Annotated in this window: 34 protein-coding genes and 1 pseudogene; 27 read left to right on the top strand and 8 right to left on the bottom strand. The window is 70.4% G+C overall.

Translation table 11 applies throughout. The features are described from left to right. Window positions 1-305: 305 nt before the first annotated feature. Window positions 306-1,459, bottom strand: a protein-coding gene (locus tag AB0K15_RS45855; protein ID WP_364067049.1) for an IS3 family transposase whose coding sequence is annotated in 2 segments (ribosomal slippage) — window positions 306-1,165 and window positions 1,165-1,459 — 1,155 coding nt in all. Because the reading frame shifts where the segments join, the coding sequence is not laid out codon by codon here. A 238-nt stretch (window positions 1,460-1,697) separates the two neighbouring features. Then, on the bottom strand, window positions 1,698-2,507 hold the full coding sequence (locus AB0K15_RS45850) for an IclR family transcriptional regulator (RefSeq protein ID WP_364067044.1): 810 nt from the start codon (window positions 2,505-2,507) through the stop codon (window positions 1,698-1,700). 229 nt (window positions 2,508-2,736) lie between these two features. Here AB0K15_RS45850 and AB0K15_RS45845 point away from each other — a divergent pair, with 229 nt between their 5' ends. From AB0K15_RS45845 to AB0K15_RS45835, 3 genes are all read left to right on the top strand, one after another. Next, the gene (locus tag AB0K15_RS45845) at window positions 2,737-3,600 is read left to right on the top strand and encodes an ABC transporter permease (RefSeq protein WP_364067038.1); all 864 of its coding nucleotides are present in this window, start codon (window positions 2,737-2,739) and stop codon (window positions 3,598-3,600) included. 97 nt (window positions 3,601-3,697) lie between these two features. Then, on the top strand, window positions 3,698-4,690 hold the full coding sequence (locus AB0K15_RS45840; protein WP_364067033.1) for an ABC transporter substrate-binding protein: 993 nt from the start codon (window positions 3,698-3,700) through the stop codon (window positions 4,688-4,690). Between the two features lie 52 nt (window positions 4,691-4,742). Then, the gene (locus AB0K15_RS45835) at window positions 4,743-5,588 is read left to right on the top strand and encodes an ABC transporter ATP-binding protein (RefSeq protein WP_364067029.1); all 846 of its coding nucleotides are present in this window, start codon (window positions 4,743-4,745) and stop codon (window positions 5,586-5,588) included. Between the two features lie 61 nt (window positions 5,589-5,649). Here AB0K15_RS45835 and AB0K15_RS45830 read toward each other — a convergent pair whose 3' ends face one another. After that, window positions 5,650-6,456, bottom strand: a complete 807-nt coding sequence (locus AB0K15_RS45830; RefSeq protein ID WP_364067025.1) for an IclR family transcriptional regulator — start codon at window positions 6,454-6,456, stop codon at window positions 5,650-5,652. Window positions 6,457-6,628: 172 nt separating this feature from the next. Here AB0K15_RS45830 and AB0K15_RS45825 point away from each other — a divergent pair, with 172 nt between their 5' ends. From AB0K15_RS45825 to AB0K15_RS45780, 10 genes are all read left to right on the top strand, one after another. After that, a complete protein-coding gene (locus tag AB0K15_RS45825) occupies window positions 6,629-7,444 on the top strand; it encodes a sugar phosphate isomerase/epimerase family protein (protein WP_364067023.1) in 816 nt (271 codons plus the stop codon). Further along, complete coding sequence (locus tag AB0K15_RS45820) at window positions 7,441-7,947, top strand: MaoC/PaaZ C-terminal domain-containing protein (protein ID WP_364067020.1); 507 nt, start codon at window positions 7,441-7,443, stop codon at window positions 7,945-7,947. Before AB0K15_RS45825 ends, AB0K15_RS45820 begins: the two co-directional genes overlap by 4 nt. After that, window positions 7,947-8,702 (top strand): SDR family NAD(P)-dependent oxidoreductase, encoded by a 756-nt coding sequence (locus tag AB0K15_RS45815; RefSeq protein WP_364067018.1) that lies wholly within the window; start codon window positions 7,947-7,949, stop codon window positions 8,700-8,702. Before AB0K15_RS45820 ends, AB0K15_RS45815 begins: the two co-directional genes overlap by 1 nt. Beyond that, the gene (locus AB0K15_RS45810) at window positions 8,699-10,315 is read left to right on the top strand and encodes a CoA-transferase (protein WP_364067017.1); all 1,617 of its coding nucleotides are present in this window, start codon (window positions 8,699-8,701) and stop codon (window positions 10,313-10,315) included. The genes AB0K15_RS45815 and AB0K15_RS45810 overlap by 4 nt, the downstream gene beginning before the upstream one ends. A gap of 5 nt (window positions 10,316-10,320) precedes the next feature. Then, window positions 10,321-11,577, top strand: a complete 1,257-nt coding sequence (locus AB0K15_RS45805; RefSeq protein WP_364067015.1) for a CoA transferase — start codon at window positions 10,321-10,323, stop codon at window positions 11,575-11,577. Between the two features lie 24 nt (window positions 11,578-11,601). Next, a complete protein-coding gene (locus AB0K15_RS45800; RefSeq protein ID WP_364067012.1) occupies window positions 11,602-12,777 on the top strand; it encodes a DUF993 family protein in 1,176 nt (391 codons plus the stop codon). Then, a complete protein-coding gene (locus AB0K15_RS45795; RefSeq protein WP_364067010.1) occupies window positions 12,774-14,174 on the top strand; it encodes a four-carbon acid sugar kinase family protein in 1,401 nt (466 codons plus the stop codon). Before AB0K15_RS45800 ends, AB0K15_RS45795 begins: the two co-directional genes overlap by 4 nt. Next, the gene (gene denD / locus AB0K15_RS45790; RefSeq protein WP_364067008.1) at window positions 14,171-15,148 is read left to right on the top strand and encodes a D-erythronate dehydrogenase; all 978 of its coding nucleotides are present in this window, start codon (window positions 14,171-14,173) and stop codon (window positions 15,146-15,148) included. The genes AB0K15_RS45795 and denD overlap by 4 nt, the downstream gene beginning before the upstream one ends. 60 nt (window positions 15,149-15,208) lie before the next feature. Next, window positions 15,209-16,513, top strand: a complete 1,305-nt coding sequence (locus AB0K15_RS45785) for an MFS transporter (RefSeq protein ID WP_364067006.1) — start codon at window positions 15,209-15,211, stop codon at window positions 16,511-16,513. A 135-nt stretch (window positions 16,514-16,648) separates the two neighbouring features. Further along, window positions 16,649-17,449 (top strand): class II fructose-bisphosphate aldolase, encoded by an 801-nt coding sequence (locus tag AB0K15_RS45780; protein ID WP_364067004.1) that lies wholly within the window; start codon window positions 16,649-16,651, stop codon window positions 17,447-17,449. A gap of 509 nt (window positions 17,450-17,958) precedes the next feature. Here the strand turns inward: AB0K15_RS45780 and AB0K15_RS45775 are convergent. Further along, on the bottom strand, window positions 17,959-18,171 hold the full coding sequence (locus AB0K15_RS45775; protein WP_364067002.1) for an ANTAR domain-containing protein: 213 nt from the start codon (window positions 18,169-18,171) through the stop codon (window positions 17,959-17,961). A gap of 381 nt (window positions 18,172-18,552) precedes the next feature. Next, window positions 18,553-18,744: pseudogene (locus tag AB0K15_RS45770) on the bottom strand (PhoU domain-containing protein); the annotation flags it as partial. 122 nt (window positions 18,745-18,866) lie between these two features. On the opposite strand from AB0K15_RS45770, the gene AB0K15_RS45765 reads away from it, so the two are divergent. The 5 genes from AB0K15_RS45765 (at window position 18,867) to AB0K15_RS45745 (ending at window position 26,485) form a co-directional block, all read left to right on the top strand. Next, a complete protein-coding gene (locus tag AB0K15_RS45765; RefSeq protein ID WP_364067000.1) occupies window positions 18,867-19,454 on the top strand; it encodes a TetR/AcrR family transcriptional regulator in 588 nt (195 codons plus the stop codon). Between the two features lie 70 nt (window positions 19,455-19,524). Continuing rightward, the gene (locus AB0K15_RS45760) at window positions 19,525-19,833 is read left to right on the top strand and encodes a 4-oxalocrotonate tautomerase family protein (protein WP_364066998.1); all 309 of its coding nucleotides are present in this window, start codon (window positions 19,525-19,527) and stop codon (window positions 19,831-19,833) included. 178 nt (window positions 19,834-20,011) lie between these two features. Then, window positions 20,012-20,956 carry a zinc-dependent alcohol dehydrogenase family protein gene (locus AB0K15_RS45755; protein ID WP_364066996.1) on the top strand — a complete coding sequence of 315 codons (945 nt, stop codon included), beginning with the start codon at window positions 20,012-20,014 and terminating at the stop codon, window positions 20,954-20,956. 187 nt (window positions 20,957-21,143) lie between these two features. After that, complete coding sequence (locus tag AB0K15_RS45750) at window positions 21,144-23,861, top strand: LuxR family transcriptional regulator (RefSeq protein WP_364066994.1); 2,718 nt, start codon at window positions 21,144-21,146, stop codon at window positions 23,859-23,861. After that, entirely contained in the window at window positions 23,858-26,485 is a 2,628-nt protein-coding gene (locus AB0K15_RS45745; RefSeq protein WP_364066992.1) for a LuxR C-terminal-related transcriptional regulator, read from the top strand. Before AB0K15_RS45750 ends, AB0K15_RS45745 begins: the two co-directional genes overlap by 4 nt. Window positions 26,486-26,503: 18 nt before the next feature. Here AB0K15_RS45745 and AB0K15_RS45740 read toward each other — a convergent pair whose 3' ends face one another. Both AB0K15_RS45740 and AB0K15_RS45735 read right to left on the bottom strand, forming a co-directional pair. Then, window positions 26,504-28,138 carry an FUSC family protein gene (locus AB0K15_RS45740; RefSeq protein ID WP_364066990.1) on the bottom strand — a complete coding sequence of 545 codons (1,635 nt, stop codon included), beginning with the start codon at window positions 28,136-28,138 and terminating at the stop codon, window positions 26,504-26,506. A gap of 110 nt (window positions 28,139-28,248) precedes the next feature. Continuing rightward, the gene (locus AB0K15_RS45735; protein ID WP_364066986.1) at window positions 28,249-31,035 is read right to left on the bottom strand and encodes an AAA family ATPase; all 2,787 of its coding nucleotides are present in this window, start codon (window positions 31,033-31,035) and stop codon (window positions 28,249-28,251) included. Between the two features lie 329 nt (window positions 31,036-31,364). Here AB0K15_RS45735 and AB0K15_RS45730 point away from each other — a divergent pair, with 329 nt between their 5' ends. From AB0K15_RS45730 to AB0K15_RS45690, 9 genes are all read left to right on the top strand, one after another. Continuing rightward, window positions 31,365-31,760, top strand: coding sequence for a heme-binding protein (locus AB0K15_RS45730; protein WP_364066984.1), 396 nt, complete (start codon window positions 31,365-31,367; stop codon window positions 31,758-31,760). A gap of 7 nt (window positions 31,761-31,767) precedes the next feature. Further along, the gene (locus AB0K15_RS45725; RefSeq protein ID WP_364066982.1) at window positions 31,768-33,003 is read left to right on the top strand and encodes a hypothetical protein; all 1,236 of its coding nucleotides are present in this window, start codon (window positions 31,768-31,770) and stop codon (window positions 33,001-33,003) included. A gap of 51 nt (window positions 33,004-33,054) precedes the next feature. Next, window positions 33,055-33,960, top strand: coding sequence for an NADP-dependent oxidoreductase (locus AB0K15_RS45720; protein WP_364066980.1), 906 nt, complete (start codon window positions 33,055-33,057; stop codon window positions 33,958-33,960). Next, window positions 33,957-34,886: an NADP-dependent oxidoreductase gene (locus AB0K15_RS45715; RefSeq protein ID WP_364066978.1), complete on the top strand. Its 930-nt coding sequence runs from the start codon at window positions 33,957-33,959 to the stop codon at window positions 34,884-34,886. Before AB0K15_RS45720 ends, AB0K15_RS45715 begins: the two co-directional genes overlap by 4 nt. 130 nt (window positions 34,887-35,016) lie before the next feature. After that, window positions 35,017-36,750 carry a ubiquinone-dependent pyruvate dehydrogenase gene (poxB, locus tag AB0K15_RS45710; protein WP_364066976.1) on the top strand — a complete coding sequence of 578 codons (1,734 nt, stop codon included), beginning with the start codon at window positions 35,017-35,019 and terminating at the stop codon, window positions 36,748-36,750. A 16-nt stretch (window positions 36,751-36,766) separates the two neighbouring features. Continuing rightward, a complete protein-coding gene (locus tag AB0K15_RS45705; RefSeq protein ID WP_364066974.1) occupies window positions 36,767-37,855 on the top strand; it encodes an L-dopachrome tautomerase-related protein in 1,089 nt (362 codons plus the stop codon). Next, window positions 37,852-38,961: an enolase C-terminal domain-like protein gene (locus AB0K15_RS45700; protein ID WP_364066972.1), complete on the top strand. Its 1,110-nt coding sequence runs from the start codon at window positions 37,852-37,854 to the stop codon at window positions 38,959-38,961. Before AB0K15_RS45705 ends, AB0K15_RS45700 begins: the two co-directional genes overlap by 4 nt. 30 nt (window positions 38,962-38,991) lie before the next feature. Beyond that, window positions 38,992-39,519 carry a YbhB/YbcL family Raf kinase inhibitor-like protein gene (locus AB0K15_RS45695; RefSeq protein WP_364066970.1) on the top strand — a complete coding sequence of 176 codons (528 nt, stop codon included), beginning with the start codon at window positions 38,992-38,994 and terminating at the stop codon, window positions 39,517-39,519. Between the two features lie 208 nt (window positions 39,520-39,727). Then, window positions 39,728-40,528 (top strand): alpha/beta hydrolase, encoded by an 801-nt coding sequence (locus AB0K15_RS45690; RefSeq protein WP_364066967.1) that lies wholly within the window; start codon window positions 39,728-39,730, stop codon window positions 40,526-40,528. 86 nt (window positions 40,529-40,614) lie between these two features. On the opposite strand, the gene AB0K15_RS45685 is transcribed toward AB0K15_RS45690, so the two are convergent. Further along, a complete protein-coding gene (locus tag AB0K15_RS45685) occupies window positions 40,615-42,228 on the bottom strand; it encodes a helix-turn-helix domain-containing protein (protein WP_364066964.1) in 1,614 nt (537 codons plus the stop codon). Between the last annotated feature and the right edge of the window lie 498 nt (window positions 42,229-42,726).

The raw sequence follows: 42,726 nt of genomic DNA, 5'->3' as shown, positions 1-42,726 counted from the left end.
CATGGACACCACCTCCACCAGGCAGCCTGCCAGGCCTGATCAGCCAGCCGATCCGGAGGCCATTACCTCGCCAACCTTCTGAGGTGCGGCACTAGAAGTCTGTCAGCGCGACGAGCAAGAGCATAGAGTCGGCGACGGAGGGCTAACCCGTGCGCATGATCTTGCCCCTCCGATGGGTCGAGCTGGCGGCGCCTGCGGTCTCAACCTGACTCTCTATTGGCATCGCCCGGCACGCGCCGTCGGGCCTGGCTCCGCTTGGGCTGAAGTGTGATGCGCCCCGGGCCTGGTGCAGGTCTCGTTGTCTGTCACCCAGCCCGGGCGGGCTCGAAGGGTTGATCGTAGCGTGACCTGTGATAGGTGGCTTCGACCGTAGCGGGGGCGTGCTGGCCGAGCTCGCCGTGTACGCGGCGATGGTTGTACCAGTCGACGTATTCGGCCACGGCGATCTCGACATCCCGGACCGGCTGCCAGCCACGGCCGCGAACGATCGGGTTATGAATCAACTCGCCCTTGAACAGGGAATTGAATGCCTCGGCCATCGCATTGTCGTAGGAATCTCCACGCGAACCAACCGAGGAAACCATGTCTGCTACGGCCAAGCGCTCGGTATAACGAATGGCTCGATACTGAACTCCACGGTCGGAATGATGTACAAGTCCGGACACGTCTTGTCCGGCTCGTTTCCTGGCCCAGATCCCCATCTCCAGGGCGTCGAGGGCGAGATTCGTGTGCAACGAGGTCGACACCTGCCAGCCCACCACCATTCTTGAGAACACATCGATGACGAACGCGGCATACACCCATCCCGAAAACGTCCGGATATAGGTGATATCCGCTACCCAGAGGTGGTTCGGCTGATCGGCCGTGAAGCGGCGGTCGACCAGGTCTGCCGGCGAAGGTGAGGCCGCAGCGATAGTGGTCCTGGGCCGCCTGCCACGCCGTAGCCCCTGCAGGCCCTTCTGGCGCATCAGCCTCTCGACCGTGCAGCGAGCCACGCGGATCCCCTCACGGTTGAGTTGGGCATAGACTTTCCGTGCCCCGTAGACGCCGTAGTTCTCGCGGAACACGCGTTCAATCTCGGTGAGCAGCTCCGCGTCGCGCAGGAGTCGTGTCGACGGGGCGCGTTTCTTCGCTGCCCAATTTTGGTCTTGCGGTCGAGCTCCGCGGCGGCGAAAAACGCCGAGGCCGTTTTCAAGATCTCGTTCGCCCGCCGCAATTCACGCACCTCGCGTTCCAGTTCCGCGATCCGCGCAGCGTCGTCGCTGGTGCGGCCGGGCGACGTGCCGGCGTCGATCTCGGCCCGCTTGACCCACGTCCGCAACGCCTCCGGGTGCACGTCCAACTGACCCGCGACCCGGCGGATCGCCGCCATCCGCTGCCCCTCGGCCGCGATCGCATCCAACGCCATCCGCGTCGCCCGCTCACGCAGCTCATCGCTGTACTTCTTCGGTGCCGGCATGCTCTGCATCCTCCCTGGAATCAGAGCCCGCACAGAACCCGGGGCGCATCACTGCCCTCCTCGCTTCTTTCCGTTTCAGCGAGAGGAAACCCGGTGGACCATGACGTCATCGGTATCGACCACACCGCCGCCGGAGACCAGCCACCAGCATCCCGACTCCACACCGGCACCACCAACGTCATGGCCTCATACAGTCGACGCGGGTGAGAACGTTGTCGGCAGCAAATGCGAGTGCGGGTCAGCCCGCCACGCCGAACCCGTTGCGGGAGCGCAGTTCTTGCGTCAAGCTGCCCGCCAGTCCTGACAGTTCGGCGGCCGTTTCGGCGAGCCGTGGCGCGAGCGATTCCATGCGTTCGTCGGTCAGCTGCAGGCTCGGGCCGGCGATGCTCACGACCCCGAGCGGTGCCCGTGTGTCCGGGTCGATCAGGGGGGTGGCCATAGCGGAGATGCCTTCTTCGACGCTGTCGTGGACGCGCGCCCAGCCGCGCTCGCGGGCTTCCCGGATGCGGGACTGCACCTCGGCCAAGGTCGTGGGCGCGTTGTGGCCCGCCGGGTAGCGTTCGTCGAAGTCCTGGCGGGCGACGAGGCGCAGGGCGTCATTGTCGCTGAGGCCCGAGAGCCATGCGACGCCGCTGGCGGTGGACGCGAACGGCACCTCCGAGCCGTGGTCGGGGTCGTAGCGCAGGCCGGCGCGGGAGCCTTGGGATTTCGCGACCCACAGCAACTGCTCGCCGTCGACGAGACCGAGCCGGACCAGCTGTCCCGATTCGGTGGCCAGCCTCGCCAGCACGGGCACGGCTAGCTCGAAGATCGTGCTGCTGGCCAGGTGCTGGAGGCCCAGGCTGACGACTCGCAACGTGAGCGCGTAATTGCCCGACGGCTCGTGCTGCCGGGCGAACCCCTCGTCGACGAGGGTTACCAAGATCCGATGCGCGGCGCTCTTGGGCAGGTCCACCGCCTCGGCGATGCGGGTGAGCGGCAGGCCTTCCGGCGACCCGACCAGGCACTGCAGTACGGCCAGGCCACGTGACAACGCCCCTGCTGGCATGGCTCCCCGCTCTCTGCCGCACCGAGGTCCGGCCGCCGCCCCCGGGCGCCGTCGGCGCGCCCCCGGTCTCATCGTCAGTCGATTGACATCATAACAGAACGGTGTTCCACTCTTGAAGGCCGTTCCATCTTATGGTGCACTTTCGGCGCTCGGCCGCGGTCTCCTCAGGACGGCCGTGTCGGCAGCGGGTCGAGCTGGGCCGGTTTCGCAGTCAAACAAAGGAGTTTGAATGTCTTCGTCGTTGTCGGCAGCAAGGGACGCGTCGCCGCCGGGTGACACTCGGCCGGTGGCCGGGGGCAACGGCGAGCGCACCAAGGCCGCACGCCGCAAGCGAGTCCGCCGCCGGATCTGGAGCGTCGTCCCGATCGCCACGTTCGGAGGCATCATCGCGCTGTGGGCGCTGGTCGTCGCCGTGCTGGACATCCCCAACTACCTGCTGCCAAGCCCGTGGGCGGTGTTCGAGCAGATCGTGACCGGCTGGTCCGTGTTGTGGGACAACGCGCAGACCACGATCGCCGAGATCCTCCTCGGTTTCGGCATCTCCATCGTCATCGCGATCCCGCTGGGACTGCTGGTCGCCCGCTCGCTCGCGGCCCGGCAGATCATCTACCCGCCGGTGATGCTCGTGCAGCTCGTGCCGAAGGTCGCCGTCGCGCCGCTGTTCGTGGTGTGGCTCGGGCTCGGCTTCAGCTCCAAGCTCCTGCTCACGGTGCTGATGACCTTCTTTCCCCTGTTGGTATCCAGCATCAGCGGATTCTCCATTCTGGACACCCGCCTGTTGTACCTGACGAAGTCGATGGGCGCGAGCGGCTGGCAGACCTTCCGCTACCTGCGGTTCCCAGCCGCGCTCCCGGTGATCTTCTCCGGCCTCAAGACCTCGGCGACACTGGCCGCGACCGCCGCCATCGTCGCCGAGTTCGTGGGGGCCAACAGCGGACTCGGGTACGTGCTGCTGCAGGCCACCAACACGCTCGACTCCACCACGGTCTTCGCGGTCCTGGTGCTGCTGACACTGCTGGGCGTGATCCTGAACTACCTCGTCGAACTCATCGAGTTCCTGCTGACCCCCTGGCAACGCGCGAAGCTCACCTGAGCCGTCGTTCGCGAAAACTCCCCTCCCCGCAACGAAAGGTCTTCCCATGCACACCGTGTTCAGAAGGGCCGTGGCCGTCGTCGCCACAGTCGGTTCCATGAGCCTCGCCGTCGCCTGTTCGTCTGACGGGTCCGGGTCCTCTTCGGACGGTTCGGGCGGGACGAAGATCAGCTTCCAGCTCAACTTCCCACCGGGCGGGTCGAACGCCGGGTTCGCCGCCGCGGTCGAGGAGGGCTACTACAAGGCCGCCGGCCTCGACGTGACGATCGTGCCCGGTACCGGTTCGTCGCTCACCGCGCAGATGGTCGCCTCCGGCCAGGCCTCGATCGGGTACGCCGACTCCACTGCGACCGCGCAGCTGATCGCCAAGCAGGCACCGCTGTCGGTGCTGGCCACGGTCTACCAGTCCAATCCGAACGCCGTCCTCGCCCTCCCGGGCAGCGGCATCACGTCGGTGCGGGACCTGAGGGGCAAGAGGGTGGGGACGCCGGTGCCGTCGTCGCAGGCGACGATGCTGCCGCTGTTCCTGGCCGCCAACGGCCTGTCGGCCAAGGACGTCAACCTGGTCAACCTCGCGCCGACGTCGCTGGTCCAGTCGCTTCTGCAGCACCGCGTCGACGCCATCCTCGGGTCGACCGACGCTTACCAGGTACAGCTCGAACAGCAGAACGCCGGAAAGCTGTTCGTCGCGCCGTTCGCGACCAACGGTGTGCCGACGGTCAGCACGTCGATCTTCGCCGACAAGGACTGGGCCGCGTCGCACGCGACCGAGGTGAAGGCGTTCGTCAAGGCGTCGTTGCAGGGCTGGCACTTCGCCGCCACGAACCCGGACAAGGCGACCGCGGACGTGACGAAGCTGTGGGGTGCCAAGGCGGACAAGGCCTCCGGCGCCGAGCTGAAGGCCATCATCGGCAGCAACCTGCTGTGCGCGGGCGGTGCGAAGTTCCTCGGCAAGGCCGAACCCGCCCAGTGGGTCAAGACGCAGGACCTGCTCTCCCAGGTCGGCCTGCTGCCCAAGGGCGTCGACCCGACGAAGTACTACAGCTACGACTACCTGCCGGCGGATTTGCAGCCGTGCCCCGTGAAATGAGGAATGGTCTGATGAAACCGCACGCAGAACCCGCATCCGGGAGGCCCCGACCATGACCGCCGCGCAGTCCGCCGGCCCCGCTACCCGGGCGGCGAGCACCCCGATCGTCGTCGACGGGGTCAGCAAAGTCTTCGGCGAAGACACCGACAAACCGTTCGAGGCGGTGCGGAGCGTGTCGATGGACATCGCACCCGGCGAGTTCGTTTCGGTCGTCGGCCCTTCCGGCTGCGGCAAGAGCACGCTGATGCTCATGGTCGCCGGCCTGCTGGAGCGCTCGACCGGCACCATCACCGTGGGTGGTGCGACCGTCGAGGGTCCGATCACCGACGTCGGCATCGCGTTCCAGGACCACCTGCTGCTCGATTTCCGCACGGCGGAGAAGAACGTGCTGCTGCAGGGGGAGATCCGCGGGCTGGACAAGGCCCGGCTCAAGGCCCGTTCGGACGAACTTTTCGAGCAGCTGCGCCTGGGTCAGTCGAAGTCGCGATACCCGCGCCAGCTGTCGGGTGGCATGCGCCAACGCGTGTCGCTCATCCGGACGCTGGTGCACGACCCATCGGTGATCCTGATGGACGAGCCGTTCGGCGCGCTCGACGCCCTCACCCGGCTGCAGGTGCGCACCGACCTGGAAGCACTCTGGCTGGAGCGCCGTCCGACGGTCGTGTTCATCACGCACTCGGTGGAGGAGGCGGTGGGACTGTCCGATCGGATCTTCGTGATGAGCCCGAGCCCGGGAGAGATCGTCGACGAGATCGTGGTGGAGCTGCCCCGGCCCCGGCCGATCGTGCTGGGCGAGTCGCCCGACTTCTTCGCCTACGTCGACCGCATCTACACGCAGTTCCAGCGGATGGGTGTCCTGCACGGGATCGACGTGCCCGCCACCGGCGGGGGCGCCTGACGGGCTGCCGACGGTGTCCCGGTGCTCGTCGCCCGTGGGGGCGCCGGGGCACCCGCTCGGGTCAGCTCGACACGCCGAGTTCGCGGGTCCGGATCTCCTGCGCCAGGCTGCCCGCCAACCCCGACAGTTCCGCCGCCGTCTCCAGCAGGCGCGGCACGAGTTCCGCCATCCGCTTGTCCGGCAGCTGGAGACTCGGGCCGGCGATGCTCACGACGCCCAGCGGCGCACCGCTGTCGGGGTCGACCAGAGGGGCCGCCATGGCGGAGATGCCTTCTTCGACGCTGTCGTGGACGTGGGCCCAGCCACGTTCGCGGGCTTCGCGGATGCGGGACTGCACCTCGGCCAGGCTGGTGGGTGCGTTGTGTCCCGCGGGATAGCGCTCGTCGTAGTCCTGGCGGGCGACCAGGCGGAGGGCTTCGTCGTCGGTGAGCCGCGACAACCAGGCGACGCCGCTGGCCGACGACGCGAACGGGATCTCGGAGCCGTGGTCGGGGTCGTAGCGCAGACCGGCACGGGCGCCCTGCGACTTGGCCACCCACAGCAGCTGTTCACCGTCCACCAGGCCGAGGCGGACGAGCTGGCCGGACTCCGCGGCCAGCCGGGCGAGCACAGGTACGGCGAGTTCGAAGATGGTGCTGCTCGCGAGGTGGCGCAGGCCGAGGCTCACGATCTTCAATGTGAGCGCGTAGTCGCCCGACGGCATCTGCTGCCGTACGAACCCTTCCTCGATGAGGGACGTCAGGATGCGGTGCGCGGCGCTTTTCGGCAGGTCCAGGTCCTCGGCGATGCGCGCCAGCGGGACGCCCTCCGCGTGACCGACGAGGCTCTGCAGAACACCCAGGCCACGCGACAATACCCCTGCTGCCATTGCTCCCTGCTCTCCGCCGAACCGACGTCCGGCAAGCGTAGCCGAGCGCTGCCAGGACGGCGCTCAGTGTGGTCACCAGCGGATTGACAATTTTTCAGAACGATGTTCCACTATTGAAGTCCGTTCCACTTTTGGCGGGATGCCCGCCGCCGTGAGAGACAAAGGAGTCGGAGTGCCCGCCGTCGAGACCGTGCTGAGCCAGGGCAGCTTCCCGCACCTGGACACCGGTGTGTTCATGACGGCGGCGGCCGGAGCCGGGTTCGACGCGGTGGCGGTGTGGCGCCAGGCGCCGGGGTATCGCGGCGCCAGCGCGACGACCAAGGCGGCTGAACACGCGGGGATCCGGGTGGACACGGTGTGCCGCGGCGGTTTCCTCGGCCACGCCGAGCACGACGAGACCGTGCGCGCGCTCGATGAAGCGGCCGAGCTGGGCGCCGGTGTGCTCGTGGTCATCGCCGGGCCGCCGCGCCCCGGGGATCCGCGGGCGGCCGAAGAAGACCTCGAGGCCGCGCTCGAACTCGCGCTGCCGGCCGCGGAACAGGCCGGCGTCGTCGTGGCGCTGGAGCCCTTCCACCCGGTGCTCGCCGCCGACCGGTCGTGGCTTGTCACATTGGCGCAGGCGAACGAGATCGTCGAACGGTTCGACTCGCCGTTCCTCGGGATCGCCGTCGACAGCTACCACCTGTGGTGGGATCACCGTCTCGCCGCCGGGCTCGACCGGGCCGGGCGCCGGATCGCCGCCGTGCAGATCGCCGACTCGGTCGTGCCGGGGCCCGGACGGCTGCCGCCCCGGGGTCTTCCGGGTGAAGGCGTCGTCCCGCTCCGCGAGTTCGTCCGGCTTACCCGGGAAGCCGGCTATGCGGGCGCGCTCGAGATCGAGGTGCTCGGAGACCGGTTCCGGTCGCTGTCGCCGCTCGAAGCCGCCCGTTCGCTCAAGACCGCTCTCGACGACACCGGAGTCGGGGCAGAGGAAGGAAGCAACGCATGAGCAGGGAGATCCCCCGGCAAGGACTGCTGTATGAGGACCTGTCCGTCGGTCTTTCGTTCCGCAGCCCCGGCCGCACGATCACGGATGCCGACGTCGTCGGCTTCGCCGGGCTCACCGGGGACTACTCCGAGGTGCACACGAGTGACGTCTACGCCAAGGCCAGCCAGTTCGGCCGGCGGATCGCCCACGGGATGCTCGGGCTGGCCTACGCCCACGGGCTGATGTGGCCGCGTACAGAGCTGTTGCGGAACACCGCGATCGCGTTTCTGGGCATCAAGGAGTGGCGGTTCGTCGGGCCGATCTTCATCGGCGACACGATCTTCGTGAACTACTCGGTCGCCGCCATGCGCGATTCGAAGTCCAAGCCGGACCAGGCGATCGTGACCTTCGACGTCGAGGTGGTCGACCAGGACGGGCGAGTCTGCCAGCAGGGGCAGAAGGTCGAACTGCTGTCCAAGGTGCCGCTGGATGGCGTCGCTGCGAGTGAAGGCGCCGGCAACTGATGGCGGGGCGGTTCACCGGCAAGCGCGCTCTGGTCACCGGCGGGGGCCGGGGCATCGGCCACGCGATCGTCGAGCGACTCGCAGCGGAAGACGCCGAGGTCGTGGTGGCCGACGTCGACCCCGCCCACGCGCAGTCGGCGGCGGAAGCTCTGCGGGACAAGGGGTTCACCGCCGAGGCGCGGATTCTCGACGTCGGCGACCCCGCCTCGTTCACTTCGCTCGACGAGCGGCTCGACGTGGTGGTCGCGAACGCGGGGATCCAGACCTTCGCCCCCGCGAGCGAACTGACCATCGCCGACTGGGACCGGGTGCTCGACGTCAACGCGCGCGGCACGCTGCTGACCCTGCAACTGGCCGCGCGATGCCTGCGCGAGGGCGGCTCGGCGGTCACCGTCGCCTCGATCCAGGCGCTGCTGCCCAACGCGCTGTCGGCGAACTACGCCGCGTCCAAGGCCGCCGTGCTCAGCCTGACGAAGTCGTTCGCGGCCGAGCTCGCACCGCGGGGGATCCGGGTCAACGCCGTGGCGCCGGGCCGGATCGACACCGCCCTGTCCGACTTCGGCAGCGAACAAGTCGGGCGCATCACCGGACAGGACGCGGCGGACGCGCTGCAACGCCGGCTCTCGACCAACCCGCTGGGCCGCATCGGCCGGCCCGGCGAAGTGGCGGCCGCGGTGGCGTTCCTCGCGTCCGACGATGCGTCGTACATCACCGGCGAGTGCGTGAACGTGTGTGGCGGGGACGTGATGGCGTGATCCCCCTCGATGCGGCGCCGTCCGGCCGGGACCGCACCGACCTGCACCTTTCGCCCGAGGAGGCCGTCGCGCTCGTGCCCAGCGGCGCGACCGTGGCGGTCGGGGGCACCGGATCCCTCCTGCAGGTCCCCGAAACGCTCCTCGCGGCGCTCGAACAGCGCTGGGAGGACGGTGGTTCACCATCCGGTCTCACCGTCGTGCACGTGATGGGACTGGGCGACCACGAAGGACGGGGTGTCGACCACGTCGCGATCCCCGGCCTGGTCCGCCGGTTCGTCGGCTCGCACTTCGTGCTCTCACCACGGGAACAGGGGGTGATCGCGCGCAACGAGGTCGAGGCCGTCGGCCTGCCCGCGGGCACGATCTCCTTGCTGTACCGAGAGATCGCCGCTGGTCGGCCCGGCCTGCTCACCGACATCGGCCTGGGCACCTTCGTCGACCCGCGTCGGCAGTGGGGGCGGATGAACGAACGCACCACCACCGGGCTCAGCGAGCTGGTGACCCTCGCCGGGCAGGAGTGGCTGTTCTACCCGCGATTCGGCCTCGACATCGCGCTGCTGCGCGCCACCGAAGCCGACGTCGACGGCAACATCGGCATGGACGACGAAGCCGCGTTCGGCGACAACCTCGCCATCGCGCAGGCCACCCACGCCAGTGGAGGACTGGTGCTCGTCGAGGTCAAGCGGCTCGTCGACCGGGGCGAGATCCCCGCGAACCGGGTCCGGATCCCCGGACCGCTGGTCGACCACGTCGTGCTCACCGGCTACCCGAACCAAACGCCGATCACGGTCGCAGACCCGCGCCGCACGGGCACACTGCCCAACCGGCCGACCGAAGTCGAGCCGCTGCCGTTCGACGAGCGCAAGGTCGTCGCACGCCGGGCGGCGGTCGAGCTGCACGAGGGCGACCTCGCCAACCTGGGCGTCGGCATGGCCAACGGCATCAGCTACGTCGCGTTGGAAGAAGGGTTCCTCGACCGCTTCACCCTCACTGTGGAGCAGGGCGTCTTCGGCGGCCTGCCCGGAGTCGGGCTCGACTCCGGCACCGCGATCAACCCGTCGGCGATCGTGGACATGCCGAGCCAGTTCGACCTCTACGACGGCGGTGCGCTCGACTTCGCCGGGCTCGCCTACGCCGAGATCGACCGGCACGGCAACGTCAACGTCGCCGCGGCCGGTGGCAAACCGATCGGCCCGGGCGGATTCATCGACATCAGCCAGAAGGCCCGCACGGTCGTCTTCTGCGGCACCCTGCGCGGGGGAGGGCTCGACGTCGGCGTTGCCGACGGGCGCCTCGTCATCGCGAAGGACGGCCGCTACCCGAAGTTCGTCGACGAGGTTTCCCACATCTGCTTCAGCGCCGAACGCGCGCATGCGCAAGGACAGCACGTGCTGTACGTGACCGAACGCGCGGTGTTCCGGCTGGCAGCCGAGGGGGTGGAGCTCGTCGAACTCGCCCCCGGCGTCGACCTGCACCGGGACGTGCTCGACCAGATGGGCTTCGTGCCGTTGATGCGGTCGGAACCGCGCTTGATGGATTCCCGCCTTTTCCGGCCCGAGCCGGCGGGACTGAAACCGCACCCGCGCCGTGACAAGACCACAGAAAGGCCGTAGTTCTCATGACCGATGCGTTCGAAGGTGTCCGCATCCTCGATTTCACCCAGCTCGAACAGGGTCCGTCGGCCACCCAGGTGCTGGCCGACTTCGGGGCCGAGGTGATCAAGGTCGAGCGGATCGACGCCGGCGAGATCGGCCGGTTCCAGCCGCCGTTCCTGGCGAACGGGTTCAGCCCGCACTGGTCGGCGACCAACCGCAACAAGAAGAGCATCAGCGTCGACGTGAAGTCTCCGGAGGGCAAAGCTCTCGTCCACCGCCTCGCGAAGGACGCCGATATCGTCGCGAGCAACTTCCGGCCAGGCGTGATGGACCGGCTCGGCTTCGGCTGGGACGAGCTCTCGAAGATCAACCCGCGGATCATCGTCGCCTATGCCTCGGGGTACGGGCTGTCCGGGCCGTACGTGCACCGCCGCGGCCAGGACCTGGCCGCCCAGGCGATCAGCGGCCTGATGGCGCTGACCGGCAGCCAAGCGACCGGTCCGGTGCCGGTGGGCACGTTCATGATCGACTACCTGGCGTCCATGCAGTTCGCGCAGGGCATGATGATCGCGCTCGCGGCGCGGGAGAAGACCGGCCACGGCCAGGTCGTGGACTCGAACCTCCTCAACGCGGCGATCACCAGCCATCTGCAGGAAGGCACGACCTACCTCAACACCGGGCAGCGGTTCGACCGGCCGTCGGCCGGCATCGCCCACGCCCACAACACCGCGCTGTACGGCTACTACGAAGCCGCCGACGGCCTGTGGTTCACGCTCATCGGCGAGTTCTACGTCGACGAGCAGTGGCGGCGCTCGGCTCGCGCGTGCGGGCTCGCGCAGGAACACGTGGACGACCCGCGGTTCCAGACCATCGAGGGCCTGCGCGAGCACACCGAGGAGACGCACCGGCTGCTCGCCGAGGCGATCCGGAAATTCCCGCGAGCGGAGATCATGGCCCGCTTCGAAGCCGAGGACGTGCTCGTCGCACCGGTGCACGAGTACGATGCCGTGTTCGAGGATCCGCAGGTGCGCCACAACGGTCTCGTCATCGAATCCGATGTGGACGGAGTGGGTCCGGTCAAGTGGGTCGGCATGCCCGTCTCGCTCTCGGAGACCCCGGCGCGGCTGCGCCACGTCCCGCCGAAGATCGGCCAGCACAACGACGACGTTCTCACCGCGGCCGGCCTCACCCTCGAACAGATCGCGCACCTGAAGGCCACGGGCGTGATCGGCTCCGAAGCCGACCGCGAACGCGCCGGCGGCGCAGCCGCCTGGTCCTGACCCCCAGCAAGGAGATCCCCCGCAGTGACCACCCTGAATTCGACGTCGCTCGTCCTGCCCACCCTGGACGGCGGCACCACCCGGCACGTGATGCACGAAGCAGTCGACTATCCACGCCACCCGGCGCCGTTCGCTTCGCGCACCGTGCTCGCGGCCGCCCACGTGGTCGCCGATGCGCGAGCCGACTACCAGCCGGGGCACCGGCCGCCGGTCGACTGGGAAGCGACCATCGCGTTCCGGCAGCACCTGTTCTCCTACGGTGTCGGCATCGCCGAGGCCATGGACACCTCCGAGCGCGGGCCTGGCGGCCTGGATTGGCCTCAGGCCCAGGAGCTCATCCGTCTCGGAGTCGCGGCCGCCCGGGAAGCCGGGGCCGCCGTGGTCGCCGGGGCCGGTACCGACCAGCTCACCTCGGCCCGGCCCGAACTCGCCGAGATCGTCGACGCCTACACCGAACAGCTCGAGTTCGTGCAGGCCCAGGGGAGCGCCGCGGTTCTGCGCGCGAGCCACGCCCTGGTATCCGTCGCGAAGACCTCGGACGACTACCTGTCGGTGTACCGCGACGTGCTGTCGAAGACCGACAAGCCCGCCATCGTGCACTGGCTCGGCACCGGGTTCGACCCGAGCCTGGCCGGGTACTGGGGCCACACCGACGTGCTCGCCGCCATGGACGTGGTCGTGCAGCTGGCCCGGGACAACGTGGAGAAGCTCGAAGGCATCAAGTTCAGCCTGCTCGACCACGAGCTGGAGCAGGAGTTCCGCCGCCGCCTGCCCGCCGGCGTGAAGGTGTTCACCGGCGACGACTACGGATACACCGACCTGCTGCTCGGCGACGGGAAACACCACAGCCACGGTTTGCTCGGCGTCCTCGACCCGATCGCGCCCATCGCGTCGGCCGGATTCGCCGCACTCGACGCCGGCGACGAAGCCGGTTTCACCGACACGATGAACCGCTCGATCCCGCTCGCCGTCAAGATGTTCGAGGCCCCGGCCGACCGGTACAAGGTCGGTACCGTCTTCGTCGCCTGGCTCTCGGGCCACCAGGACCATTTCCGCATGGTCAGCGGGCGTGAAGGCATGCGGTCGTTGCAGCACCTGACCGACCTGTTCGTGCTCACCGACGAACTCGGTCTCTTCCCCGACCCCGAGCTGGCCGCCCACCGCATGCGCCTGCTGCTGGCCACCGAGGGGATCGAGTGACCTCGCCGACGCCGCCGCCGGTCCGCGCCGTCCCGGTCGAGCAGGTCCGCCGCGCGCTCGCCGGTGCGCGCCAGGTCGCGGTGCTCGACGACGACCCCACCGGCACGCAGACCGTGCGCGAACTGCCCGTGCTGACCCGCTGGACGGTCGAGGACATCCGCTGGGCCCTGCGGCAGGGCACAGCGGGGTTCTACGTGCTCACCAACACGCGGAGTCTCTCGCCCGAGGATGCCGCCGCCCGTGATCGCGAAGTCGCCGAAGCCTGCCTCGCCGCGGCCGAACGGGAGGGCGTCCAGCTCGTGTTCGCCAGCCGCAGCGATTCGACCCTGCGCGGTCATTTCCCGCTGGAGACCGACGTCCTGGGCGACGTGGTGTCGCGCCACGGCGCGGCGGTCGACGGGGTGCTGCTGGCACCGGCCTATGTGGACGCCGGGCGCGTCACGATCGAGGGCACGCACTGGCTGCGCGGCGCCGACGGTCTCGTGCCGGTGGCCGAGAGCGAGTTCGCCCGCGATGCGACTTTCGGCTACCGCTCGTCGAAGCTCGCCGAGTGGGTCGAGGAGAAGAGCGCGGGCCGCATCCCGCGCGGCGAGGTCGCCGAGCTGACGCTGAACATGATTCGCACCGGCACGGACGAAACGGTGCGTACCTGCCTGAACGACGCCCGAGACGGCCGGGTGGTGGTGCTCGACGCCGACGAGGACGACGACCTCCGCGCGAGTGTGCTCGCGATCCTCGCGGCGGAACAGGACGGGAAAACGTTCCTCTACCGCGTCGGCCCGTCGTTCGTGCGAGCGAGGGTGGGCCAGGACGCGCAACCGCCGATCGACGACGAGACCCTTGCGCGACTGGTCGAGGGCGACGCGCACGGCCTCGTCGTCGTGGGGTCCCACGTGGGACTCACGAGCAGGCAGCTCGAGTACCTCGCCGCACGGCGCCGGTTCACCACCGTCGAGCTCGACGTGCCGACGATCCTCGACGACCGGCTCGCGCGGCAGCACCTGCGCGACGCGGTCACCGCGGCCACGACAGCGCTGGCGGACTCACTGGTCGTCCTGCGAACCTCGCGAACTCTCGTCACGGGCCGGGACGAAGCGCACAGCCTGGAGATCGCGCGGCGGGTCAGTGCCGCGCTGACGCGGGTCGCGGGGGAGACCGTCGCGGCGCGGCGTCCGTCCTATGTGGTCGCGAAGGGGGGTATCACCTCGTCCGACGTGGCCACCGAATCTCTCGGGATCGACCGGGCGTGGATCCGGGGTTCCCTGCTGCCCGGGATCGTCTCGCTGTGGGAGCCGGCGGCGGGTCCCGCGCAGGGGCTGCCCTACATCGTTTTCGCGGGGAACGTCGGCGGCGAAACGTCCCTGGCCGACGTCATCGACCGACTGGAGAGAGCATGAGCACGCGCATCGTCATCACCGGCGGCGCCGGATTCCTCGGGGCCCTGCTCGCCCGTCGCCTGCTCGAAGCCCCGATCGGCTTCGGCGGCGCGGCGCCCGAGGAGATCGGTGAGCTCGTCCTCGTCGACTTGGTCGCCCCGCCTGCCGACCTCATCGCCGACACGCGGGTACGCCCGGTCGTCGGCGACCTCGCGGCAGCGCTCGACGAGCTCGGTCCGGTGGACGCGATCTTCCACCTGGCCGGTGTGGTCAGCGGCGCGGCCGAGGCCGACTTCGATCTCGGCATGCGGACCAATCTCGACGGCGCCCGCATGCTGCTGGAGTACGCACGGGCGCTGGCCGTGCCGCCGGTGGTGGTGTTCTCCAGCTCGCTGGCGGTGTTCGGCAGCGACCCGGCGATCGGCCCGATCGGTGACGTCGACGACGACACCCTGCCGCGGCCACAGTCCAGCTACGGCATCCAGAAGTTCATCGGCGAGCAGCTCGTGGCCGACTACACCCGCAAGGGATTCGTGCGCGGCCGGTCGGTGCGGCTGATGACCGTGTCGGTGCGACCGGGAAAGCCCAACGCGGCGGCGTCGAGCTTCCTGTCCGGCATCATCCGCGAGCCGCTGGACGGAGAGCGCGCCGCTTGTCCGGTGCCGCCCGATACTCCGATCGCCTTGTCCTCCCCGCGCAAGACGCTGGAGGGCCTGCTGCGGGCGGCCGAAGTCGACGACGCGACTTGGGGAAGCGCCACCGCGATGAACCTGCCCGCGCTCACCACCACTCCGAAGGACATGGCCGCGGCACTCGACCGCGTCGCGGGTGCCGGACAGAGCGGGCTCATCGACTGGACCGAAGACCCGGCTGTCGGCGCCATCGTGCGCAGCTGGCCCGCCCGGTTCCACACGCCCCGGGCCGAAAAGCTCGGCCTGGAACCGGAACTGTCCTTTGACGACATCGTCCGCGCCTACGTCGACGGCCTGAAGTAAGGAAGCACAGCAGATGACAACGGCAACGAAGCCACCGTCCCGTTCCGGCGGAGGCCGGGTATGACCATCCGTGACCTGGAGCCAGAAGTGTCGGTCCACACCGCGAAAGACGTTCGTCGCGTCGGCTTGGCCGGCGGAATCGGCACGCTCATCGAGTACTACGACTACGCCCTCTACGGCTACGTCTCGGCGATCATCGCGCCCCTGTTCTTCCCCGGCAAAGACCCCGTGGCGTCCCTGCTGGCGGTCCTGGCCGTGTTCGCCCTGTCCTACGTGATCCGCCCGATCGGCGGGATCGTGTTCGGCTGGGTCGGGGACCGCTTCGGGCGCAAGCGGGCGCTGCTCGTGACCGTCGTCGGCATCGGGCTCGCCAATACCGCCATCGGCGTGCTGCCGACGTACGCCACGGTCGGTGTGCTCGCGCCGGTTCTCCTGCTGGTCGTCCGGCTGGCCCAGGGCTTCTTCGCCGGCGGTGAGGTCGGCGGGGCCGCGACCGTGATCGCGGAGGCCGCGCCACCCGGGAAGAAGGCCCGCTACGGCGCGTTCACCCCGATGGGCACCAACGCCGGCTTCGCGATCGCCTCGGCCGCCGTCGGCATCGTGTCCGGAGTGCTCGCGACCGAACAGCTCAGCTCTTGGGGCTGGCGGATCCCGTTCCTCATCGGCCTGCCGCTGACCGTCGTGTGCTACCTCGCGCGGCGCATGCTGCCCGACATCGACCGCAACGTCGCGACGGCCAAGCACGGCTTCCCCCTGGCGTCGGCGCTGCGGAACTACCCCGGTGCCCTGATCAAAGCGACCGCACTCGGCGTCGGGGTGCAGGGCGCGGCCTACATCGGCTCCACCTTCATCTCCATCTACCTGGTCACGAACCTCCACTACGCGAAATCGCCGGTCTACTGGATCACCGCGGCGGTGACGCTCGTGGCGGTCGGGCTCATGCCGTTCACGGGGCGGCTCGCCGACCGCATCGGCCCGCTCAAGGTCGCCGCGATCGGGCTCGTGGGCTACGCCGTGATCACCTATCCCGGCTTCTTGCTGATGGACGTCGGCAACCTGTGGCTCGCCGCGCTCGGCTACGTGCTCATCATGGTCAACATGGCGTTCCTCCAGGTCGCCTCCTACACCGTGACACCGCAGCTGTTCCCCGACGAGGTCCGCTACACCGGTACCGCCCTGGCCACGAACATCTCCGTGGTCATCGCCGGCGGCACGGCGCCCTACATCGGCACCTGGCTGGTCAGCGCGACCGATGACCTGCGCTCGCCGTACTACTTCGTGCTCACCACGTCGGTCATCGGACTGCTCGCGGTGGCGGCGATGCGGAAACGGCGCCACCTGGCGCAACCCACCGTCGCCGCCTGACGGCGCCGCCGAACCACGGGTGGCCGCGACGCTGCGGAAGCGGTCGCGGCCACCCGTCACCACGCAAGGAGTTTTCTGCCGATGCGAGCGGCACTCGACGACCTCGTCGTCCGACGGCTCGGCGACCACGCCGCCGTGCCCGCGTTCACCTGTTACGGCGCCGACACCGCGCTGGCGGTCGTGAGTGCCGCAGAGAGTCTGGGCTTGCCGGTAGTCCTGCTCGTCGCGCCCTCGTCTGCCGGCGCGGACACAGGACCACGGCTCATCCGAACGTTGCGAGCCATCGCCGACGACTCGGTCGTCCCGGTGTGCGTGCAGCTCGACCACGCGAAAGACAGCGCGCTGATCCGCACCGCGATCGATGCCGGCGCCGACGCCGTGCTCGCGGACGGCTCCCATCTGCCGCCGGACGAGAACGCCGCCTTCGTTCGGAGCATCCGCACGTTCGCTGCGGAGCGGGATGTCGTGGTGGAAGCCGAACTCGGCGGCATTCCCGGCGCCGAAGACCACGCCACGGTCCACGCCGCCGACGTCGCCGGCAAGACCGACCCCGGCCTCGTGCCGTCGTTCCTTGATGCGTCGGGAGCTCAACTGCTCGCGTGCGGGGTTGGCAACGTGCATGGCCACTACCACGGCGTGCCGGCGATCGACTGGCCCCTGCTGGCACGGATCCGGGAAAGTTCCAGGGCTGTCCCGCTCGTGCTGCACGGTGCTTCGGGCCTGCCGGCCGAGGACCTGCGGGCGTGCGGCGCTGCCGGCGTTGGCAAGGTCAACGTCAACACCGAACTGCGCACGGCGATGCTGGCCGCGGTCGAGGACCACATCGGCTCGGTGCGGGCCGACGGCGAAGACATGCTCTCCTTGACGCGCACGGTCATGGCCAAGGCCGTCGCCGTCTCCCGCGACGTTCTCCTGACCTTGAGCGGCCGTAGCTGACGCAGCAGACCAGTTGGCCCGCGCTGGCTTGGCATCATGGCAGAGCCGTGGTCGATCGTGCGGAAAGGCGCTCGACGAGGGCCTCGCGGATCGCGAGCCGCAGCTGGGGCGTGGTGAGCACGTCGAACTCGCCGCGCGCGCTCAGTACCAGCGCCGGTCCCTCGGGGCGCTGGCTGACGCTCGCTGTACTCCGGGTGCGGCTGCGTCGCCTCCGGGGTTCGGGTGGAAGTCCGGCATGGTCCCGATTCTGGCGCAGCCGTCACCGTGCTGCACAGCAACAACGCGCAGCCAGGACGTGCACTATGCCACCTGCAGCAGCGACTTTTGTCCGAGAGCGGACTGAGCGGGCGTGGCCGGCGCCGTACGGTGGTGGTCAACTCGCCCGGTTCAGCCATGTGCTCGGTGGGCCAGCGGCGATCACCCCGGACTGCAGCCACTGCGGCCCCCGGACCCAGGGCCGCTCATCCATCTCCTGCGCACCGGGACCGAGCACCGATTACGGGCTGAGGTCATGGCATGGGTGGTGGCGCCCCGGTGGCGTAGGTGATGAACCGGACGGCAAGGTCGCGTGCTTTGGCGTTCTCCCGTTGGGACTGCTCGACAAGCACGGTGAACGCCTCGTCCGCGGAGATCCGGCGCAGGGCCATGAGGATGCCTTCTGCCTGGTCGATCATCGCGCGGCGGGCCAGCGCGTCGCACAGGTGCTCGGCGGTGTGGTGCATGCTGGCAGCGGGTGTGGGCGCGCAGCGCGGCGGTGGCGGCGGTGGTGTAGAGGTCGAGCAGGTTCTCGTCGAGCTCGGTGAATCCGGGGTCGCGGGCGGTGTAGCAGTTGACCGCGCCGGCGTGGTCCTCGCCGACCCATCAGTGGTGCGGACAGGAAGCTGCCGGATCCCGCCCTGGCGGAGTTTTCGCGAACATCGGCCAACGCCCGGCGGCGTCGGCGATCGACACCCGCACCTTGGCCCCGGTCCGCGCAGCCTGCAGGCAGGGACCGTCACCGACGGCGTACTGGTCGCGGTCAAATGCGGTGCTTACCCGGGCTAAGACACTACGTCCTTGATCAAGGAGTGAGGCTCAGAACCGCGGTCCTGCGTGGTGCCGAGTTAGGTGTGGGTGGGGAAGGGAAGTTCGCCGGTGGCGGCGAAGCCCAGTCGGTTGGCGATGGCGACGGCCTGGTCGCCGAAGCGTTCGTAGAATCGGGCGAGCTGGGCGAGGTTGATCGCGGTCTGGATGCCGTGAGGCCACTGGTCGCTGGTGATCAGTGTGAGGACGTGGGCGTGCATGGTGTCGATGGTCTGGTCGACTTCCCAGCGTCGCTGTCGGTCCGGGCTCCGGCGCCGTCAGTCCTGCTATCATACGAACAGTTCTGTTCGATTAAGCGAAGGTTCCGGTGAGGGGCTGTGCCGTGGTGACACGGGTGCGCAAGACGAAGTCGGTGGACCGGATCCTGGCCGCTGCCGCCGAGTTGTTCTACCTGCACGGGTTGCGGGGGGTCGGCGTCGAACAAGTCATCGAGCGGTCCGGGGTCGCGAAGTCCACTTTGTATGTGCACTTCCGCACGAAGGAAGACCTCGTTGCGGAATATCTGCGCCGGACGGACGAGTCGTGGCGCGCACGGTTGCGTGCCGCGGCGGAGGCCGCAGGGCCGGCAGCGGCCGACCAGCTGGTCGGGGTTTTCGATGCGCTGGTCGACGCGTTCGACCGGCATGGGTTCTTCGGCTGCCCGTTCATCAGCGCTGCCGTCGAGACCACTTTGGATTCCGAGGCGCGGGCGATCACCATCCAGCACACCGAGCGACGGCAGGAGTGGCTCGCCGAGTTGTCCGAGCAAGCGGGGGCGTCGGACGCGCGCGGGCTGGCACAGCAGATCGGCCTGCTCATCGACGGCGCTCTCGCTTCCGGGCGGCTGCTGCAGGACCGGACCGTCGTCGACGGGGCGAAGGCCGCGGCCGGGCACCTCATCGGCAGTCATCTCGCCGTCGCGCAGCCGACCTCAGTCATCTGACAGATCCGTGCGCCTCGGCGCGTCGGCACGCTGTGAGCAGCATCAGCTGACCGTGAAAGAGGTTGCCGTCATGCCGTTCGTCAACGTCAAGCTCGTCGAGGGTGTATTCACCGAAGCGGAGAAGCACGCGCTGGCCGCGGCTCTCACGGACGTGATGGTGAAGTTCGAGGGATCGGAAGCCTTCCGTGAAGTCGTGTGGGTTCTGATCGAGGAACTGCACACCGATGGCTGGCACATCGGGGGACGCCCCTTCCGTGGCCCCGCCTCGCTTTTGGAGACCCTGACTAACTCCAAGTCGGTTGTCGAGACCGTCGACGGGCGTCCGACGACTCGGTCGGAATGGGCCGAGGTCTCACCGGTGAATCCGCAAACCGCTTGAAGCGAACGTTTCCGCGACCGGGTGCCGCACCGTGGAGACTTCGGTCACAGTCGGACTTAATCAAACGGACTTGTATGTTCGATTAAGCGAGGGTCCGGAGCCGGCGGAAGTGCTCCGGACGTCGAGCAGGAGCGAGGCTTCAATGCGAGCGGTCATACTTGAGGAATTCGGGGAGCCCTTGCAGTTGCGGGAGATCCGCAACCCCGAACCTGGGCCGGGCCAGGTTGTGGTGCACGTCAAGGCCAGCGGCGTCAACCCGTTGGACTTGAAGATCGCGGCGGGCCAGGCCGCGCACGCCCAACGGGAGCTGCCCGCGGTGCCGGGGATGGACCTGGCCGGCGTGGTCGACCGGGTGGGGGAAGGCGTCACCGGGTTCGTGTCCGGAGACGAGGTTTACGGTCTCACCGGCGGGGTGGGGACACTCCAGGGCTCTCTCGCCGAGGCCGTGGCCGTGGACGCGATGCTGCTGGCGCACAAGCCGCGATCACTGAGCTTCCGCGAAGCGGCAGCGCTACCGCTGGTCGTCATTACGGCCTGGGAAGGGCTGGTCGACCGGGCGCGGGTCGGCGCGGGGCACAAGGTGCTCGTGCACGGTGGTGCGGGCGGCGTCGGGCACGTCGCCGTCCAGATCGCGCGGAGGCACGGCGCGGAGGTCTTCGCCACCGACGCCCCGCACAAGCTCGCCTCGATCGAGGCGTTGGGCGCCACGGGCATCGACTATCGGACGCCGGTTGACGAGTACGTCGAAAAGTACACCGACGGCGAAGGCTTCGACATCGTCTACGACACCGTCGGTGGCCCCGTGCTCGACGCGTCCTTCGCCGCGGCGCGCTACTACACCGGTCACGTGGTCAGCTCGCTCGGCTGGGGCACGCACCCGCTGGCACCTTTGTCGTTCCGTGGCGCCACCTACTCAGGCGTGTTCACGCTCCTGCCGATGCTCACCGGCCGCGGTCGCGGCCATCACGGCGAGATCGCGGAGGCCGCTGCCGCGCTCGTCGACAGCGGCGAGCTCACGCCGCTGGTGGATCCGCGGAGGTTCACGCTCGACACCGTCGCCGACGCCTATGCGCTGGTCCAGAGCGCCACGGCCGCGGGCAAAGTCGTCATCGACGTCGCCTGATCCGCCGCCGGTGGCCGCTTCGCTTCGAGGCGGCCACCGGCGGCGCACGACCTTCCGAGCTCCCACATCGGGGCGACACGCCCTTCGCTCGCTGACCGGCAAGGTCTGTTCTGCCTGCAATCCGCATGGTGTCTTCGCACCCGCGTCAGGTTTTCTGGCGATGCGCACAGACGGGAAGCGGAGGCCGATGGCGACGGATCTGGTGGGTCGGGTGGTGGACAGCGAGCACATCGCGGCGTCCGTGTCACAGGCCTTGCACGGCGTCGCGAAGTTGCTCCTGCTCGGCGATCCGGGAATCGGCAAGACGAGCCTGCTCGCTCTGGCCGGTGAAGTGGCCGCGCAGCGCGGCTTCCGGGTGGTCACCGGATCCGCTTCGGCCGGATCCGCGGTTCCGGGCAGCACGATCGTCGGCCGCCTGGTGGCGCCGCTGCTCCACGCGCCCGGCGCGTGGCCGGGGTCGCTGAGGGACCGGGCCGAGGCGCTGGTGTCCGGTTCCGCCGAGCCGATCGCCGGTGGGCTGGCGTTGCTGGCCATCGTGCGGCGCATCGCCCGGGACCAGCCGCTGGCAATCCTCGTCGACGACCTGCACTCCGCCAGCCGAGTCACCCGTGAGACGCTGACGGTGCTCAGCCGGGCGCTCTCGGCCGAGCGGGTGGCGCTGGTGTTCGCCGCCCGGGGCCCGTTGCCGCCGAGCCGCTTCGATGCCGACGTCCCGGTCTGGCAGGTCTGCCCCTTGCGGTCGTCCGACGCGTCGGTCCTGCTCGACCGCCAGCCGTCGGCGCCCAAGGGCTGGTGGCGTGGTGAGCTCTTGCGGCACGCGGGTGGCAACCCGCTGGTGTTGATCGAACTGGCCGCAGCCGCCAGCCTCGACGATGGCGGCTACCGGCTGATCCTGCCGGATCGGATGCGCCGGGAGCACTCCCGGCGCATCGCGACCTTGCCCGAGGCGACCCGGCGGGTTCTGCTGAGCGCGGCGGCGGCCGAAGGCGCCGATCACCTCGCGACCGTGCTGGCGGCCGCCGGTGCCGAACTGGCCGCCTGCGCACCCGCCGAGCTGGCCGGGCTTCTCACGGTGACCGGCGACCGGGCCGGGTTCGCTGATCCTGCGGTCCGCCTCGCCTGCTACCTCGGAGCGGATTTCGCGGAGCGGCAACGGGCCCACAGGGCGCTGGCGGCGGCCCTACCGCCGGACGCGGAACGCCGGCACTGGCACCTCGCGCTCGCCGCGGACCAACCGGACGAGGCGGCGGCGAGCGCACTGGAAACCGCGGCGGCCGCGGCGGCCGGGCACGGCGATCACTCCGCCGGCGCCGCCGCTCTCGAACGCGCGGCCGACGCGAGCACGGACGACGAACGGGCAGCGCGCCGGTATGCCACCGCCGCTCGCCAGGCCGCGCTCGCCGGCGACCACGCGTGGTGCCGTGAGCTCGTCGATCTGGGTCGAACCCGCTCCGCAGACCCGGACGTCCTCGGCCGGGCGCTGGCAGTCGAAGCCCAGCACCGCCGCCTGCGCGATCCCTCCACCGGGGTGCTGGGTGAGATCCGGGCTCTGCTGGCCAGGGGACTGGCCGATCGCGAGGCCGCGTTCGGCCTCGCCTTCGCCGCCGAAGTCGACGTTCTCGTCAGCGGCGACCCGCGCCACCGGGCCGGGCCGATGGAGATTCTCGCCGCGGCAGGTGAGCTCCCCGCCCGGTTCGGGGAACCCGATGTGCTGTTCTGCCGGAGCGCCGAGCAACCGGTCGTGCTGATCTCGGGAGCGATCAGTCCACGCGGCGGGCCGGCGGTGGGCTCCGGTGTCCCCGCCCTGGAAGACAAGCGCGACGACGTCTTTGTGAGCCAACCGCTCGCGCTCGGCGTCGGCGAGTGGCTCGAGGACCGCCCGTCCGCGGCGATGACGCAGCTCAAGAGAGCCCGGCACCTGCTGAGTCGCGCGGGCGCCGCGACCACCTGCCCGTTTTCCTACGTGGTGCTCCTCGACGCCTTGATCGAGTGCGGGCTGTGGCGCGAAGCCGACGAACTCGCCACCGAGGCGGAGACCGTAGCGGTGGCCGGGGCTTTCCCCGTACTGCGCCGCACGGTGCGGGCGCAGGTGCTGTCGCTGCTCACCCGTCGCGGTCAGGCTGATGCGGCCCTGGAGCAGCTCACCTCCTGGGAGCGGCGAGGACCCGGTGGGCGCATGGCCGAATGCCTGGTGCAGCACGCGTTCGCCCGGGCCTGGGCGGCGGCGGGCGACCACGCCCGCGCTTGTGAGCACTTCGAGCTCACGTTCGAGCCCGGCGGTGACGCGGCTCATTTCGCGTGGTCGTACCGGGCAATCGCCGAGTTCGCCCGGTCGGCGGCCAAGGCGGACCGGCCCGACGCCGTGTTGCGCGTCCTGGAGAGGATGGAGCGCACGACCCGGACCACGCCTCGGCGGGCCGCGCTGTTCCGGCATGCCGTGGCGCTGGTGTCCGATCCGGCAGACCCGGACGTCGAGTCCGCGCTGCGAGCTGTGGCTACCGCGAAGGAAGGCCGGGAGCGGCCGTACGAACACGCCTTCGGTTTGGTCGACTACGCGGACTGGCTGCGGACCCGGCGGCGCGACCGCGATGCTCGGCCGTTGCTGGCGGCCGCTCGTGACACCTTCGTCCGGCTCGGCGCAACGCGTGACGCGCGGGAGGTCCGGATACGGCTGCGTGCCACCGGGGTGCCGCAGGACGGCCCCGATCGGGAGGCGTTCGAGTCGCTCACGGCCCAGCAGCAGGTCATCGTGAAGCTGGCGGCCGAGGGGCTCACCAACCGGGAGATCGCCGCTCGCATGGGGCTCTCGCCGCGCACGGTCGGCTCGCACCTGTACCAGATCTATCCCAAGCTGGGGATCGTCAGCAGACGGCAGCTGCACACCGTCGTGCCGGGGCCGGCATGATCCCGGCCAGGCTGGACCGTCTCGCCGCGGGTCTGATCACGCCCGGCCGGCCCGGCGGCTTGGCACTGCTGGTCACAGCGGGCCCGGGCACGGGGAAGACCCGGCTGGTCCAGGAAACCGTCCGACGGGCTCGCGCGGCCGGGTACGCGACCGTGCACGCATCGGCCTCCGACGGCAGCGCGGCCCAGCTCGCGGCTCCGTTCGTCGGTCAGGTGGGCACCACCAGCCTCGGCGCGATCGCCGAATGGCTCGACCGGACTGCTCGGGCACGGCCGGTGCTCTACGCCGTCGACGACGTGGACCGGATCGACGCGCCGTGGGTGACGGCACTGCTCTCGATGACCGAGGCGTTCCGCTCCCGGCCCGTCGTCTTCCTGCTGACCGCGTCCGGCGCGGTGGGCGGCCCGCGCCACCGCGGACTGGGCCACGCCACGCTGCCGCCACTGCCGCCGCCGGCGGCGGCCGAACTGCTGCGGGGGCTCCCCGTGCCGGTCACGGGTCGCCGGGCTATCGAAATCATGTGGCGCGCCAAGGGGAACCCGCGGGCCCTGGTCGAGCTGGGGCGTGCCGGCACCGAGGGCTCAGGGCTCGCGTCACCACGGATCCGCTCGATCTACGGGGAGCGGCTCGCCTCAATGCCCGAGGAAACCGCCCGAGCTCTGTTGTACGCGGCGGGCCGGGTGGGCGCGGAGCCGCTGTCCACTGTGGAGTGTGCGCTGGGCGACCCGACGGCGCGGCAGGACCTCTGGACGCCGGCCGTGTCGGTGTCACTCGTGGAGCTGGGCGACGACGTGACTTTTCCCGACCCCCTCGTCGCGGAAGCGGTCTACCACTCGGCGCCGGCCGCGGTTCGCCGGCAACTCCACGCCGACTTCGTGGCCGCGATCGCCGAACCGTCGTTCGAACGCGCCATGCACCAGGGCCGGGTGCCGCTGGGACCCGACGCCGACGCGGCGAACGCGCTGGAAGAAGCGAGCCGTCGCGCGCTGGCGGTCGGGGCGTTGCAGCAGGCCGGCCTCGCCGCCCACCGCGCCGCCGAGCTGCGGTCCGACCAGAGCGATGCTGCTCGCGCCTACCTGCTGGCCGGGCTCGCCGCCGCGGCGGCCGGTGACGGGGAGTGGGCCCGGGATGTCGCGCCGCTCGTGCTGCGCCGCACCGAGCGCCCCGATCTCCGGGCCGGCGTCGCGATGACCACCGCACTGGCTTTGTCGCGCAAGGGGTTGCAGCGCGAAGCGATGGAGACGCTGGAAGGTGCCGCGCGCAGCCACCCACCGGCTGACCGGCTGACCGCGCTCGGGTCGGCGGTCTGCGCCAGCGTGGTGGCCGCGGCCTCTGGCCTTGCCGAGCACCTCGCGGCGGCCCGTCGGCTCTTGCGCTTCGCCGACACTCTGGCGCTCCGGTCACCGCCGGTGCCCGTCCTCGGCTCCGCTGATCCCGTCCTGCAGCGTGCCGCGGCCGAGGTCCGGCTCGACGCCGGCCGCGCGCTGTCTCGCCAGGAGATCGTGCGCCGTCCGGAATCAGGCGCCCGCGCGGCCGACCGGCTCGCGCTGGCCGAGCTCGCGGACCGGAGCGGCGCCGCGGAGCTCGCGGTCGAGCTGCGGTGGGGAGTGCTGATGGACCCGGTCGCCGAGCCGAGCGCACCCCACCACCCCGAGGCGTGGCCGCTGCTGGCGGCCGGCCTGATTGTCTCGGGCCGGTGGCCGGAGGCCGATCAGGTCCTCGGCGGCGCCGGGGACCTGGCCGCCACCCACGAGCTGACTTTGTTGCAGGTCGAGGTCTTCGCGCTCAGGGCGATGCTTCTGGCGTTGCGCGGCGACGCGCCGGGTGCTCGCTCACTGGCGGAAGGTGCGTGGCCGCTGCTCGACCTCGGCGTCAACCGGGAGGCTCATCGGGATCTGCTGCGTGCCCTGGGGTTCGCCGCGCTCACCGCGGGCGACTACGACACGGCCACTCGCGACTTCCTGGACATGGACGCGATGTGTGAGCTGGCCGGGTCGTTCTCCCCGCGCCTGCTGGACCCACTGGGCCTCGCCATCGCCGCCTCGCGTTCGGGGAGAACGCGGGACGCTCTCCCCGCCGTGGACCGGATCCGCGAACGGGCCGGCGCTCACCCGCCGGCCCACGTGAGCCTCGCCCTCGACCACGCCTACGCCTTGCTCTGCGACGACGGCTCGGCCGAGGAGCGGTTCCTGTCCGCGATCCACGGCCCCGGCGCACCGGCGCGGCCCGTCGAGCGGTCGCTCGCGCGCTTGCACTTCGGGGCGTGGCTGCGGCGCAAGCGACGTCCCTCCGAAGCCCGGCTGTACTTGACCGACGCGATCACAGGTTTCGATCGGCTCGGTGCGGCATCGTTCACCCAGGCCGCTCGCGTTGAGCTGCAGGCCAGCGGGGGACAGGCCGACAGCGCCCCCTGCGCCGCCCCGCTCTCGGCCCAGCAAGTACTGATCGCCGGCCTCGCGGCGCAGGGTTTGGGGAACCCTGAGATCGCGGAGCGACTGCAGGTGTCGCCGCGGACGGTGAGCAGCCATCTGCGCAACGCCTACCTGCGGCTCGGCATCAGCGGCCGCAATCAGCTCCGCCAGGCGTTGCCCGCCGAAATCTGGAAATCCGACGCGGTCCGGTGACCCGGCTGCCGCGGGAGTTCACCACCGCGCATCGACCCGCTTCGTGCGCTCGGCCAACGCGTTTTCGAGCCGGTCGGCCACCGCGGACCAGCCGGCTGCGCGCTCCCGCAGCGCCCGGGGTTCGGAGCCGGCCTGACGCGCCCGGCCGCGCAGCGCGGCGAGTTCGGTCGCGACCTTGACACGCTGGAGCGAAACGTCCACAAGAGACCCGCCGGGCATTCGCTCGATCATCGTGGCCAGCCGCCGCGACTCCCGCTCGAACCGCGGGAACCAGGTTCCCGGCCTCAGCGCGTACCCGAACACCAGGACGACCAGGCACCCGGTGGCCGTGTTCACCAAGCGCTGCACCGCGACCGCCGGTCCGGTCGGACCGCCGTAGTCGAGAAGCAGCAGAACGAGTGGTGTGATGAGCACGGAAAAAGCCCAGTAGCTGCGGCGGACCGCCCACGGGATGAACCCGCACAGCGCCGCCAGGATCGGCAGCAGCCAGTACCCGCCGGAGAAGCAGGTCGCCACGGCGCCGAGGACCACGCCCACCGCCGTGCCGAAGCCACGTTGGACCGTCCGTGAGAAGACAGAGGCGAAGTCGGGCTTCAGGCACAGGGCGACGGTCAGGATGATCCAGTACCCGTGGCCGAACGGCGTGAGCTGGCGCAGCACCTCCGCCGCAAGCAGGCACAGGGACAACTGTGCCGTGAACGCCCAGGAACGGCCGTCCCCGAGGCGCTCGGCGACAATGCGCGCGACCGGGATCGGCCGGGCAACCGGGAGCGGCGCCGACAGAATTCCGGCGAGAGCCCCTGGCAGTGAAGGGGCGCGTGGCGCAGGGCCGGACACGTTCGTGACCGCAACCGCGTATTCGCCCAAAGCCGCGGCGATGTGCGGCGACGTACTTCGCGCGCGCAGGAGCGTGGCGAGCACGCTGGTGGTGCCGAGGATCGAGCGGTACACCGCGATCCGCTGCCCGCGGGCCGGCCGGACGGGCCGCGCAGTCAGCACGAGGTCCGCGGCCGCGCCGAGCGCGACATCGGCGCTGCGCCCGAGTGCGGCGGGCCGCGGGGAGCCGACCGCGTCGGCGAGCGCTCCGACCGCGTCGGCGAGTGCCCGGGCGTAGAGCCGGTCGGTGCGCTCGAAGGCGCTTTGCAGCCACATCCCGGCAAGTGCGACGACGCCGCCGGCGAGGTAGGCGCACACCTTGTCGCGCCGGGCCAGGTCCACGGAGATCCCGCCCGCGATGGCCATCTGAACGAGCAGCTGCATGGCGGCCCACGACAGCCCGGAACCCAGGCAGCTCAGAAGACCCGCGAGCAGACCGAACGCCAGCACGACGGCGATCGGACGCACCCCGGCGCCGGCGGTGAGCGGTCCGGCCGCCATGGCGAGGGTGCCGGCGGCGAGCCCGCCGCCCGACCGCAGGGTGCGCTGTCCCGTCGTGCCGCCGCGTTCGCTCAGGACGATGAGCAACGCCGACAACGAGGCGTAGAGCGCGATCGCGGGGCCGCCGACCGCGTAGCTCACCGCGGAGACGCCCGGCAGAGTCAGCGCGGAGCGCACCGAATCGCGCCAGGGCACCGGGGACCGTGCGAACGCGAGCGACGCGGTGAACCAGTGCGGCACGATCGTGCGCCGGTGACGGGTGCTGCACTGTCGCATGTCGTCCCCCGCGTGGCCCGGTGGCGCCCGGCCGCGCGGCCGGGCTCGGGCCGACGGTGCCAGTGCCGGCCCGGAAACGCCTCGGTCGAATGACTGCCTTTCCTCGCCGGTCAGTCGTCGACGGCGGCCAGGGCGTCCCGCAGCGCCGCGCGCGAGGTGACCCCGAGCTTGGGGAAGATCTGGTACAGGTGCGCGCCGACTGTCCGGTGCGACAGGTAGAGCTTTTCGGCGATCTGCTTGTTGGTCAGGCCTGACGCGGCCAGGCGGGCGATTTCCCGTTCCTGAGCGGTGAGCGCGCCCACGGGCAGCCCGGTGCGCGCGCCCGTGGACGACGACCAGCCTGCCGCGCGCAGCTCCTTCGCGGTCCGTTCCGCCCACGGCCGGGCGCCGAGCCGGTCGAACACCTCGCTCGCCGCCAGCAGCTGGCCTCGGGACAGCGCGGTTGATCGTGCGCGCCGCAAACGCTCCCCGTAGGCAAGCCGGACTCGCGCGGCATCGAACTGCCAGCGATCGACGTCCGGAATCGCCAGCGCCTCCTCGAACCGCTCGACGGCTTCACGGTCGGAACGCGCGCACAGCGCCTCCGCCGCGTGGACGTGCAGGGCGAGCCGTGGTGAGAGGGCCGACACCCCGGAATCCCGCATCGCACGCAGGTGAGCTGCCGCCTCGGCGTCGCGGCGGGTGCGGACCGCGGCTTCGACCAGGTCCAGCATCACCCACAACGCGTGGGGCGTGTGGGGTTCCAGCCTGCCCGCGGGACTGACCGCGGTCGCGTGGTCGTAGGCGCGGTCGAAATCGGCGCGGGCCAGTGCGGCGACGGTGCGCGCGTGCCCGGCGAGGTCGAGCGCGGCTTTGACACCGCGCGGTGCGGCCCAGCCGATCATCCGCGCGGTGGAACGGGCGCTCGTGTCCTGGTCACCGCGGGCGCCTGCGACCAGCGCCCGGTTGTACTCGTAGTACCACGCGAGGAACTCGTATCCGTGCTCCGCGCAGAGCGCCAGCGCCTCGCCGGTCAGCTCGTCGCACTCGTCCCAGCGCCCGGTGAGGAAGTTGTCGAGGCAGAGTTGCATCATCGCGCCGAGCTGCCGCCGCACGGGCCCGCCACGGCGGCCTTGGCGGACCACCTGCCACGACACCTGGCGGATTTCGCCCAGCCGGTCGGTGTAGACGGCGGCGCTGCCCAGCCGGTTGATTCGGGCCAAGTCCGCGTCCCGAGGTGCCCGCGCCAGCAGCGCCTCGAGTTCGCCCACGGTCGCCGCCCCGGCTCCGGCCGGGTTGCCGAACAGTCTCGCCGCGACCGTCATCAGCGGAGGTGGCGCGGGCCGCACCCGGCCGAGGACGCGGTTGAAAAGATCCCACAGCTCGCTGCGGCCGGCGTAGTAGGACAGCAGGAGCAACGTGTCGAGCGCCGCCGCCAACGTCGGGTCGCCGCCGTCGTACTTGTGGTCGCCCGCTTCGATGGCGCTCAGCAGCAGCCGGTGCGCGGTCTCGACGGTCCCGTCGCCGCTGAGGAGCAGGAAAGCGGCCGCGGCGGCGGAGTGCAGGGTGCGGACCCCGGGGGCTGCCCGCCGGGCGTCCTCGAGCAGTTTCCGTACGTCGTGCATCCGGCCGGCGGACTCCGTGCCGAGGTAGGCCGCCTCGGCCAGCCGGCGCGCACGAGCGGCCGGTTCCGGGCTGAGCTCGGCCGCGCGGGTGAGCGCGGCGACCGCCGCAGCCGCGCTGCCGCGTTCGAGGATGAGGTGCGCCGCTTGCTGGAGCAGCGTGGCCACCTCCTCATCGGGCTCCAGCGAGGCTTCGCCGAGGTGCCAGGCACGCCGTTCGGGCTGGTCGGCCAGGGCGCCGGCCAGCGCGCGGTGTGCTGCCCGGCGTTCGAAGCTGGTGGCCGCGGTCACGACCGCGGAGCGGATGAGGGGGTGTCGGAAGAGCAGCCGGCGGGTCGTGGTGTCCACCTGGACCAGCTGCGCGCGTTCGGCCGGGGCGAGCTCGGCCAGGTCGGGCCGGCCGCCCATCAGCAGCGCGCAGGACTGCAGCACACCGAGCTGACCGGTGCCGTCGAGCGCGGCGGCCAGCAGCAGCCTGCGGGTGGTGTCGGCGAGTCCGGCGATCCGGCCGGCGAACACGTCCTGCAGCCGTTCGGACAGCGGAAGGACCTCCGGCACTTCCTCGTGGGCCAGTTGCTGCGCGGCGGTGAGCGCGGTCGGCAATTCGAGCAACGCGAGGGGGTTGCCCTTGGCGCTGTCGAGCAATCGATCGCGAACCCGGTCCGCCAGAGCGGGGAACCGCAGCCCGACCAGCAGTTGCGCCGCTTCCTCGTCCAGCGGCGGAAGTTCGTACGCGGGCAGACCGCTGTGCCCGAAGAATTCGTCGGCACCGGTGCGCATCGCACCCAGGAAACCGACACCGGTTCCGGGAAGCCGCCGCGCCATCAGCCCGAAGACCGTCGCACTGGCACGGTCGATCCACGGCAGGTCGTCGACGACGAGCAGGACGTGCCGCTCGGCCACCGGGCCGCGCAGCAGCGCGATCGCCGCGTTGGCGACGAGCAACCGGTCGGGACGCCGGCCGGCGGTGAGGCCGAGTGCGACGTCCAGCACCTCGCGGTGGGTGCCCTCGAGTGCGCCGAGGACGCCGAGCAGGGGGAACAGGGCCTGGTTGAGGCCGGAATACGCGATGTCGGCCTCGAACTGCACGCCGGCCGCGCGCAGCACGAGCGTGCCCGTTTCCGCTTCCGTCTCGGCGATGGCGTCGAGCACGACCGATTTGCCCACGCCGGCCGCACCGGTGAGGAGCACAGCTCCACCCGCGGCAGGCAGGAGTGACTTCACCCGGCGCAGATCCTCCCGGCGGCCGATCACCGCGGAAACCGGCTCGGCGGTGGCCGCGGACAGTTCGCTCACGGTCGGCGACGCCGGTCGGGGCCCGGGTTTCCCCGCCGGGGGCTGCTCCGGTTCCAAAAAGAGATCACCAACTCCTGTTCGGAATATGAGGGCTTCGGTGTCGCGGAAAAACGGCGACGGCCCGGAACCTGTGTAGCAGAAGGCGCCCCGCGGCCAGGCCGCTTGGCAGGACGCGCCACCCCGGCGAGGGCGAGATGGACAGTCACATGACGGATGGAGCCGCGACACGCACGGGCGAGACTGACACGAGTACCAGGCTGAACCGGCCAATTCGGACGGTCAGCGGGCCTTCGGCCCGCCGGGGCCGGAAGAACGGAGGGAGACAGGCGATGATCACGTTGGCAGCCGCGGAAAAGGCCATTCAGGCCGGTAAGGAGAAGGGTGCCGAGCTCGGTGTCGCGTTCACCATCACGGTCGTCGACGCCGGCACGCATCTGATCGCGGCGGCCCGGGTGGACGGCGCCGCGCTCGCCGCGGTGGAAACCAGCCACACCAAGGCGCGCACCGCCGTCCTGTTCGAACAGTCCACCCAGGACCTCGTGCCCGCGGTACAGCCCGGCGCGCCCCTGTTCGGCATCGAAGCGGCCACCCGCGATCCGCTGGCGTTCGTGCCGGGTGGCATCCCGGTGTTCGAGAACGGCGCGCTGGTCGGTGCGATCGGTGCGGGCGGCGGCACGCCCGATCAGGACCACGAGGTCGCCGCGGCGGCCGTCGCGGCGCTGTGAGGACGCCATGACCGTCCCGGAACCGGTTTACGCCAAGGGCTTCTCCCTGGTCGGCCACTCGGACCAGGGAGGACGGCCGGACGCGATGCAGGTGCAGTACCACCGCGACCACGTCTACGTCGGGCACCTGTTTTCGGGCGGCTTCTCCGTGCTCGACGTCCGGGACCCCCGTTCGATGCGGGTGCGCCACTTCGAGCCCGCGCCGCCGAACACCTGGAACATCCACCTGCAGGCCGCCGACGACTTGCTCCTGGTGATCCACGCCAAGGACCTGTGGGCGGAGTTCCGCGACGAGTCGGCGTACTACGGAGGTTCGGTCGGCACCCGGCTCGCGGGGACGAACCGGAACTGGAGTGCGGGGGTGGCGATCCACGACATCAGCGACCCGGCCGACCCGAAACCGATTTCCTTCCTGCCGGTCGAGGGCGTGGGGGTGCACCGGCTCTGGTACACCGGCGGCCGGTGGGCATACGCGTCCGTGCTGTTCGACGGTTACACGGATTACGTGTTCGCGGTGATCGACCTCGCCGACCCCGCGCGGCCGAAGTGGGCGGGAACCTGGCACCTGCCCGGCATGCACGCCGCGGCCGGGGAGACGCCAGAGTGGGATACGAAGCGGTGGCGATACGCACTGCATCACGCGATCGTCCACGACGACGTCGCTTACGCGTCCTGGCGTGACGGCGGCCTGACGCTGCTCGACCTCACCGACCGCGAAGCACCCCGGCTCGTCGTGCACCGGAACTGGTCGCCGCCGTTCGGCGGGGGTACCCACACCGCGTTGCCCCTGCCCGGCCGGGACCTGCTGGTCGTCGCGGACGAGGCGGTGGCCGACGAGCTCGCCGACGGGCTCAAGCACGTGTGGGTGTTCGACATACGTGAACCGGCGAACCCGGTGAGCATCGCGACGTTTCCGACGCCCTCGGACGACGCGTACAGCGCGAAGGGCGGTCATTTCGGCCCGCACAACTTGCACGAGAACCGGCCGGGAACGTTCGTGTCGGAGTCGTTGATCTTCGCTACGTATCAGAACGCCGGGCTGCGAGCATTCGACCTCACCGATCCCTACCGCCCGGTCTCGGTCGGGGCGTTCGTGCCGGCGGCCCCCGCCCGGCTGATCGACCCTCGGCCGGGTCGCCCCCGGGTGATTCAGACCGCGGACGTGACCGTCACCGAGTCCGGGCTCGCGTTCATCACCGACTACAACGCGGGTCTGTATGCCGTGCAATACGAGGAGGTCTGAGTGATGCGGGTGGTCGTGCAAGACCGGTTGGGCCCTCCGGAGGTGCTGACCGTGATCGAGCGCGCTGTGCCGGAGCCCGGCCCGGGGGAGGTCCTGGTCCGGGTGCGGGCCGCGGGGATCAATCCGGTCGACTGGCAGACGCGGGCGGGGCAGGGCGTGGCTCGGGGAATGGGACCGATGCCGTTCACCGTCGGCTGGGACGTGTCCGGCGAAGTCGTCACCGTCGGCTCGGCCGTCTCGGATTTTCGCCCCGGTGACGAGGTGTTCGGGATGCCGCGGTTTCCCGCGCAGGCCGCCGCGTACGCCGAGTACGTCGTGGCGCCGGCTGGGGAGCTGGCGCCCAAACCGCGACGGCTGGACCACGCGCACGCCGCGGCCCTGCCGCTGGCCGGGCTCACCGCGTGGCAGGCTCTGACGGGCAAGGCCGGTGTCCGGCCGGGGCAGCGAGTACTCGTGCACGCCGCGGCGGGCGGGGTCGGCCACCTCGCGGTGCAGATCGCCAAGGCGCGTGGTGCCTACGTCATCGGAACCGCGAGCGCCGGAAAGCACGAGTTCCTCCGCGAGCTCGGTGCCGACGAGCTGATCGACTACCACCGGCAGAGCTTCGAGTCGGTGGTGTCCGACGTGGACGCAGTGATCGAGCTGGCCGGTGGCGACAACGCCGCGCGCTCCCTGCGCACGTTGCGTCCCGGTGGTGTCTTGGTCGACGTCGCGCACGGGGGACCGCGAGGACTCGGCGCCGGAACCGGGCTGCGGGTCACCACGATGCTCGTCAAGCCCGACGGACGAGCACTTCGTGAACTGGCCGCCCTCGCCGACGACGGCCGGCTGCGCGTGGAGCTGGACTCGACTTTCGACCTGACCGAGGCAGCCGTGGCTCACGCCGTCGGTGAGAAACGCGCCACCACCGGAAAGCTCGTGCTGCGATGCGCCAGTGGCGCTGAGGCCCGATCGTGAAGGCCGTTCGACGGCACGAGTTCGGCGGTCCCGAGGTGCTGCGCTGGGAGGAAGTCCCGCGCCCGGTGCCCGGCCCGACCGAAGTGCTGGTGCGGGTTCGCGCCGGGAGCGTGAACCCGGTCGACGTCAAGACCAGAGCCGGTTCGAGCCGGGTGCGTAAGCTGCCCCTCGTCCTCGGCTGGGACGTCGCCGGGGAGGTGGTGGAACTCGGGGCGGGCGTAACCAGGTTCTCGGTCGGTGACGAAGTGCTCGGCATGCCGTGGTTCCCACGACCGGCCGGGGCGTACGCCGAGTACGTGACCTCACCGTCGAGGCAGCTCGTCCGCAAGCCCGCCACCATGGATCCGACGGCCGCCGGGTGCCTGCCACTGGCCGGCTTGACGGCGTGGCAAACGCTGGTCGACGTCGGCCGCGTCACCTCGGGCGATCGCGTCCTCGTGCACGCCGCGGCGGGCGGGGTCGGGCACCTCGCGGTGCAGATCGCGAAAGCCCGAGGGGCATACGTCATCGGCACGGCGAGCGCGGAAAACCACCCGCTGCTGCGGAAGCTTGGCATCGACGCGGTCATCGACCACCGCACGACCCGGTTCGAGGACGCCACCGACCAGGTCGACCTGGTGCTCGACCTTGTCGGCGGTGAGACCTCACGGCGATCCGTCGGGCTGTTGCGCCCGGGAGGCTGCTTGATCTCGGTCCCGAGCGGCACGACCGGCGATCTCAGCGACGAGGCCGGGCGCCGGGGTGCGCGCTGGAGCGATTTCCTCGTCGAGCCGGATCAGGTCGGCCTCGAAGGCCTGACGGCGCTGGTCACCTCAGGCCGGCTCGAGGTGGTGGTGAGCGCGGCGTTCCCGCTCGCGGCGGCGGCGGACGCCCACCGCGCCTGGGAAGGCGCCCACGGTCCCGGGAAGATCGCCCTCACCGCCTGAAACAGCCACGAGGACGGCCGCCGCGGCGACGTCTCATCGAGGCACTCCGCGCGGTGTCCGCCGCACCCCGGCCACCTGCCCGCGTGCACTTCTGTCGGTTCCGCTCATCACGAAGGGAAGGCAAGAACTCATGACCACCATCGCCGACCACATCGTCGAGTCGCTCAAGGCCAGCGGCGTCGATCGGGTGTACGGGCTTTCCGGCGACTCGCTGAACGGGTTGACCGACGCGATGCGCCGCAACGGCACCGTCGATTGGGTGCACGTGCGACACGAGGAGACCGGCGCCTACGCCGCGGCCGCCGAGGCTGGCCTGACCGGCGAGCTCACGGTGTGCGCGGGCAGCTGCGGGCCGGGCAACCTGCACCTCGTCAACGGCCTGTTCGACGCGAATCGAAGCCGAGTGCCGGTGCTCGCGATCGCCGCGCACATTCCCGGCGCGGAGATCGGCTCCGGGTACTTCCAGGAAACCCACCCGCAGAACCTGTTCGCCGAATGCAGCGTCTACTGCGAACTGGTGAGCAGTGCCGAATCCGCACCGCGGGTTCTCGAGATGGCCATGCGGGCCGCGGTCGAAGAGCGCGGTGTTGCCGTCGTGGTCGTTCCCGGCGAAGTCTTCCTGAGCAAAACGGACCAGGGCATCGAGCCCACCGTCGTGCGCGCGGCCGGTTCGGTCGCGCTCCCCGGCCGGGATTCGCTGGCGCGGGCGGCCGAACTGCTGAACGCAGCGGAGCGGGTCACCATTCTCGCCGGCGCGGGCGCCGCGGGTGCCCACGACGACCTCGTCGCACTCGCCGGAAAGCTGCGGGCCCCGATCGTGCACGCGTTGCGCGGTGCCGAACACATCGCCTACGACAACCCCTACGACGTCGGGCTGACCGGGTTGCTCGGCTTCGCCTCCGGTTACAAGGCGATCGACGAGGCCGACACCCTCCTCATGCTGGGCACAGACTTCCCGTACCGGCAGTTCTACCCGAAACGCGCCAAGGTCATCCAGCTCGATCTGCGAGGCAGTCAGATCGGCCGCCGCACCCGGGTCGATCTCGGACTGGTCGGTTCGGTGCGGGACACGATTCCCGCGCTGCTGCCGTTACTGGCCGGGAAAGCCGACGGGACGCACCTTGAACGCGCTCGCGAGCACTACGTGAAGACCCGTGAATCGCTGGACTCGCTGGCGGTCAACGATCACGAGCGCACGCCGATCCACCCCCAGCTGGTCGCGAGCACCATCAGCGAACTCGCCGCCGACGACGCCGTGTTCACCACCGATGTGGGCTCGCCTGTGGTGTGGGCCGCGCGGTACTTGCGGTTCAACGGCCGGCGGCGCCTGCTCGGCTCGTTCAACCACGGCTCGATGGGGTGTGCCCTGCCGCACGCGGTGGGCGCGCAGGCCGGGTCGCCGGGCCGTCAAGTGGTCGCGCTGGCCGGCGACGGCGGGCTGACCATGTCCCTGGGTGAACTCCTGACCCTGAAGCAGAACCGGCTGCCGGTCAAGGTCGTGGTGTTCAACAACTCTTCGCTCAACTTCGTCGAGCTGGAGATGAAGGCGGCGGGAATCGTGAACTACGGAACCGACTTGGAAAACCCGCCGCTGGCCGACGTCGCCACGGCGATGGGCCTGTGGGGCCGGCGAGTCGAGCGCCCAGGAGAGCTCGAAGGTGCGCTGAAGGAGGCGTTCGAACACGACGGTCCGGCGCTCGTCGAAGTGGTGACGGCCCGTCAGGAGCTGGCCGTGCCGCCCGCGATCACCTTCGAGCAAGCGAAGGGCTTCACGCTCTACGCGATCAGGACGATCCTGTCCGGCCGCGGTGAGGAGCTGCTCGACCTGGTCACGACGAACGTGGCCCGCCGGATCCTGCGTTAGTGGAAGGAAAATCGAAATGTCCGGAAAAAACATCCCACCCCTGGGTGGCTGGGTCGCCGACAGCTACGACGTCGTCGCGGAGTTCGACGACCTGATGCCGACCGGTCTCACAGTCACCGACGAAGGCCGGGTCTTCGTCTCGTTCCCACGCTGGGGCGACGAAGTGCCCTACACCGTGGCCGAGGTCGTGGACGGCAAGGCGTTTCCGTACCCCAGCCGCGAGCTGAACGAATGGAGCACCGAGCGCAGCCCGGACCGGCTGGTCTCCGTGCAGAGCGTGATCACCGATCCCGCCGGGCACGTCTGGCTCCTCGACACCGGAAGCCCCTCCTTCCAGCCGTGGCTGGAGAACGGGCCGAAGGTCGTGGAGGTGGACCCCGCGACCGACCAGGTGGTCCGCACCATCCACCTGGAGGGTGCGGCGGTGACGCCGACGACGTACCTCAATGACATCCGGTTCGATTTCTCACGTGGGCCGGCTGGATTCGCCTACCTCACCGATTCCCAGCCCGAAGGTGCGCTCATCGTCATCGACCTCGGCTCGGGCGAAAGCTGGTCGAAACTGCGAGGTCACCACAGCACCCACGCGACCGAGGGGTTTCGCGCGGTGGTGCAGGGGATCGTTCGCGAGAACTACGCCGTGGGCGCGGACGGCATCGCCATCAGCGCGGACGGAACGCGGCTGTACTACTGCCCGCTGTCGAGCCGGCGGCTCTACAGCGTGGCCACCGCCGCGCTCATCGACCGGTCTCTGAACGAGGAGGAGGTGGCGGCGTCCGTGGTGGATCACGGCGACAAAGGTGCCTCCGACGGGCTGGAGTCCGATACCGACGGCAACCTCTACGCCACTGCCTACGAGCACAGCGCGGTGCTCAAACTCGCCGCGGACGGAACCTGGTCGACCGTGCTCCACGGACCCGACGTGCTGTGGCCGGACACGCTCGCGCTCGCGGCGGACGGGTACCTCTACGTCAGCGTGAACCAGCTGCCGCGCACTCCGCTGTTCAACGCCGGGGTCGACGACCGGGTGCCGCCGTACCGGATCGTGCGGGTGCCGGTCGACGCGCGCCCGATCCGGCTGACCCGGTCGGAGCCGGTCCGATGACGGCCACGGAGGTGATGGTCGAGCCCGCCACGTTGCGTGCCGTGCGGGCCCGTCCCGTCCTCGTCCCGTTGCGCCGCCCGGTGATCGCGGGCATCGGCCGGTTCGACGAGTGGCCGCTGGTGCTGGTCGACGTCGAGACCAGCGCGGGTGTCACGGGCAGCGCCTACCTGGCGCCCTATCGCGCGGCCGCGATGCCGGCGATCGTCGCGGAGATCGACGACCTGGCCGCGGTGTGGCGGGGCAAGGCCATTGCGCCCGCCGACGCGTTCGGCGTTTTCGGCGACGCGCTCAATGTGGTCGGCATCGCCGGAGTGTCGATGATCGCCCGCGCGGCCCTGGACATGGCGTTGTGGGACGCCCACGCGAAGGCCGCCGGACTGCCGTTGGTGCGCCTGCTGGGCGGCACGCCGGGGCCGGTGCGGGCCTACAACAGCAACGGGTTGTGGCGTCACGAGATCGCCACGCTCGCCGAGGAAGCCGCACAGCTGCGCGACGAGGGCGGCTTCACGGCGATGAAGCTCCGGCTGGGGCACCCTTCGCTGCGCCACGACCTCGACGCCATCAAGGCCGTACGCGACGGCGCGGGCGAGGTCGACCTGATGGTCGACTTCAACCAGGCGCTCGGGTACGGCGACGCGATCCGGCGCTGCCACGAACTCGACGAGCAGGGCCTGTACTGGTTCGAGGAGCCGATCCGGTACGACAACATCGAGGGCTACCGCCACCTCGCCCAGCGGGTCCGGACCCCCTTGCAGCTGGGCGAGAACTACTACGGAGCCCGCGACTTGTTCACGTTCCTGCGCGCGGGCGCCGTGCCGTACGCGATGGCCGACCTCATGCGCATCGGCGGGGTCAGCGGTTGGCTGCGCACCGCCGGACTGGCCGCCGCCGCGGGCACACAGCTGTCCAACCACCTCTACCCGGAGATCTCCGCACACCTGATGCGCGTGACCCCGACGGCGCACTGGCTTGAATGGGTCGACTGGGCCGCGCCGGTCCTCGCCGAGCCGCTCCGGCCGGTTGACGGGTGCCTCACCGTCCGCGACGCGCCGGGGACCGGAGTGGCCTGGGACGAGACCGCGGTGCGCAAGTACGCCGTCGGGTGACGGCCGGAAACTACGAGGAAGGAACGAATAATGGAAACTCCCTACGACCTGATCGGGAAAGTCCCGGCCTTCACGGTGACGAGCGCCGACATCGACGACGGCGGCGTGCTCCCGCTCGCGCAGGCCAGCGGCATCTTCGGCGCCGGCGGCTCCGACACGTCCCCGCAGCTGAGCTGGTCGGGGTTCCCGGGCACGACCAAAAGCTTCGCTGTCACGGTGTATGACCCGACCGCTCCTACGGCGAGCGGGTTCTGGCACTGGGCGGTTGCCGACATCCCCGGCACAGTGACGGATCTGCCCGCCGGAGCGGGCGACGACACCGGATCCGGACTGCCGGAAGAGGCGTGGCAGCTGGCCAATGACGCGGGGCTCAAGCGCTACCTGGGCGCCGCCCCGCCACCTGGTAGCGGTGACCACACCTACTACGTCGCCGTGCACGCGGTCGACGTCGAGTCGCTTGGTCTCGACACAAGCGCCACCCCGGCGTTCCTGGGGTTCACCCTCTCGTCGCACACGCTCGCGCGTGCGGTGATCAGCGCCCGGTTCGCGCTCCAGTGACCGGGCATGTCGAAGAAGCAAGGCGAGCAGGCGCACAACGTCGCGGGCCCGATGTGCACCCGGGATCGCGATCTCACCCGAAGCACCCGTGGCCTGGCCGCGCGCGAGCTCGACTGTCGTCGAGTTGAATCCCGTCACCTCACGTAGGTGGCGCTCCCCGGCGACTCTGTCGCCTCATCACCAACCCGCTGAACCAGGAGGACCGAAAGTGAAGCTTTCCCGAGCCGTGGCGGCCGTCGTCACCGCCGTCTCGCTGGCCGTGCTGGGCGCGACGACGGGGGCGGCCACGACTGCGACGCCCGTGGTCACCCACTCGGCCAAACCCACCATCGTGCTGGTCCACGGCGCGTCGGAGGACGGTTCGACGTGGAACGGGGTGACCGCGCGGCTGCAGAAGGCCGGTTACACCGTCGTGGTGCCCGCACCGCCGTTGCGCGGTGTGGCTTCCGACTCCGCGTATGTCGCGAGCCTGCTCAAGACCATTACGGGTCCGAAGGTGCTGGTGGGCCACTCCTACGGCGGGATGATCATCAGCGAGGTGGCGGCGGAGTTGCCGGATGTGACTGCTCTGGTGTACGCGGCCGCGCTGATCCCGCAGCCGGGGGAGAGCCTGCAGAGCCTGGTCTCGCTATATCCGGGTTCGCTGTTCGGAGCCGCGGCGCGGACGGTGGATTACCCAGGTGGCACCGACGTCTACGTCGATCCGGGCCAGTTCCGCGACGTGTTCGCCGACGACCGCTCGCCTTCCGATGCCGCCTTGACCGCAGCCGCTCAGCGTCCGATCGCGGCTTCGGCCACGACCGAGGCGGCGACCCGGGCCGCACCGGCTGGGATCCCGAAGTACGTCCTCGTCGCGACGGAAGACCACGCGATCCCACCCGCCGCGGAGCGGTTCATGGCCCGGCGCGCCAACGCGTGGACGGTCGAGGTGCGTTCGTCGCACGACCTGCCCACCTCGCATCCCGATGCCGTCGCCGGCGTGATCGAGAAGGCGGCGGCGCGTCCCTGACGGCCAGGCTGCGTTGCGGCTTCCGGAGGCCGGAACGGCAGCCTGGCGGCGACGCGGGGCGGATCCGAAGGCCGGTACGGTTGGGCTCAACTCGCAGGCGTTGGGGCGAGGCGCCGGTAGCGATCGGCTCTCCCGGCGTCCCCCAGCGCTTCGGCTGACGCGGCAGCCAGGGCGAAAACTTCGACCCAGCCGTCCTGCACCGCCATGTCGTTCGCAATCGGGGCCAGCGCGTCGGCGATTCCGACCGCCGCCTGGTGGTCCCCCGCGCCCACGACGTGCCGCAGCGCGCCGAGCCACGATCCGGCTTCGTCACGGAGCCAGCGACGAGCCGAGTCCGGATCGGGGAACTCCGGTGGGCCTGCCGTTGCCCGCCGTTGCGCGGCGAGCCCCGCAGCGCGGGCGGTCGCCAGCAGCCACGACATCAGCCGCGTGGTGGCCTCGGTCACCGCATCGGCGTCGTCGTCCGTTCGGAGCTGCTCACGCGCGAAGAGACGGATGAGGGGGTGAAGGACGATGCGGTGGTCCGGTACCGCGCTGACGAGGCTCTTCTCGGCCAGCTCGTCGAGTCGCCGGGTGAGTTCGCGTGCCGGCAGCCCACTCACGATGGCCGCCGATCGTGCGCTCGAGTCTCGCCCGGGGACGAGGGCCAGCCGGCGGAACACGAGCCGGGTGAGCGAGTCGAGCGAGCGGTACGACGAGGCGAAGGCCGACGCAACCCGGAGGTCGCCCGCCGCCAGGTGGTCGAGGCGGCCGTCCTCGCATTCGAGTTGCCTGACCAGGCTCTCGGGGTCCCAGCCGGGCCGGCTCAACAGCCGGTTGCCCGCGATCCGGAGCGCGATCGGATAGTTCCCGCACAGCTCTGTGATCGGACGTAACCGGGCAAGGTCCTCGGTGGGCTTCCCGCCGGCGGCCAGGACCGCGCGAAGCATCTCCGCGGATTCCGGTCCGGTCAGTGGGCCCAGCGCGATCCGGCGCGCATGTTCGAGTCCGGTGAGTGCACGGCGGCTGGTGATCAGCGCCGACGTGCCGCCCTGACCGGGCAGCAGCCCGCGGACCTGTGCCTCATCGGCCGCGTCGTCGAGAACCAGGAGCATGCGGCGGTTCGCCAGCAGGTGCCGCAGAAGCTGGCTCCGATCGCGAGAACCGTCGGGAATGTCACCGGCCGGCACGCCCAGCACCCGCAGCAGCCGGGCTTGCACGAGGTAGGGCTCAAGCGGCTCGATGCTGGTGCCGCGGAGATCGACGAACAACCGGCCGTCGGGGAAGTCTCCGCAGGACGCAAGTCCACGGTGGACAGCGAGTGAGGTTTTGCCCACTCCGCCGGGTCCTGAGAGCACGAGCGGAATAGCAGCGTCCCGCCGATGCGCCAGCCACGAGGAAACGGCGGCGATCTCACGTGCGCGACCGGTGAAGTCCGGAATGGGGGTCGGCAGCTGGCACAGCGCGGCCGGTTCAGGCCCGAGCAGGGGATGCGCACTGCTCGGGGCGGTCAGCAGCGTCCGGCGGTCCGCATCGTCGAGGCCCAGTGAGTCCGCCAGTGCGATGAGCGTCCGGACGTGCGGGCGGCGGCTGCGCCCGCGCTCCATGTCGCTGATGGTCCGCACGCTCACGCCGGACCGGTGGGCCAGGTCCTCTAGGGTCAGGCCCGCGGCTCGCCGGTGTCCTCGCACGAGGCGACCCAGGCTTGGTCGTTCACTCATGGCGGGCCCTCCTCGTCTGTCGTCCCAGGCATCCCATCGTACAGACTGTTCCGTTCGATTAAGCCCCGGACTGTGCGCCGTGGATTCCCGTGGCGGCGGGTGTGATGACGATGCCGTCCCAGCGGGTCAGGAAATGGCGAAGGACACTTGGCCGGTGGTGGCACGGTCGAGCGCGATGGCTCGCCGTCGTACTCCGCCACGCTCGGAACGCTTGCGCGGAAACGGTTCCGGTCCCCCGGCCCTCCCGGTGCCGGCCCGGGGGCCGACGGGGCAGAAATCCAGCGCACGAGGCGCGGGAAGAAGGCGACACGAGCCGGGCTCGCCGCTACGGCGGGCGGACCCCGGTGGTCAGCCGTGCGGTCCGGTCTGCGGCGCCTGCGAGGACCGGCCGGGCCGGGGCGTACTAGTACTGCAACGGCAGTTAGTGGTGTTGTGGTAGATCATCCTGGTGGTGGTCGATGTGGTGATGGATCAGCTGGATCGGGTGCATGAGCGGAT

It is taken from the genome of Amycolatopsis sp. NPDC049253 (genome assembly GCF_040678995.1).
Classification (GTDB): Bacteria; Actinomycetota; Actinomycetes; order Mycobacteriales; family Pseudonocardiaceae; genus Amycolatopsis.
Note: the sequence above shows the minus strand (reverse complement) of the source record. Positions and strands in the feature narration are given on the sequence as shown.

What these genes read in the sequence shown, in the direction of transcription:
- AB0K15_RS45850 (WP_364067044.1), bottom strand. Translation starts at nt 2,507, where the DNA reads ATGCCAGCAGGGGCGTTGTCACGTGGCCTGGCCGTACTGCAGTGCCTG.
- AB0K15_RS45845 (WP_364067038.1), top strand. Translation starts at nt 2,737, where the DNA reads ATGTCTTCGTCGTTGTCGGCAGCAAGGGACGCGTCGCCGCCGGGTGAC.
- AB0K15_RS45840 (WP_364067033.1), top strand. Translation starts at nt 3,698, where the DNA reads ATGAGCCTCGCCGTCGCCTGTTCGTCTGACGGGTCCGGGTCCTCTTCG.
- AB0K15_RS45835 (WP_364067029.1), top strand. Translation starts at nt 4,743, where the DNA reads ATGACCGCCGCGCAGTCCGCCGGCCCCGCTACCCGGGCGGCGAGCACC.
- AB0K15_RS45830 (WP_364067025.1), bottom strand. Translation starts at nt 6,456, where the DNA reads ATGGCAGCAGGGGTATTGTCGCGTGGCCTGGGTGTTCTGCAGAGCCTC.
- AB0K15_RS45820 (WP_364067020.1), top strand. Translation starts at nt 7,441, where the DNA reads ATGAGCAGGGAGATCCCCCGGCAAGGACTGCTGTATGAGGACCTGTCC.
- AB0K15_RS45815 (WP_364067018.1), top strand. Translation starts at nt 7,947, where the DNA reads ATGGCGGGGCGGTTCACCGGCAAGCGCGCTCTGGTCACCGGCGGGGGC.
- AB0K15_RS45805 (WP_364067015.1), top strand. Translation starts at nt 10,321, where the DNA reads ATGACCGATGCGTTCGAAGGTGTCCGCATCCTCGATTTCACCCAGCTC.
- denD (WP_364067008.1), top strand. Translation starts at nt 14,171, where the DNA reads ATGAGCACGCGCATCGTCATCACCGGCGGCGCCGGATTCCTCGGGGCC.
- AB0K15_RS45785 (WP_364067006.1), top strand. Translation starts at nt 15,209, where the DNA reads ATGACCATCCGTGACCTGGAGCCAGAAGTGTCGGTCCACACCGCGAAA.
- AB0K15_RS45775 (WP_364067002.1), bottom strand. Translation starts at nt 18,171, where the DNA reads ATGCACCACACCGCCGAGCACCTGTGCGACGCGCTGGCCCGCCGCGCG.
- AB0K15_RS45760 (WP_364066998.1), top strand. Translation starts at nt 19,525, where the DNA reads ATGCCGTTCGTCAACGTCAAGCTCGTCGAGGGTGTATTCACCGAAGCG.
- AB0K15_RS45750 (WP_364066994.1), top strand. Translation starts at nt 21,144, where the DNA reads ATGGCGACGGATCTGGTGGGTCGGGTGGTGGACAGCGAGCACATCGCG.
- AB0K15_RS45745 (WP_364066992.1), top strand. Translation starts at nt 23,858, where the DNA reads ATGATCCCGGCCAGGCTGGACCGTCTCGCCGCGGGTCTGATCACGCCC.
- AB0K15_RS45740 (WP_364066990.1), bottom strand. Translation starts at nt 28,138, where the DNA reads ATGCGACAGTGCAGCACCCGTCACCGGCGCACGATCGTGCCGCACTGG.
- AB0K15_RS45730 (WP_364066984.1), top strand. Translation starts at nt 31,365, where the DNA reads ATGATCACGTTGGCAGCCGCGGAAAAGGCCATTCAGGCCGGTAAGGAG.
- AB0K15_RS45725 (WP_364066982.1), top strand. Translation starts at nt 31,768, where the DNA reads ATGACCGTCCCGGAACCGGTTTACGCCAAGGGCTTCTCCCTGGTCGGC.
- poxB (WP_364066976.1), top strand. Translation starts at nt 35,017, where the DNA reads ATGACCACCATCGCCGACCACATCGTCGAGTCGCTCAAGGCCAGCGGC.
- AB0K15_RS45705 (WP_364066974.1), top strand. Translation starts at nt 36,767, where the DNA reads ATGTCCGGAAAAAACATCCCACCCCTGGGTGGCTGGGTCGCCGACAGC.
- AB0K15_RS45700 (WP_364066972.1), top strand. Translation starts at nt 37,852, where the DNA reads ATGACGGCCACGGAGGTGATGGTCGAGCCCGCCACGTTGCGTGCCGTG.
- AB0K15_RS45695 (WP_364066970.1), top strand. Translation starts at nt 38,992, where the DNA reads ATGGAAACTCCCTACGACCTGATCGGGAAAGTCCCGGCCTTCACGGTG.
- AB0K15_RS45685 (WP_364066964.1), bottom strand. Translation starts at nt 42,228, where the DNA reads ATGAGTGAACGACCAAGCCTGGGTCGCCTCGTGCGAGGACACCGGCGA.